This window comes from Sellimonas caecigallum (assembly GCF_019754295.1).
Taxonomy (GTDB): domain Bacteria; phylum Bacillota; class Clostridia; order Lachnospirales; family Lachnospiraceae; genus Sellimonas; species Sellimonas caecigallum.
Map to the genome: position 1 here is coordinate 115,343 of NZ_VIRV01000002.1, position 57,671 is coordinate 173,013.

At 46.4% G+C, this 57,671-nt stretch carries 54 protein-coding genes, 1 other RNA gene and 1 riboswitch (2 of these 56 running past the window's edge); of the genes, 8 read left to right on the forward strand and 47 right to left on the reverse strand.

The features are described 5' to 3' along the window. On the forward strand, positions 1 to 524 hold the 3' portion of the coding sequence (locus FLB61_RS03015) for an AraC family transcriptional regulator (RefSeq protein ID WP_087199950.1). Its footprint begins 409 nt before the window's first position; only the last 524 of its 933 coding nucleotides appear in the window; its start codon lies off the left edge, out of view; it ends in the stop codon at positions 522 to 524. A 49-nt stretch (positions 525 to 573) separates the two neighbouring features. On the opposite strand, the gene FLB61_RS03020 is transcribed toward FLB61_RS03015, so the two are convergent. From FLB61_RS03020 to FLB61_RS03040, 5 genes are all read right to left on the reverse strand, one after another. After that, positions 574 to 771, reverse strand: a complete 198-nt coding sequence (locus tag FLB61_RS03020) for a hypothetical protein (RefSeq protein ID WP_087199952.1) — start codon at positions 769 to 771, stop codon at positions 574 to 576. Then, complete coding sequence (locus tag FLB61_RS03025; protein WP_087199954.1) at positions 764 to 1,027, reverse strand: type II toxin-antitoxin system Phd/YefM family antitoxin; 264 nt, start codon at positions 1,025 to 1,027, stop codon at positions 764 to 766. Before FLB61_RS03025 ends, FLB61_RS03020 begins: the two co-directional genes overlap by 8 nt. Positions 1,028 to 1,198: 171 nt before the next feature. Beyond that, complete coding sequence (gene galE / locus FLB61_RS03030; RefSeq protein ID WP_221919368.1) at positions 1,199 to 2,218, reverse strand: UDP-glucose 4-epimerase GalE; 1,020 nt, start codon at positions 2,216 to 2,218, stop codon at positions 1,199 to 1,201. Positions 2,219 to 2,281: 63 nt separating this feature from the next. Beyond that, positions 2,282 to 3,397 (reverse strand): phosphotransferase enzyme family protein, encoded by a 1,116-nt coding sequence (locus FLB61_RS03035; RefSeq protein WP_221919369.1) that lies wholly within the window; start codon positions 3,395 to 3,397, stop codon positions 2,282 to 2,284. Positions 3,398 to 3,401: 4 nt separating this feature from the next. Beyond that, positions 3,402 to 4,325: a nucleotidyltransferase family protein gene (locus FLB61_RS03040; RefSeq protein ID WP_087210032.1), complete on the reverse strand. Its 924-nt coding sequence runs from the start codon at positions 4,323 to 4,325 to the stop codon at positions 3,402 to 3,404. A gap of 206 nt (positions 4,326 to 4,531) precedes the next feature. Between FLB61_RS03040 and FLB61_RS03045 the strand changes: the two genes are divergently transcribed. Next, positions 4,532 to 5,452, forward strand: a complete 921-nt coding sequence (locus FLB61_RS03045) for an AraC family transcriptional regulator (RefSeq protein ID WP_221919370.1) — start codon at positions 4,532 to 4,534, stop codon at positions 5,450 to 5,452. A 56-nt stretch (positions 5,453 to 5,508) separates the two neighbouring features. Here the strand turns inward: FLB61_RS03045 and FLB61_RS03050 are convergent, their stop codons facing one another. The 4 genes from FLB61_RS03050 to FLB61_RS03065 form a co-directional block, all read right to left on the reverse strand. Continuing rightward, on the reverse strand, positions 5,509 to 5,679 hold the full coding sequence (locus FLB61_RS03050; protein ID WP_204244035.1) for a DUF6903 family protein: 171 nt from the start codon (positions 5,677 to 5,679) through the stop codon (positions 5,509 to 5,511). Between the two features lie 13 nt (positions 5,680 to 5,692). Next, positions 5,693 to 6,565, reverse strand: a complete 873-nt coding sequence (locus FLB61_RS03055) for a carbohydrate ABC transporter permease (RefSeq protein WP_221919371.1) — start codon at positions 6,563 to 6,565, stop codon at positions 5,693 to 5,695. Positions 6,566 to 6,583: 18 nt separating this feature from the next. Next, positions 6,584 to 7,474: a carbohydrate ABC transporter permease gene (locus FLB61_RS03060; protein WP_221919372.1), complete on the reverse strand. Its 891-nt coding sequence runs from the start codon at positions 7,472 to 7,474 to the stop codon at positions 6,584 to 6,586. Positions 7,475 to 7,553: 79 nt separating this feature from the next. Then, the gene (locus tag FLB61_RS03065; RefSeq protein ID WP_221919373.1) at positions 7,554 to 8,939 is read right to left on the reverse strand and encodes a carbohydrate ABC transporter substrate-binding protein; all 1,386 of its coding nucleotides are present in this window, start codon (positions 8,937 to 8,939) and stop codon (positions 7,554 to 7,556) included. A gap of 276 nt (positions 8,940 to 9,215) precedes the next feature. Here FLB61_RS03065 and FLB61_RS03070 point away from each other — a divergent pair, with 276 nt between their 5' ends. Next, entirely contained in the window at positions 9,216 to 10,058 is an 843-nt protein-coding gene (locus tag FLB61_RS03070) for an AraC family transcriptional regulator (protein WP_221919374.1), read from the forward strand. A gap of 2 nt (positions 10,059 to 10,060) precedes the next feature. On the opposite strand, the gene FLB61_RS03075 is transcribed toward FLB61_RS03070, so the two are convergent. Next, the gene (locus FLB61_RS03075) at positions 10,061 to 10,849 is read right to left on the reverse strand and encodes a sulfite exporter TauE/SafE family protein (RefSeq protein WP_221919405.1); all 789 of its coding nucleotides are present in this window, start codon (positions 10,847 to 10,849) and stop codon (positions 10,061 to 10,063) included. Between the two features lie 208 nt (positions 10,850 to 11,057). Between FLB61_RS03075 and FLB61_RS03080 the strand changes: the two genes are divergently transcribed. Beyond that, entirely contained in the window at positions 11,058 to 12,518 is a 1,461-nt protein-coding gene (locus FLB61_RS03080) for an arylsulfatase (RefSeq protein WP_221919375.1), read from the forward strand. Positions 12,519 to 12,606: 88 nt separating this feature from the next. Here the strand turns inward: FLB61_RS03080 and FLB61_RS03085 are convergent, their stop codons facing one another. From FLB61_RS03085 to FLB61_RS03110, 6 genes are all read right to left on the reverse strand, one after another. Beyond that, positions 12,607 to 13,725, reverse strand: coding sequence for an anaerobic sulfatase maturase (locus tag FLB61_RS03085; protein WP_246599084.1), 1,119 nt, complete (start codon positions 13,723 to 13,725; stop codon positions 12,607 to 12,609). Positions 13,726 to 13,811: 86 nt separating this feature from the next. Next, positions 13,812 to 15,980, reverse strand: coding sequence for a 1,3-beta-galactosyl-N-acetylhexosamine phosphorylase (gene gnpA / locus FLB61_RS03090; protein WP_087210051.1), 2,169 nt, complete (start codon positions 15,978 to 15,980; stop codon positions 13,812 to 13,814). A 223-nt stretch (positions 15,981 to 16,203) separates the two neighbouring features. After that, positions 16,204 to 18,732, reverse strand: coding sequence for an FAD-dependent oxidoreductase (locus tag FLB61_RS03095; protein ID WP_221919376.1), 2,529 nt, complete (start codon positions 18,730 to 18,732; stop codon positions 16,204 to 16,206). 80 nt (positions 18,733 to 18,812) lie between these two features. Then, on the reverse strand, positions 18,813 to 22,163 hold the full coding sequence (locus tag FLB61_RS03100; RefSeq protein ID WP_330625481.1) for an ATP-binding protein: 3,351 nt from the start codon (positions 22,161 to 22,163) through the stop codon (positions 18,813 to 18,815). Beyond that, positions 22,114 to 22,758 (reverse strand): DUF4194 domain-containing protein, encoded by a 645-nt coding sequence (locus tag FLB61_RS03105; protein ID WP_221919378.1) that lies wholly within the window; start codon positions 22,756 to 22,758, stop codon positions 22,114 to 22,116. The genes FLB61_RS03100 and FLB61_RS03105 overlap by 50 nt, the downstream gene beginning before the upstream one ends. Beyond that, complete coding sequence (locus FLB61_RS03110) at positions 22,755 to 24,089, reverse strand: Wadjet anti-phage system protein JetA family protein (RefSeq protein ID WP_221919379.1); 1,335 nt, start codon at positions 24,087 to 24,089, stop codon at positions 22,755 to 22,757. The genes FLB61_RS03105 and FLB61_RS03110 overlap by 4 nt, the downstream gene beginning before the upstream one ends. Positions 24,090 to 24,243: 154 nt before the next feature. Between FLB61_RS03110 and FLB61_RS03115 the strand changes: the two genes are divergently transcribed. Continuing rightward, positions 24,244 to 24,651, forward strand: a complete 408-nt coding sequence (locus tag FLB61_RS03115; protein WP_221919380.1) for a zinc ribbon domain-containing protein — start codon at positions 24,244 to 24,246, stop codon at positions 24,649 to 24,651. Further along, positions 24,651 to 25,379, forward strand: coding sequence for a serine/threonine protein kinase (locus FLB61_RS03120; protein WP_087199991.1), 729 nt, complete (start codon positions 24,651 to 24,653; stop codon positions 25,377 to 25,379). Before FLB61_RS03115 ends, FLB61_RS03120 begins: the two co-directional genes overlap by 1 nt. A 56-nt stretch (positions 25,380 to 25,435) precedes the next feature. Here FLB61_RS03120 and rlmB read toward each other — a convergent pair whose 3' ends face one another. The 23 genes from rlmB to FLB61_RS03235 form a co-directional block, all read right to left on the reverse strand. Then, on the reverse strand, positions 25,436 to 26,221 hold the full coding sequence (rlmB, locus tag FLB61_RS03125) for a 23S rRNA (guanosine(2251)-2'-O)-methyltransferase RlmB (protein WP_087199993.1): 786 nt from the start codon (positions 26,219 to 26,221) through the stop codon (positions 25,436 to 25,438). 33 nt (positions 26,222 to 26,254) lie between these two features. Further along, positions 26,255 to 27,490, reverse strand: coding sequence for a glycoside hydrolase family 3 protein (locus tag FLB61_RS03130; RefSeq protein ID WP_221919381.1), 1,236 nt, complete (start codon positions 27,488 to 27,490; stop codon positions 26,255 to 26,257). 134 nt (positions 27,491 to 27,624) lie between these two features. Further along, positions 27,625 to 28,314: a response regulator transcription factor gene (locus FLB61_RS03135; protein ID WP_087199997.1), complete on the reverse strand. Its 690-nt coding sequence runs from the start codon at positions 28,312 to 28,314 to the stop codon at positions 27,625 to 27,627. Next, positions 28,307 to 29,464 carry a sensor histidine kinase gene (locus FLB61_RS03140; RefSeq protein WP_087199999.1) on the reverse strand — a complete coding sequence of 386 codons (1,158 nt, stop codon included), beginning with the start codon at positions 29,462 to 29,464 and terminating at the stop codon, positions 28,307 to 28,309. The genes FLB61_RS03135 and FLB61_RS03140 overlap by 8 nt, the downstream gene beginning before the upstream one ends. A 98-nt stretch (positions 29,465 to 29,562) precedes the next feature. Then, positions 29,563 to 30,750, reverse strand: a complete 1,188-nt coding sequence (gene metK, locus FLB61_RS03145; protein ID WP_087200053.1) for a methionine adenosyltransferase — start codon at positions 30,748 to 30,750, stop codon at positions 29,563 to 29,565. A gap of 137 nt (positions 30,751 to 30,887) precedes the next feature. Next, positions 30,888 to 30,985: riboswitch (SAM riboswitch) on the reverse strand. 173 nt (positions 30,986 to 31,158) lie between these two features. Beyond that, complete coding sequence (locus tag FLB61_RS03150) at positions 31,159 to 32,451, reverse strand: UDP-N-acetylglucosamine 1-carboxyvinyltransferase (protein ID WP_087200001.1); 1,293 nt, start codon at positions 32,449 to 32,451, stop codon at positions 31,159 to 31,161. 180 nt (positions 32,452 to 32,631) lie between these two features. Then, positions 32,632 to 33,132, reverse strand: coding sequence for a shikimate kinase (locus FLB61_RS03155; protein ID WP_087200003.1), 501 nt, complete (start codon positions 33,130 to 33,132; stop codon positions 32,632 to 32,634). A gap of 108 nt (positions 33,133 to 33,240) precedes the next feature. Then, positions 33,241 to 33,693 carry a hypothetical protein gene (locus FLB61_RS03160; RefSeq protein ID WP_221919407.1) on the reverse strand — a complete coding sequence of 151 codons (453 nt, stop codon included), beginning with the start codon at positions 33,691 to 33,693 and terminating at the stop codon, positions 33,241 to 33,243. Between the two features lie 135 nt (positions 33,694 to 33,828). Continuing rightward, positions 33,829 to 34,494: a V-type ATP synthase subunit D gene (locus FLB61_RS03165; protein ID WP_087200005.1), complete on the reverse strand. Its 666-nt coding sequence runs from the start codon at positions 34,492 to 34,494 to the stop codon at positions 33,829 to 33,831. Positions 34,495 to 34,512: 18 nt separating this feature from the next. After that, positions 34,513 to 35,883 (reverse strand): V-type ATP synthase subunit B, encoded by a 1,371-nt coding sequence (locus FLB61_RS03170; RefSeq protein WP_087200007.1) that lies wholly within the window; start codon positions 35,881 to 35,883, stop codon positions 34,513 to 34,515. 1 nt (position 35,884) lies between these two features. Beyond that, positions 35,885 to 37,654 carry a V-type ATP synthase subunit A gene (locus FLB61_RS03175; protein WP_221919382.1) on the reverse strand — a complete coding sequence of 590 codons (1,770 nt, stop codon included), beginning with the start codon at positions 37,652 to 37,654 and terminating at the stop codon, positions 35,885 to 35,887. 20 nt (positions 37,655 to 37,674) lie between these two features. Beyond that, a complete protein-coding gene (locus FLB61_RS03180; protein WP_221919383.1) occupies positions 37,675 to 37,995 on the reverse strand; it encodes a V-type ATP synthase subunit F in 321 nt (106 codons plus the stop codon). Beyond that, the gene (locus FLB61_RS03185; protein ID WP_221919384.1) at positions 37,988 to 38,959 is read right to left on the reverse strand and encodes a V0D/AC39 family V-type ATPase subunit; all 972 of its coding nucleotides are present in this window, start codon (positions 38,957 to 38,959) and stop codon (positions 37,988 to 37,990) included. The genes FLB61_RS03180 and FLB61_RS03185 overlap by 8 nt, the downstream gene beginning before the upstream one ends. A gap of 35 nt (positions 38,960 to 38,994) precedes the next feature. Next, complete coding sequence (locus FLB61_RS03190; protein ID WP_087200016.1) at positions 38,995 to 39,588, reverse strand: V-type ATP synthase subunit E; 594 nt, start codon at positions 39,586 to 39,588, stop codon at positions 38,995 to 38,997. Positions 39,589 to 39,639: 51 nt separating this feature from the next. Beyond that, on the reverse strand, positions 39,640 to 40,116 hold the full coding sequence (locus tag FLB61_RS03195; protein ID WP_087200018.1) for a V-type ATP synthase subunit K: 477 nt from the start codon (positions 40,114 to 40,116) through the stop codon (positions 39,640 to 39,642). Then, positions 40,116 to 42,134, reverse strand: a complete 2,019-nt coding sequence (locus FLB61_RS03200; protein ID WP_087200020.1) for a V-type ATP synthase subunit I — start codon at positions 42,132 to 42,134, stop codon at positions 40,116 to 40,118. Before FLB61_RS03200 ends, FLB61_RS03195 begins: the two co-directional genes overlap by 1 nt. Positions 42,135 to 42,164: 30 nt before the next feature. Beyond that, on the reverse strand, positions 42,165 to 42,473 hold the full coding sequence (locus tag FLB61_RS03205; protein ID WP_087200022.1) for a hypothetical protein: 309 nt from the start codon (positions 42,471 to 42,473) through the stop codon (positions 42,165 to 42,167). A 280-nt stretch (positions 42,474 to 42,753) separates the two neighbouring features. Then, entirely contained in the window at positions 42,754 to 43,251 is a 498-nt protein-coding gene (locus FLB61_RS03210) for a tRNA (cytidine(34)-2'-O)-methyltransferase (RefSeq protein ID WP_087200024.1), read from the reverse strand. Between the two features lie 58 nt (positions 43,252 to 43,309). Beyond that, positions 43,310 to 44,479: a pyridoxal phosphate-dependent aminotransferase gene (locus tag FLB61_RS03215; protein WP_087200026.1), complete on the reverse strand. Its 1,170-nt coding sequence runs from the start codon at positions 44,477 to 44,479 to the stop codon at positions 43,310 to 43,312. After that, positions 44,479 to 44,961 carry an Lrp/AsnC family transcriptional regulator gene (locus FLB61_RS03220; protein ID WP_087200057.1) on the reverse strand — a complete coding sequence of 161 codons (483 nt, stop codon included), beginning with the start codon at positions 44,959 to 44,961 and terminating at the stop codon, positions 44,479 to 44,481. The genes FLB61_RS03215 and FLB61_RS03220 overlap by 1 nt, the downstream gene beginning before the upstream one ends. Next, positions 44,951 to 45,967, reverse strand: a complete 1,017-nt coding sequence (locus FLB61_RS03225; RefSeq protein ID WP_221919385.1) for an AIR synthase-related protein — start codon at positions 45,965 to 45,967, stop codon at positions 44,951 to 44,953. Before FLB61_RS03225 ends, FLB61_RS03220 begins: the two co-directional genes overlap by 11 nt. A gap of 3 nt (positions 45,968 to 45,970) precedes the next feature. Further along, positions 45,971 to 47,470 carry a peptidoglycan binding domain-containing protein gene (locus FLB61_RS03230; protein WP_221919386.1) on the reverse strand — a complete coding sequence of 500 codons (1,500 nt, stop codon included), beginning with the start codon at positions 47,468 to 47,470 and terminating at the stop codon, positions 45,971 to 45,973. A 221-nt stretch (positions 47,471 to 47,691) separates the two neighbouring features. Further along, a complete protein-coding gene (locus FLB61_RS03235; RefSeq protein ID WP_221919387.1) occupies positions 47,692 to 49,416 on the reverse strand; it encodes a B12-binding domain-containing radical SAM protein in 1,725 nt (574 codons plus the stop codon). An 86-nt stretch (positions 49,417 to 49,502) separates the two neighbouring features. Between FLB61_RS03235 and ffs the strand changes: the two genes are divergently transcribed. After that, an RNA gene (gene ffs / locus FLB61_RS03240) (signal recognition particle sRNA large type) lies at positions 49,503 to 49,764 on the forward strand. Positions 49,765 to 49,783: 19 nt separating this feature from the next. Here the strand turns inward: ffs and tadA are convergent. From tadA to FLB61_RS03275, 7 genes are all read right to left on the reverse strand, one after another. Beyond that, positions 49,784 to 50,305 carry a tRNA adenosine(34) deaminase TadA gene (tadA, locus tag FLB61_RS03245; RefSeq protein ID WP_087200034.1) on the reverse strand — a complete coding sequence of 174 codons (522 nt, stop codon included), beginning with the start codon at positions 50,303 to 50,305 and terminating at the stop codon, positions 49,784 to 49,786. Between the two features lie 32 nt (positions 50,306 to 50,337). Next, positions 50,338 to 51,219: a hypothetical protein gene (locus tag FLB61_RS03250; RefSeq protein WP_087203265.1), complete on the reverse strand. Its 882-nt coding sequence runs from the start codon at positions 51,217 to 51,219 to the stop codon at positions 50,338 to 50,340. A gap of 100 nt (positions 51,220 to 51,319) precedes the next feature. Beyond that, a complete protein-coding gene (locus FLB61_RS03255; protein ID WP_087210080.1) occupies positions 51,320 to 52,726 on the reverse strand; it encodes a deoxyguanosinetriphosphate triphosphohydrolase in 1,407 nt (468 codons plus the stop codon). A 31-nt stretch (positions 52,727 to 52,757) separates the two neighbouring features. After that, positions 52,758 to 53,387, reverse strand: a complete 630-nt coding sequence (locus FLB61_RS03260) for a hypothetical protein (protein WP_221919408.1) — start codon at positions 53,385 to 53,387, stop codon at positions 52,758 to 52,760. A gap of 116 nt (positions 53,388 to 53,503) precedes the next feature. Continuing rightward, positions 53,504 to 54,334 (reverse strand): M15 family metallopeptidase, encoded by an 831-nt coding sequence (locus FLB61_RS03265; RefSeq protein WP_246599085.1) that lies wholly within the window; start codon positions 54,332 to 54,334, stop codon positions 53,504 to 53,506. Between the two features lie 27 nt (positions 54,335 to 54,361). After that, positions 54,362 to 54,988: a 4'-phosphopantetheinyl transferase family protein gene (locus FLB61_RS03270; protein ID WP_221919388.1), complete on the reverse strand. Its 627-nt coding sequence runs from the start codon at positions 54,986 to 54,988 to the stop codon at positions 54,362 to 54,364. An 83-nt stretch (positions 54,989 to 55,071) separates the two neighbouring features. Further along, positions 55,072 to 55,569 carry a GNAT family N-acetyltransferase gene (locus FLB61_RS03275; protein ID WP_221919389.1) on the reverse strand — a complete coding sequence of 166 codons (498 nt, stop codon included), beginning with the start codon at positions 55,567 to 55,569 and terminating at the stop codon, positions 55,072 to 55,074. Between the two features lie 303 nt (positions 55,570 to 55,872). Between FLB61_RS03275 and FLB61_RS03280 the strand changes: the two genes are divergently transcribed. After that, on the forward strand, positions 55,873 to 57,324 hold the full coding sequence (locus FLB61_RS03280; RefSeq protein WP_221919390.1) for a hypothetical protein: 1,452 nt from the start codon (positions 55,873 to 55,875) through the stop codon (positions 57,322 to 57,324). A gap of 79 nt (positions 57,325 to 57,403) precedes the next feature. Here the strand turns inward: FLB61_RS03280 and pflA are convergent, their stop codons facing one another. Next, positions 57,404 to 57,671 carry the 3' portion of a pyruvate formate-lyase-activating protein gene (gene pflA / locus FLB61_RS03285; RefSeq protein WP_405121558.1) on the reverse strand. It continues 506 nt past the right edge of the window, so the window shows 268 of its 774 coding nt (coding positions 507–774); the start codon falls outside the window, past its right edge; it ends in the stop codon at positions 57,404 to 57,406.

The window sequence follows — 57,671 nt, forward strand, 5'->3', positions numbered from 1 at the left end:
AGCAGGTCAAACTGAAAGATAAAATTAGTTTCGGTTCCGAACAGCTTATCCTTCTTTATCTTGAGTTATTTCTGATCACAGTCGCCAGAAATCATAAAGGAAAGGACGATATTGCACCGAAATCTCCTCCGAAGATTTCCCCGGAACGGGCTCTCAGCAAAAGCGAACGTACCACAAAGATCATCCAGTATCTGGAATATCATATTTGCGAACATCTTACTCTGTCCGATATATGCGAGGCACACTCCTTAAGTCGTTCAGCGCTCCAGTCCTTGTTTCACAAGGAAAAAGGCTGCGGTGTAATGGAGTATTTTAATAATATGAAGATACAGCGAGCGAAAGATATCATTCGGGACGGAACAATGAATTTCACGGAGATCGCATATTTTCTCTCCTACAGTTCCCTTCAGTATTTTTCCCGCCAGTTCAAACGGATTACCGGCATGTCCCCGCTTGAGTATTCTTCCTCTGTCAAGGGAATCAGCCAGTCTTTGCGTCCAAAAGATACGGGGGGGGGTATTTAAAAACCCCTCCCCGCATTTTATTTACCTCTTCTGTTTTTCAATTCCTGCTTTACAAATTTCGTCCCTGGTATTGTATCGTTACGACGTAAACCACTTTGTTGATTTCATCCATTCGGAATATGACAATATAATTATCAACCTGACCTTTTGCATTTTCTGGTGCCAGTTTTTCGTTTGCAATATATTGATAAATACCATCTAATTCACGTATAGCTCTTGGGTTGATTTTTACTTTGTATTTATCCAAAATACTTTTTCTCCAGTTCTTTAAAAACTACCTCTGCGTCAACTGCTTCCGCTCCATTTAACAATTCCTGCTCTGACTCACAAATAGCCTGATCAATACGGTTGATCTTTGCAAATTTATCATATAATTCGCTGCTCATTACAACCAAGTCGCTATATCCGTTTTTTGTAATAAAAATTGGCTCCTGCTTCTCGTGCGCCATGCTGGAAATCTCGTTTGTATTGCGTAAATCTTTTATAGGAAGTATAATCGGCATTATATTTCACCCCTTTCACGCCATAATTATAGCATAATTATGTATATATCGTAAACGTCCCATACACATATTCTAAAAAATAGTTTTCCTCAACTCTTGAAAAGGGCCTTGTAAATAGCTAAAAGGAGGCTCTCGGAATTTCCGACAGCCTCCTTAAAAATATGTCTGTACTTATTCTTCGTATCCGTTCGGATTTTGGCTCTGCCATCTCCAGGAGTCTTCGCACATTTCTTCCAGTCCGCGCTCTGCCACCCAGTGAAGTTCATTTTTTGCCTTTGTAGCATCGCAGTAGCATGTCGCGATATCCCCCGCACGGCGAGGTTTGATCTCGTACGGAATCTCTTTCCCACACGCTTTGCTGAATGCTTTTACCATATCAAGAACAGAATATCCATTTCCTGTTCCGAGATTGTATACGGATACACCTGCTTTTTCTTTCAGCTTTTCTACTGCGCGTACATGTCCGACAGCCAAGTCTACTACATGAATGTAATCGCGCACTCCTGTACCGTCATGTGTGTCGTAATCGTTTCCAAATACGCCAAGACATTTTAACTTGCCGATAGCAACCTGTGTGATATATGGGATCAGGTTGTTCGGAATGCCTTTTGGATCTTCGCCGATCTTTCCGCTCTTATGCGCCCCGATCGGATTAAAGTAACGCAGAAGTACTACGTTCCATTCCGGATCCGCCGTGTGAAGGTCTGTCAGGATCTGTTCCAGCATCCACTTTGTCCATCCGTAAGGATTTGTACATGTTCCCTTCGGACATTCTTCTGTGATCGGAATAAATGCCGGGTCCCCGTAAACTGTTGCGGAGGAACTGAAGATAATGTTCTTCACGCCGTGATTTCTCATCACATCGCAAAGCACAAGCGTTCCTGCAATATTGTTGTCATAGTATTCGATCGGTTTCACAACGGATTCGCCTACCGCTTTGAGTCCTGCGAAATGGATCACAGACTCTACGTCTTTCTCCTGTTCGAATACCGCGTTCATTGCTTCTTTGTCGCGGATATCCACTTCATAAAATTTTACGCTTTTTCCTGTAATCTCTTCCACTCTTCTGAGGGACTCTTTGGATGAATTATATAAGTTGTCTACAACTACAACGTCGTATCCTGCATTCAAAAGTTCCACACAAGTATGGCTTCCGATAAATCCGGCTCCCCCTGTTACTAAAATAGACATGTCATTTCCTCCTCCTGGCACAATCGCTCTTGTTTCCCGTCTATTATATCACAACCTCAGATGTTATGACTGATATTTTTTTACGATTTCCTGCATCGTATCCCATTTTGCTTCCATATCTTCCACCAGCTTAAACTGTGTGCGGCATCTGTCAAGGTTATGACCTTCTCTGTGGATCTTGAAGTAGTGATCGCCTTCCAGATAGTCTGTGAGGAAGCGCATACCGCATTCGAATGTCATGACCTTTGCACCCATCGGAAGCAGTTCTACTTCTTTCTTCGTAAGTTTGCCGCCGCATCCTTCCATGAAACCTTTCACATACAGATCAAAAAGTTCCATGCTGCAGGATACTTTGCTCAGATCCTGTTCGTCTTCTGCCGCTGTGCTTGCGCCAAAACGGATGGAATCGCCGAAGTCGTTCATTGCAAGTCCCGGCATAACAGTATCCAGGTCGATGACGCAGATTCCTTTTCCTGTCTTGTTGTCGATCATGATATTGTTCAGTTTTGTATCATTGTGTGTAACACGCAGCGGGATCTCTCCTTTTTCCAAAAGTTCCCCAAATACATTTGCCACATCTTCATGGGCAAGGACAAAATCGATCTCTTTCTTTACGCTTGCCGCGCGGCTGCACACGTCTTTTTTCACTGCTTCTTTAAATACCTGGAATCTAGCCTTCGTATCGTGGAAACCTTTGATCGTCTCATGGAGTGTGTCGGCCGGATAGTCAGCAAGCAGTCTCTGGAAATGTCCGAATGACACTGCGCTCTGGTAGAAATCGTCCGGTTTCTCTACTTTGTCATAGCTTGTGGCGTCTGTGATGAATTTGTAAGAACGCCAGTAGTCGCCTTTATAGTCCACAAAGTACGGTTTTCCGTCCACCGCACGGATAACATTTAATGTCTCTCTGTCCGGATCCCCGCCATTTTCTATGATCTTTTTACGGAGATAGGATGTCACGGAAATGATATTTTCCATAAGTTCCACCGGATTTGTAAAAATCTCGTTGTTCATTCTCTGAAGAATGACACGGATTTTTCCCATCTCTGCAATTTCAAAAGTCAAAAGGTATGTATCATTGATGTGTCCGCTCCCGTATGGTCTCTGGTCCACCAACATTCCTTCGTACTGAAAATTTGCGATTGCTTCATCGATCTGAGCCTGATTTACACGTTTCATTTGATTATTCCTCCCACAGTTTCTGCGGATATACTCCCGCGTCTTTTAATTCCTGGATTGCATTTTCCACAACCGGCTTGTCTTCTTTGTATGTCACACCATACCACTTATCTTCGGATTCCAGCACAGTTACTGTCGCACGTTCCTGTCCGAGAAGGTCACTTACAACTGACGGCAGGAAGTACTCACATTTCATCGGGTTTTCCTTGAGACCTTTTTCCAGGAATGCAGGGAATCCTGCTTTGATCTCGTCGAGGATACTCCTTGTGAATCCCCACATGTTCATGGATACGAGTGTGTCTGGATCAACGGATACCCATGTCTGTCCGTCATCTTCAGAATATGCGATACCGCCGTCTCTCTTTTCGATCCTTGTACGTTCGTTGACCTCCACAAGTTCTTTATCAGAATTGATCTCACAGATTCCCCTTGCCACATGTCCATTGTCTGTCACTGTATTTTTCAGACGATATCCTACCATTGTGTAACGGTATTTTTCATCGTCTTCATGTGTCGTAAGGAAATTGTAGATAGTTTCAAATGCATGACGTCCGTAGTAGTCGTCTGCGTTGATTACTGCGAACGGTCCGTCCACTTCATCGATCGCGCTCAAGACTGCATGCGCTGTTCCCCACGGTTTCACACGTCCTTCCGGCACTTCAAATCCTTCCGGAATATTGTTGAGATCCTGGAATGCGTAAGCTACATCCATGATCTTCTCCATCCGGTTTCCTACTGCTTCTTTAAAGTCTGCTTCGTTTTCTTTCTTAATAATAAATACAACTTTTTCAAATCCCGCACGTTTTGCATCAAAGATAGAAAAATCCATGATGATATGACCCTCTTTGTCGACCGGATCAATCTGTTTTAATCCGCCATATCTGCTTCCCATTCCTGCTGCCATAATTACCAAAACCGGTTTTTTCATTGTCTTTTCCTCCTTCTTTTTCCGCTTTTCACGCGGTCATTTTCCATTTATCTCACTGCTCTTATTGTATGATAAAAACGCGGAAAAATCTTTATCTGATATTCTATTTCATTTGTACAATCTGCATTTTCGCTTTGCATTTTTGTCCTCCATGATGTATGATAAAATCAAACGAAAGAAACGGTAAGATAAAGAGAGGTGTCATCATGGAATACCAGGGTATTGTTTTCCGCAAAGAATTACAGATCAACGAAATTTTCTCCCTCCACTACTTTGAATATATGAGTGACTTTTCTTTTCCCGGGGAGTCCCATGATTTTTGGGAGTTCGTGTGCGTAGACAAGGGAGAAGTGCTGATCGGAGCCGGGGATAAGACCCATGTGTTAAAACGCGGGGAGATCGTTTTTCATGAACCGAATGAATTTCACTGGGTCAGGGCAAACGGGAGCATCGCCCCAAATCTGATCGTCATTTCTTTCTCCTGCCAAAGCCCGCTTATGGATTTTTTCCGCGGGAAGATCCTCCATGTGGACGATGCGGCGCGGGGGCTTCTGGCCAAACTGATCACAGAGGCCAATCTTTTTCTGGAAGGCAGGCTGGACGATCCATACCAGACAGTCCTTGTCGCAAAACAGGAGGCACCTGCCGCATCCGGACAGCTCATCCAGATTTATCTCGAGGAGCTTTTAATCTATCTTTACCGCAAGTACAAAGAGTTCTCCGTCAAACAACCACCGGAATCTTATGTCGGAAAACCGGATAAGACAATGAAAGAAAATACGGACACAGAAACATTCAACCGGATCGTCGAATATCTGAATCTCCATCTGTCTTCCCGCCTTACAATCGAAAAGATCTGTCGGGACAATCTCATCGGGAGATCACAGCTGCAGAAGATCTTTCAGAAAAAGAGCGGCCTTGGGATCATCGAGTACTTTTCCCACATGAAGATCGACGCCGCGAAACAGATGATGCGCACCGGAAAGATGAATTTTACCCAGATATCCGAACACCTGGGATACACATCCATCCACTATTTTTCGAGACAGTTTAAGAAAATGACCGGAATGACGCCGTCGGAGTATACCTTGTCCATCAAAGCCATGGCAGACAGAAAACTCAAATAAAAAAAGCAAAAAGCGCCTCCCGCTTTTACGCGCGGAGACGCTTTTCATTTACCGTATTATTTATACCTGTGATTATAGATAAACAAAAGTGTCAGAAGTCCGATCAGACCTACCAGTTCCATCATCAGGCCGGTTGCACTGATATTCTTTTGTCCGATGATGATCAGGGCGAGGCATACGATAAAGACAATGACCATAATTACATTTCTTACGATATTCTTATTCATTACCATTCCCCTCCTAACCTTTCAGTCCGCCGAGTGTCATACCTTCTGTCAGACGTTTCTGTACACAGATGTAGAAGATCAGTACCGGAAGCATTACGATAACAAGACCTGCGTACATGATACCATAGTTGGTCGCTGTTCTTTCTACTGCCATCAGGTTCTTAAGTCCCATCGCCAGTGTTCCGTGTTCATCCATCAATGTGTATGCGATGATGTACTCGTTCCAGAATGTAAGGAAGTTGAAAAGGAGCACTGTGATGATGCTTGGTTTTGCCATCGGGATCATGATCTTTACCATCGTCTTAAAGTAACTGCATCCGTCGATGTACGCCGCTTCTTCGAATCCCCTCGGAAGTGTCTTAAAGTAACTGCTCAGAAGATAGATCGTAAACGGCAGGTGGCAGGATGCGTAGATCAGGGCCAGTATAAACCGGTTATCCAGGAAGAACTGGAATCCAAGGGCCGTATCCCAATCGCTCAACATCAGGAAGATCGGAACTACGATGTAGTTCACATTGATAAAGAGTCCTGCCATGAAGATGATGTTCAGGATCTTGTTTCCTCTGAACTTAAATCTGGACAGTACATATGCTGCCGGAAGGGCGATCACAAGGATCAGTACCAACGCCAGCACTGTGACCAGAATTGTATTGAAGAGGAACTCTCCCATCTGGGCATCCTGGAACGCTACCTGATAGTTCTGTACAAACCATTTCTTCGGAAGTGCCCACGGATTTGTGCCTTTACCTATGAACTCAGAATTCTGCTTGAAGCTTGCCATGAATACCCAGGCCACAGGTACGATGATGGAAATCGCCAGAACGATGAGGGCTATGTAGATGACAACTTTACTTACGATATTACCTGGTTTTTTGTGTTTATTCATATCTCTGTGCCCTCCTTCCTACATTTCATAGACTTCTCTGTCTGTGATCTTGTTTACAATAGCTGCTAAAATGAACGAGAACAGGAATACGACCACGCCGATTGCCATACCGTATCCATATGCTCCGTTCCCATATGCCTGTTTGTACATATAGTTCAGGAATACTTCCGTCTTCCCGTTCGGACCTCCGTCCGTCATGATCTGTACGAACAGGAAGCTTAAGTTAATCGTACTGATGATGTAGAATGTCAAAGTTGTCCTGATATTTGTCCAGATCAGCGGAAGCGTCACTGAGAAAAATGTATGGATCTCTGATGATCCGTCCAGAGATGCCGCTTCATACAGATCTTCCGGGATCGCGGACATTCCGGACATATACATTACCATGTAGTATCCGATCGCCTGCCATACAAGAGCAAAGATGACGGAATAGATTACAATGTCCGGCTCTCCCATCCACTTGTGTGTCAGTCCGTCCAGGTGGATTGCTTCCAGGAAAGTATTGAGAAGACCGTTGCTCGGATCATAGATCGCTCCGAAGATACCGCCGATAACAACGATACTCAAAATATTCGGTATGTAGAAAATAACACGGAAGAAATTTTTTCCCTTGAATTTTCCCCGTGACAAAAGCGCTGCAAATAAAATTGCCAGCACGATCGTACAGATCATTACGAGTACGATGATCAGAATCGTGTTCTGCATGGCTTCGAGGAAGTTTTTATCTTCCATCAGTGTCTTAAAGTTCGAAAGTCCCACAAATTCGCTTGTATTCGTGATCGCGCCCATGCGGAACAGGGACATCTTAAATACATTGATCGTCGGATAGAAGATGAAGATCGCTACGAGGATCACTGCCGGCGCAAGACAGGCCAGCACAAATCTTCTCTGAGATTTCGCTCTGTTCATTTTTTCCCTCCTTCTCTTTTAAAAACGGTGAGTTGTCGCAACTCACCGTTTATTACTCTAGTATCAAATCCTGTTCGGCTTATTCCATGTTATCTGCACATTTTTTCCATGTGTCGACAAGCTGGTTCTGCCAGTCTTCTACTGTCATATCTCCAGTATTGATGGACTCTACTGCGCCGTATACATTCTTCTTCATATCGAGGCCTTCGATCGGTTTTGTTGTAGCCCATGTACCTGTTACAGATACAACGTCTTCTGCTGCGGATGCTGCATATACGTCTTTTGTTGTTCCTTCCGGAAGTTTGTCAGCTGCTCCCTTGACCGGTGCAACGATTGGTGCAGGTGTTGTCTCTTTTGTCTCTTTGTTTGTCGTTGTATTGTTTAACAGAATATCAACAACTGTATCAGAATACATAAATTTAACGAATTCTTTTGCAAGTTCCATGTTCGGAGCTTCCTTCGGGATCCACATCTGTTCTGTGAACATGTAAACAGCCTGTGTTGTATCTCCAGACCACTTCGGCGCCGGCATCATACCCCAGGAGAATTCCTTCGGTGTGGAAGCTGCCATTTCTCCGATAACCCAGTTTCCGTTTGGCATGAAAAGTGCTTTTCCGTCGATCACGTTCTGCTGGTTGATCTTGAATCCGCCGTCTGCGTTTGCATTGGCAACTGTGTCTTCCTGTGTGTAATCCGGAGTCACAAGTTTACCAAGTGTATCAAGCACTTTCTGTCCTGCTTCGGATGTCCATGTATCTGCATCGTATTTTAATGCCTTGTTGTAAAAGTCCATTCCGCCTGCCTGTTCGAGCATTGTGTACATTGTCGCATCCAGGTATCCTGCCTGCGGGAATGTGAAGAGGGAAACCCCATCTTTCTTTGCCTGGTCTCCAAGTGCAAAGAACTCATCCCAGTTTGTCGGAAGTGTGTATTTTGCATTGTCTCCTTCAAAAAGATTCTTATTGTACCAGAATCCTGTCGGTGTGTAGAAGATCGGTGCAAGATAGATTTTTCCGTCTCCGTAAGGCTGAGCGTCTGTACCATCAAGGATACCGTCGATCAGTCTGCCTCTTAACTCATCGTCAAACACGTCTGAGATGTCTTCCACTGCATTTTCTTTCAGCATGTTTTCCGTAAATCCGCTTTCCTGTCCGAGATTGTAGTATACAACGTCCGGATAATCTTTATTCTTGATGTTCTTTGTGAGATCCTGATCAAGTTCAGAAGAAATCTGCAGTTCTACTTTAACTCCTTCGTTTTCTTTTTCGAATGCTGCAGCGATATCTTTCCAGATCTGTTCTCCGTTACCACCATTGAAAGCAGCTACTTTCAGGACATTTTCGTCTCCGCTCTTGTCTGATCCGCCTTCATCATTAGACTTGCTTCCACATCCAGCCAGCGCTGTCACTGTCATGGCAGAAACAAGAGATAAAGCAACCAGTTTCTTTACCTTTTTCATTTTCATAATTAATCTCCTCTCTGCTGTCGATGCCCCCAGCTTAACTCCTTGGCACGTACGGCTGCATCACTTGCCGTACCCTTTCGTTTTATATGTCTAAATTATAGCTCGAATGCCGGGACGTTTCTATCTTTCTATTGCTCTCTTTTTTATAAATCTTGCTTTTTTTGTGCATTTTATGTATTATATTGTTAAATCATTGCCGCTTACACAAACATTTTGAACAATATAGTTATCTGTATATTTCAGGAACTTTAAAGAAATAAAGGAGAAATTGTATCTATGAGCAACAGACATTACCCTGTAAAAGAAACCGATATACGTAAACTGAACTCAAAACTGCTTTCCATTTCTTACGCAAAAGACGAAGGCGACTGGACTAATATCCTTCACACCCACCATTTTACCGAGCTTCTTCTCGTGGTAGACGGAAAAGGGTCTTTCCTTTTTGGCACGGAAAACCACCCCATCAAGCCGGGCGATCTGGTCATCATTCCACCTTACACGGAACACACGGAGCAGTCTTCCAAAGATACGCCCCTTGAGTACTATGTCCTTGGAATCGACGGAATCTCATTTATGGACTCTGCCAACCCGACCGGGCAGATTCTCTGTAACTTCAAGAACGATCCAAGTATCCTGGAGCTGTTTCGCCAGATGCTCTTTGAGATCCGAACTTTACAATATGGGTCTGAAGCAATCTGCCAGCATCTTCTGGAAATCCTGATCCTCAAGATCATACGCACGTGGAAACTCGTTCCTGTTCCGATCAGTTCCATAAAAATGACAAAAGAATGTATGCAGATCAAGGAATATCTGGACACTAATTATGCACAGCATATTACCTTAGATACGCTTACCGCCCTGACACATATGAATAAATATTATATGGTGCATTCTTTTACGAAATATACCGGGCTCTCCCCGATCCAGTATCTGAATCAGCAGAGGCTTAAGACAGCCTGCCGGCTCCTGGAATCCTTCAACTATTCCATCGCACAGATTTCTTCGCTGACAGGCTTTTCGTCCCAGTCTTATTTTACACAGACATTCCGGAAAGCTTATGGTATGACTCCCATCAAATACCGACAGACACGCAGCCTTCCGAAAAAAGAAAAAGATTGACCCTACGCCATGCCGAACTTCACAGCATTGTAGATATTGATGCAGATGATGACTGCCATCAGAAAAATGAAAAGTTTATTGACATTTTCTTCGCTGATCTTTTTGTTGATCCTGCTGCCGATAGTTCCGCCAAGGATCCCTCCAACGACCATAACGATGAAGTAAACAGCCTTCACATCCGGCACGGTCCCGGTAACGATCGTCTGTATCAGGCTTGTAATCTGCGAAAACATGATAATGTAAAGGGAACTAAGGGCCGCCTCCTTCGTGGACATGGAAAAGAAATATGCCAACACCACAAGATTGATCGGTCCTCCGCCGATTCCAAGGAAGCTGGACATGATGCCGAGGATAATACCTATGATGACACACACCCATATCTGTCGGCATTGTCTTGTCCGGATTTTGTTCTTATATATCGTGTATACAAGTGTCCCAAGTGTAATGAGGATCAATACAATGGCCTGAGTCATCCCTACAAGATTCTCATTTCCCACCGTCTTCTTCAAGGCCTGGAACATACTTTTCCCAAGGACACCTCCTACAGCAGCCCCTATGGCCAGAGCTGTGGCAATCTTCACATTGAGCTTTGTGGACTTAGCCTTGATATTTTTGTACACAGAGACCACAGACATGGCCAGCACTGTACATCCCGACAGGAAACTGATGCAGCTCACGCTCATGATCCCCGCTGCATCCAGCACCGGCTTGATGATCACGCCCCCTCCGATCCCACAGATCGATCCCACGATGGATGACAGTATACTGACCGCAAAAAATGCAAATACCATAACCATTTTTTTCTCCTCCTTCTTTGGGCACAGTTAATTTTACTATACCTCTTTCTTCTGTTTTCTTCTACCTCTTTTCTTGTCCACTTTTTTATAAATCTTGCTGTTTGTTTTTTATTTCCTGTCCTTCCTTGCTTTTCCAACCGATGTGTATTATTGTGTAGTCAGAACACACGACAGACCAAAATGAAAAAGGAGTACCAGAAAAATGAAACAGCCTAATATCATATTGATCATGACTGATCAGCTTCGCGGCGACTGTCTTGGCTATGCCGGACACCCGGATGTAAAGACTCCATACCTGGACACACTTGCATCCAAAGGAGTCTGTTTTGACCGCGCTTACAGCGCTTGTCCGAGCTGCATCGCGGCCCGCGCGGCACTCCACACCGGAATGGAGCAGAGCCACCACGGGCGGCTTGGATACGAAGACAATGTACCGTGGAATTACGCTAACACAATGGCCGGCGAACTCTCCAAAGCCGGGTACTATACCCAGTGTGTAGGAAAGATGCATGTCCATCCTCTCAGGAATTATCTCGGTTTCCACAATGTGGATCTGCACGACGGGTATCTCCACGCCGCACGCTACGGAAGTGTCCCATACCGGGAATCCCAGTTTGTTGCCGACGACTATTTTTACTGGCTGAAGCAGGAGCTTGGTGTGACAGCAGATGTGACTGACACCGGTATCGACTGCAACAGCTACCTTGCACGTCCTTGGATGCACGAAGAGAAGTATCATCCGACCAACTGGGTCACAGACCGAAGTCTCGACTTCCTGCGGCGTCGGGATCCAAACCGGCCATTCTTCCTTATGGCCTCCTACCTGCGCCCGCACCCGCCATTTGACGCCCCGCAGTATTACTTTGACCTTTATAAGGATAAACCGCTCCGCGAACCTTTCGTAGGCAGTTGGGAGACAGAAGAATACCTGAGAAAAGACGGCCGGATCTTTGACTCCAAAACCGGACCGATCGACAAAGAACTGGCTCGCCAGGCAATGATCGGATACTACGCCTGCATTACCCACCTGGACCACCAGATCGGACGTCTGATCATGGCCCTCATCGAACAGGAAGTGTACGATGATTCCGTGATCCTTTTTACTTCCGACCACGGGGAAGAGCTGTGCGACCATCATATGTTCCGGAAATCCCGCCCATATGAAGGAAGCTGCCATATCCCATTTCTTATCGCAGCCGGGAAAAATGTACTGCCGGATCTGAAATCCTCTTCCACATGCCACGCGGTCGTGGAACTCAGGGATGTCATGCCGACACTCCTTTCTATCGCCGGCGCCCAGATTCCGGACAGTGTGGACGGTTCCTGCCTTCTGCCTCTCACGGCCGATCCAAGCGCATCCGTCCGCCCTTGGCTCCACGGGGAACATTCCTACGGGGAATTTTCCAACCACTGGATCGTGACGGAGACAGACAAATATATCTGGCATTCAGCAACCGGTCAGGAGCAGTATTTTGACCTGAAAGAAGATCCACACGAACTTTGCGACCGTATCGATGATCCGGACAGACAGAATCGGATCCACGAACTTCGAGGGCATCTGATCGACTGCCTGAAGGATCGGACGGAAGGCATGAGCGACGGCTCCCGCCTGATTCCGGGGCGCCCATATCCTGTGACACTTCCACATGCTACCGCCCGCTGATAAAAAATGAAATGACAGAACACCTTAAAAAGTACCGAAAAGCATCTGCTTTACGGTACTCTTTTTGTGGCGAATCGGTTTTGTCTTTTTACATATATCTATTTTCCGCCAGCCATTCCAGCCTTCCGATGGCATACTCAAAAAATTCTGTGTACACTTCACAATAATAATTCCTGACAGTTCCCGCCTGCTCCTCACAATCCCGCTTGCATCCACCTCTGCAAAGGGGGTACCACCGACAGGATGGACACCTGTCGTCTCTCCTGGCAGGATTTTCAAAGAATGTCCCTTCCTCTTCGCGCGATGCCTGCTCCTGAAGCGCCGCAAAATCCGTCTCTTTGATATTGCCCATTCTGTATGTATCCAGCGCATAAAAATCACATGGATACACACTTCCGTCCGCTTCTACTACATTTTGCATACTGCATTTTCCATACATCGTGCACGCCTCCGGTGTCCCGCCGCGAAGCACATGCAGATAATTGTCAAACTGTCTGATATATACCAGATTCCCTGCTCTTTTATCTTCAAACCAAAGGTCAAACAATCTCTTCAGGGCATCTGCATACAACTTCGGGGGCAGAGAGTAATTTTCTTTTCCCCGTTCTCTATCCAAAGGATCCAGACAAGGGATATACTGCTGATAATATAGCCCTTTTCTCATAAAAAACCGGTAGATCGCCTCGATCTTTTCTGCCGTCTGGCGGTTGAGCACACAGAGAACATTCATATCTACCTGCTGCTTTTGCATCTTTTTTATGTTCTCAAAGACTTTTTCGAACGTACCGCTGCCATCTGAGGACAATCTGTTCTCATCATGTGTTTTCCGTACGCCGTCCAAAGATACTCCTACAAGAAAACGATTTTTTCGAAAAAAAGAAATCCATTCATCATCGATCCCATATCCGTTTGTTTGAATCGTATAAGAAACTTTTTGCCCGTTCTTTCTCTTTTCTTCCACAGTTTTTGCAAAGGTACGAAAAAATTCCAATCCGGCAAGCGTCGGTTCTCCTCCCTGAAATGCGAACACAACGTTTTGCGCACATGACAGCCCTTTTTCAATGATTGCTTCCATCACTTGCGGTTCCATTTTCCCGAGATTCCCTTCTTTCCGGTGTGATGCCTCATCTCTGTAAAAGCAATAGCGGCACCGGAGATCACATGCAGAGGATGCCGGCTTTATCAAAATCTGAATCTGCTCCATCATTTTTTCTGTCCTTTCCGTTTATAAGCCAAACCCCTGCTCTGCATCCTTGAATGACAGCGCAGGGGTTTGACCCTCTTTTATGCTATTTAAATTTCATACCAAACGATTTCATTTGCATCCAGATCCAGATCAAAACTTGTGCCGTCTCCTTTGTACACCGTTGTGCTCTGCGGTTCATACGTATTGTTTACAACACAGTATTTTCCGTTTTTCACATAAGCGTGAACTTCCACGTTGAAGTTTGTGCTGAACCATTTGTGCAGGTTTTCCTCATCGTGTGAAGACCAAATGATGGAACGGTACAGAATACGGCTGTTTTCAAAACTGTACGGGAGACCGCTGATATATACACAGCGTCCTTTTCCGAACTCGTTGACAGCCAGCTGTACTTCCTGATCTCTTTGAACAAGGATCTGAGCTCCGTCAAGGGCATAGATATTTTTCTTTCCTTCGCCAAAATCAATGTCCTTTGTACAGTCTTCTTTGATAAAGTGATCGTGTTCATCCCAGTTGTATTTGTCCACATTTAATGTGAATCCAGTCTCTTTTTCCACACCCATGATGGTCGCAAGCTGGAAGAAATGTCCTTCGTACTGATGAGCTGCCGGTTCGCCTACTCCGATAAAACCGCCGCCATTGTACACGAACTTCTTGATGGCTGTGACAATCTTCTCGTCTGTCCAGTTGTCTCCGCCTGTGTATGCTGTGTCCGCATCCCCCACATTCAGGATCACATCGATGTCATCCAGAATCGCCGGATTTTCGCGGATATCGTCAAAGCTTATAAATTTCACATCAAACGGAGCACCGCTGAGTGCCTCGATGACACCTGCGTAAGAGTAGTTCTGTTTGTAGTAGATCGCATGGTGTACCATATGATTTCCCCACGCGCGCATTTTACCCCAGCAGTTGAGCACTGCGACTTTTTTGATGCAGTACGGTGTGGTTCCTTTGATATTGTCGTATAACGTACGGAACTCTTTACATACACTTTCCACATAATCGATAAATTCCGGGAATTCCATTGCAAGTTTCAGGTAACCGCCGTATCCGATACGGTCGATCGGTTTTCTTAAGATGGCACGTCTTGCCGTTACCCAGTTGACCTTTGCCTCCTTGACCGGATCCCCGCCTTCGTGGAACGTATCCGGGAAGAAATACGGAAGGAATCTTCCCTCTGTGTATTTTACGCCTTCAATGTCGCTGATCAGCCTGAGTGTGCAGCCGTTGCCCACACTTCCAACTACCGCGTCAAGTCCGATGCTCTTGAATTCATCCATGAACGGCTCCATTCCGATCCAGTGATCGCCAAGGAACATCATGGCTTCTTTACCGCACTCATGCGTGATATCCACCATCTCTTTTGCAAGCTTGGCCACTTCTCTTCTCTGGAAAGCCTGGAAATCCTGGAATTCCTTAGATGGGATACGGTATGTATTGTTCATATACCCCTGATCGATAATATATTCCGGACGGAACTTGTACCCCACTTCTTCCTCAAACTGCTCCAGGATATATGGACTTACAGATGCAGAATATCCGTACCAGTCTACATATTTTTCTCTTGCCAACTCATCAAAAATCAGTGTGAACTGGTGGAAAAATGTCGTATAACGGATCACGTCGATATGCGGATTGTCTGCAATATATTTGCGCAGACGCTCCATAGAATATTTGTGCGTCTTCGGCTGGCGCACATCGAAAGTGATCTGCTTTTCAAAATTTGTCCATCCGTTTGTCACTGCATTATACATATGCACCGGATCCCACATGATATATGCAAGAAAACTTACCGTATAATCGTGAAATTCCTTCGCATTGTGGATCGTCACATCGCCTGTTTCAGCATTATAGCTCCACTTACCGACAGGAACAACTTCCCCTGTCGTACGATCGATCACTTCCCACCATCTTTTAATATCATCATGATCATTTACCTTCAGCATATCCGGATACAGATGGTTCATCAGATGGATAGACAGCTCGCTCTCCACCGCAGTGTAGAAAGGAGTCATGATATACATCTGCTGGATCTCATCCGGATTCGCTTTCGCCCAGGCATTATCCTTCCTCGTCGTATAATATGTAGAATAAACCTTGGCATCTACGTCCCTCAACTCTTCCGGATAATCAGTACCGTCACAGTCACGGATCGCATCCGCCCCCCAACGCTTAACCAATTCCAATGTCTCAGGAACAACATCGACATCTGTAGGTATTGTAACTCTTCCGCTCGTACACTCTTTCACGGTCATTCTCCTCTCTTTACATGTTCAACATCACTAAAATTGCTATACCAAGCTTACAAAAAAATATACAAACAGTCAATTTGCATATTGCTTTCATTTTTAGAAATCTTGCTATTTTTTGAAAACCAGTGAAAGAATCATATAAAAGATTCGTAAAAGATTCGGGGACGTGTTCCGATGCATCGGAACACGTCCCCGAATCAATTTTTTGTACCACTAACCTGTTCTGCTATTTGATTACATCTTTATACAGCTTGTGTTTTTCCAGTGCTTCTGTCATTTCTGCCATTCTGCTTGTATCGCCGATGAGGATGACTCCGCACAGTCTGTTGTTGAGGAAGTAATATTTTTGGTATTGTTTTTTCCCGGAATCTTTGAATTCGGCTGTTTTGTATATGAGATTTGGATTTTTTCCTGTATCTCCGGCCGCAAAGAGTGCGGTGTTCATGCCGTGGAAGCTGAGTGCTGCCGGCACGTGTTCATATGTGATATTTTCTCCTGCAGCCTGTGCTCCTGCGGTTTTTCCTTCTTCTACTGCCTGTGGCCAGATAGCGTAATTGATTTCCTGATATTCTGCGCAGTCGCCGCATGCGTAGATGTCTGTAATATTTGTCTGCATTTTTTCATTGACAATGACAGCCCGGTTAGTCTCAATTCCTGCCGCTTTTGCAAGTGCCGTATTTGCCCTTACTCCACAGGAAATGATGACCAGCTCTGCCGGGATTACTGTCCCGTCTCCAAGTCTTACTGCCGTAGCCGTTCCATCTCCTTCGATGGCTTCGATCTGTACTCCGGTCTGGATCTGAATTCCTTGTGCCTCGCTGATCATTTTCAGCATTTCTCCTGCTTCTTTGTCCAGCTGTCTGCCCATCAGTACCGGGGCCAATTCGAGAACGGTCACTTCACATTTTGCTTTTTTGAGTTCCCACGCTGCTTCCAGTCCCAGCACTCCGCCTCCGATAACGACGGCGTGTTTCGTATGTTTGAGACGTTCGGATACTTTTTTCGTATCTTCCAGTCTGCGGATTGCGATTACACCTTCTTGTGCGGCTCCTTCAATTGGAGGGATGAAGCATTCTGCTCCAAGTGCATAGATCAGTTTTGTATAATGGTACTTGGTTCCATCATCCAGAACAACTTCTTTTGCTTCTGTATCAATTTTGGTTACTTCATGCCCCAGAATCTGGTATACTCGGTTTTCTTCATACCAGGATGCACTTTCTACCGCAATCTGTTCTTCGTTCAGATCTGCCATAATTGATTTTGTAAGCATCGGCCTGTTGTATGTCCGGTACGGCTCATTGGAAATCATGACAATAGTTCCTGTCTTGTCCCTTTCCCGGATCGCCTGCGCCGCGTTATGACCGGCCGCCCCGTTTCCTAAGATCACATAGAAATGGTTGGTATCGTTGGAGAAATTTGTTTCTTCTGCCTCCACTTCCACAAAGTTTTCTCTTCCGACGCCGCATACCGGGCAGATATCGATAGAAGAGTCAAAGATTTCTCCGCACACAAGACATTTCACGAGCTTGCGGCTTCCTGTTGTTTTCTTCGGATTTTCCTTTTCCTGAAGAAGACAGCCAAAATTAAATCCATAATCGAAGGCATCCTGAAGCTGATTTTCATTGGGTTTAAATCGTACGCGGAATCCTTCTGTCACTTTCATGCGCAGCTGTTTGAGCCGTGTGATCAGGTGCGGCACAGCCTCGCCGCTCCATCCGTAGCTTCCGAAGGCGCTTGCCAGCTTTCCGCCGTGAGTCCCCGCAAAAATGGATGTTGTCAGATCCCAGATCGGTTTTAGTGCTTCGCCTACGATGGTCGGAGATCCGAAGAGAATGCCGTCTGCAAATCCAAGCTCCTCCAGCACCTTTGCCTGATCAGCCTCTACCATATCATAGGAACGCACATCAATATCTCCGCTTGCACGGATTCCTTCTGCGATCTTCTCAGACAGCATTTTCGTGTATCCATAGGCGCTTACATACGGGATGATAACCGTCTTGCGCGGATTTGGATTCACAACCGTGGACCATTCCTCATACGTATTCATGATAAAATCAATTTTATCATCAATTACCGGGCCATGTCCCGTGCAGATCATCGTAATGTCAAGAGGTCTTATCTTCTCCAGAGCCTTCAGCATAAACGGCTTAAACGGACCGATGATATTGTCAAAGTAGTATTTTGTGGCGCGCATATATCCTTCATGATCTGTGACCTTGCTTAAAAGTACATCTTCAAATCCGTAGTGGGAACCGAAAGAATCGCATGTCACGAGGATCTGCTCTTCCTCGATATACGTATACATCGTATCCGGCCAGTGAAGATTCGGTACAAAGAGGAAACGGAGTGTCTTATCCCCGATCTGCATCCTCATGTTGTCTTTTGCCGGAATTCCCGTAAAATCTCTGTTGACGATCTCTTTTAGAAATCCCAGGGCGCATCCTGTTCCGATGATCTTCATCCCCGGATTCAGATCCAGAAGCCGCTCCACGCTTCCCGCATGGTCTGGCTCCGTGTGCTCTACTATCAGATAATCAATCTTTTCAACATCCGTTACTTCTTTTACTTTTTCCAGATATTCATCAAACCACTTCTCTTTGGCCGTCTCAAACAAGATGGTCTTGTCCCCTGCTTTCATGACGTAGGAATTGTACGTTGTCCCAAATTCCGTGTACATGATAATGTCAAACACACGCAGGTCAGCGTCGACAATTCCAGTCCAGTAAAAATTCTTCCTTAGTTCCAGCGCTTTCATACACGCACCTCCTGTAATTTTGATAAAAATTATCATTATTGTTTTAAATTATACATTATTTTTTTGGAAAAATCTACTGTTTATTCTATCCTGTTTTCTGTTTTTAATTGTCCAAACTCCACTTTTTCAAACCCCTGTATGGAGATATGCTTTTTATCCGGGTTTGCGTAGACAAACGTCTTGTCCACATTTTCCAGGTAGTTTTGTATTTTATCGTTTGTGGCGCTTATGATAGCCTGGAATCCAAGTCCCCGGATCAGCGCAATACAGCTTGCAACTTTTTCCGCATCCATTTTGGAAAACGCTTCGTCAAGAACGACAAGACGCAAAGTGGATGGCCTTCTTACCTTCGTCTTTACATTAACTCGGTAAATCTGGGCAAAACTTGCAAGAAGGGCAATGTAGAGCGGGTTTTGTCCTTCTCCTCCGGAGTTTTTCCGGATCATTTTCCCAAGTCCGATCTTCTCCCCTTTGACGATCTGCTGCATATCAAAAGACAGATACGTGCGGTAATCCGCATATTTTTCCATATTCCTTCTCGCTTCCTCAAGTTCTTCCCTTGTTGCGTGTTCCGGTGGAATAAAAATGGAAATCAGTTCGTTCATGAGATCCCCATACTCTTCCTCGTGTTCCATCGTAAAGAGATCCATCTGATGTTCCATCGTATCTGACAGCTTCATCGGATTGATGTCCAGTGTATCTGACATGAACATATCATAAAATCTGCCGTCCGCCCCTTTATTTTTTGTGATCACAAACCGATACTTGTCTTTTCCGAAATCCAGTTTGCTGATAATACGGTTCAGCTCTTCCTGATTCTGGTAAGCCTCCTTGATGGCGCTCCGGATTTTATAGACAAAATCTTCTTTGAAATGCATGATGGCCATTCTGGCCTGCTCGTTTGCAAGGGTTTCATATTCTTCCAGATTTCCGCATCTGAGTTTGTCGAGCAGCTGATCGTAATCTGTATTTTCTCTATCCCCCGTGGAAAATGTGCGGTTCGGGTAACGGCGGATATAAGCGCTTCGCACGTCAATGAGTGCCGTGTATTCTTCCTCTTTTTTTCTCTGAATACCGGAAATCTCACGGTAGCACTGGCTTTTCAGATATTCATAGTTGGTGCTCGTCCTTCCGGACATAAACTGGGCGTAGGCTTCCTCCCCATCTTTGCTCTTGGAAAGGGTATTCTCTTTTTCGAGAAGTTCTGCGTGGAGAGACAGAAGCATTTCCTGATATTTTCGTATACTTTCTTCTTTTGCCCAGATGGCTTTCTCGACAGTTTTTTCCTGCTCCTTCTTTCTTGCCTCTTCCTCCTGAAGTCTGCGCTTTTCTTCTTCCATACCGGAGAGATTTTGTTCTTTCAGTTGTCTCATCTGTTCCTGAAGCGCTTTCTTTCGTTCTTCTTTCTCGTTGATCCCATGGATGTCCCGGATCATAGAGAGATATTCTTCCAGCGGACGTTCCAGTTCCGGATTTTTTATCGTTTCGCTGATGGTTTTCAGCTCTTGTGAGAGAGGAATCTGCTGCTCCTCCAGTTCCATCCGCATCTGTTCCAGTTCTTTCCTGCGTTTTTTCAGGCTTCCCTCTCCAATATATGCCTTCTTTGTGTACTGATCCGGATGGATCCGTCCAAGGCAGTATCTCTGGTAAACCATACAGTCTGGGGTAATCCCGATCCGGCATGCCTTCAATTCCTCGATGCTCTCACATTTCATGACATTTCCCAGCAGAAAATTCAAATACTGCTGCACATAGTTTTCTTCCGCCTTTGTCTCCTCCGCAAGGGAACCTTTTCTTATCGGATGTTCTTCTCCCAGAATCTTTCCCGTATCCAGGACAGATACCCGGCAATACCTCTTCTGATCCATGTTTCCATAAATTTCCATGGCATCCTTTACATATTCCGGCGGGACGACGATAAGCTGTTTCGTGTTTCCAAGATACCCTTCTATGGCATTGTGCCATCGCTCATCTTTTACGGTAATAAGATCTGCCAGAATCCGTACCGGGATGATCTTCCCTGTCCGCTTCATAAGTTCATTCCTGATCTCATACCGTGCCTCCTCAAGCTCCCTCGGATACATCTTCTTTCCCTGCCGGATCTGCAAAAGATCTTCGTGGACCTTCTCCAGGTTTTGTCTGTACTCCCGCATCCTTGCTGAAAGATCCTGTCTTTCTCCTTCCAATTCTTCTTTGAAAACGACAAACCGTTCTTTCAGTTCCAGGATCTGTTCTTCCTTATCTTCCCCTTTTTCAAGACAAAGTATCCCTCTGCGAATGGCGTCCGGAGTCCTCTCAAAATCTTTCCACTCTTTCAGCGCATGCATGGTCCGCTCCCACTGTTCTTTTCCTGCATAGAGACGTCCCAGCATCTCGTCCAGACTTTCTTCCTCCTTTTTCAGCGCATCGTACCCTGTCCCGGCAATCCGTTTTACAACGTCTTCCACCTGTCCGGCGATCTCTTCGATTTCCTGATCCATCCTGCTTTTCTGCTGTCTCAGCTTCTCAGCCTCCTCTTCACAGGATGCATTTTTATCCTGATACTCCCGTATCTTCTGCCGGAGTTCCTCAATCTCCAATTTTCCAGCACAGTAGAGCGCCCGCTTTTCCTCCTTGTACGCTTCCTGGAACGTGCCATACTGTTTCTTGATCTTCTCAAGCTCCCGGATTTCCTCCATCGTCTCCTCGATCTTGTCGCGCATCCTCCCATACTGCATCACGCTTTCCTGCATATCCTCGATCTCGATCTTCTTCTCCGTGCAGATATATTCTTTCACAAAATCTTCCAGCCGAATATTCATCCGAAATGGAATCGCTCTCCGGAAAAGCCTTGGAAATTTTTCGATATCCAGCCCTCCCAGATAAATATCATACAGCTGTCTGCGGAACCGCTCGTTGCTTGGACCGCAGTAATACGAATCCGGCCGGAAGTTTCGGTGCAGGTATTCCCGGACTTCCCCTGTCGTCAGACATCTTGCGTCTCCTCGGTATCCATTCTCGAGAAGTCCCCCTCGGTGCCAGAAGAATAATCTCCCGATTGTGTTGGTAGAAGTCTCTACATCGAAAACGACACCGACGCACTGTTTTTCTTTCGTATCCGTCTCCGTAAGTTCCAGTACGATGGTACTGGAAAAATTCTGGTTTCGGAGATACTGGGACTCATTGTTGTCACTGATATTGACCATCCCCCGCAGATATTCGATCAGGCTTCGGTCAGAATCATCGGACGCCGCCTTATTGAAAAAGCCCCTCCCATCGGTATTTGCATAGAGAACGATCTGCATGGCGTCGATGACTGTGGATTTCCCGCTTCCGGAATGTCCTGTAAAAAAATTGATTCCTTCACTGAAAGTCAGAATTTTTTTGTCGATATAATGCCAGTTATTCAGACAAATCCTCGATAGTGCTTTGAATGGCTGCTTCTTCTCCACGTTCTTCCTCCTCATCAAATGTTTTCAGTAGTTCCCGTATATCATCCCCCATCAGCACCACATTGACTGACGGATAGATGATCATTCTTGTATCTTCGTTCAATTCTTCCAGAACGTCCATCGGCTCGATGACCTGATATTTTTTCAGAAATGCGACAGCACGGCGCATCTCCGTCGGGGACGGCATGGACCGGAGAACATGGAAGCTTCCCGCCCTGGCATTGACCGCTCCGAGAGTCGTGACAATCTGCATACTGCTGGACGCTTCCTCCATCTGTTCGTCGTACAGAAGCTTCAGCACAAGCATATAGATGGTGGCAAGTCTGGGAAGTTTTTCTCCCCAAAGTGTCTCTCCCTGAATGTAGAGAATTCCCATGTGGACATTCTCTGAAAGCTCTATCCCTGCGATACCAAAATATTCCTTCAGAAATTCTTTGTGTTTGAGGGCTGTCCGATACTCTTTGCTGTACTGATACCGCTCCGTCTTTTTATCATACTTATGTTCCAAAAGAAACGTCTGCCGGTAAAAAAGCTGAATGATTTCTGTCAAATCTGCCTGTTCCCCTTCCGACAGAAGGTCAAAATATTCTATCATGGTTTCCTCCTTACGATTACCAGCTCCGGATAACGGTAATTCCCGTCTTCCCGGATGCCTTCGTTCTCTGTGATGACTTGGTATTTACTATTCTTTCTTGTACACAGGTCATATGCCAGGATCAGTTTTTCAAACTCTCCTTCACTCTGGATGGAGACATCCCGAAGATCCATCTTTTCATCTTCCATATGATCCTCTATAAACGTCTCGATCTCCTGTTTGGTATACCGCGTCTGAATTCGATTCAAAAGCAGTACATCCTCTCTGGAGAGTTCCTTCTCTTCTTCCTCTTCTCTTGCCATCTGGCTTATGAAATCTTTCTTTCCTTTTCTCCTTTTGTACAGAGACTTCTCAGACAGGATGTCAAACTTTGAAAAATTCATCTTCGCGGCGGCCTTTTTAAGCAGCGGTCCCGTATCGTCCTCCTGCCCAATCCGGTTTAAAACCTTTGCCACAAGTCCTTTCGTGTCGGATTCTCCCCTGAGAAGGTATGTAAGCCGCATAACGGTAGCCCGCACATATTTGATGTGTTCCTTGTCCATATTGAAAATCCGGTGCTCAATGTCATCAAATCCCCGTTCTATCTGATCCAGGATCTCCATCCCCTCCGTTCCGAGAGTTTCGACCCACTCGTCCTCCTCCCTCATCTTCCTGAGAAAGGCCTTGATATCGCTCTTATACAAATAGAAATTGTCGCTTGTCTTCAGGATATGGTACTTCTTTTTTACAATCTCTTCCACATATCCTTCCAGATGTTCCCTAAGAAGATCTGCGTACGACTGCTGGTTTAAAAGCCGCCCGAAAAAGCGATCCATGTTGTGAAGCATATCCTGAAGCGCTTTGTTTAGCTTCTTCGTATTCACAAGAGCTGTCCTCAGCATGGCAATACTGTTCCTTTTGTCATTTTGAAACGAAAACAATGCCGCATACACATTTTGGATATAAATTTCTGTCTCCTCCCCTTCGTCACTGTTCAGACGCTCAAAGGCCTCGATGAAAACAGATGCATAATCGGGAATCACAATATTCGTAACCATACTTCCGAAATCTTCCAGTTTCTTCAGCCATTGTGCCCGCAAAAGCCAGGTCAGCACACGAGAAGCCGTCGTGTCAAAAATTTCCGGCTCCTCGTCCGCCTCCTCCTTTTCAAAATCAATCTTCTTTCCTGCATACATGTCATTTAATATTTCCAGGCAAAGTTCCCGGCTGAGAAAATAGTTATTATACTGGTACTCGTCATTGATTCTCAGAAGCGCTTCTATGTAGATATCCCGGTTTGGCGACCGGAACAACGTCCAGAATGTCTCCGGTATTTCATATATCAATCCCATACTACCTTCCTTTTATTTTCTTTTTTTCTTATTTCTTAGTATACCACATAAAATTCCCCCTGCCAAAGCAGCTTCCTCTTGACCTCTATTTTCCGAATATTATATAATAAGAGCAACTTTCCATTAACAATTCAGGCTAAAGGAGGTCTTATTTATGTTCAATTTCTTTTCGCATTCCAGCAGCAGCGGACGCAAACCAAATCCAAATCAAGCTGTTGATTTCTTTCAAAACGGAGGACTGTTCGGTGTGTTCCGAGGCTCCTCCAGTTCTGACCGTCGCCGCAGAAAGGGGCAGTATCAGAGAGGATACCATCCAAATATCCCACCGCAGGTAGGCTATCCGAACGTGCCTCCTCAGCAAGGCTACCCTCAGAATATGCAGCAGCCGAATTCAGCATCTTCCGCCGTCTGTCCGAAGTGCGGCGCTTCTGTCCCGGCAGGCTCCAAATTCTGTCTGTCCTGCGGGGCCCCGATCAACACTGCGGCCTTCTGTCAAAACTGCGGCAAACCGCTTCCGCCTAACGCAAAATTCTGCCCTGAGTGCGGTACGCCAAGACGGTAATGTGGTTTCGTCATGATCCGGCCGGATACCACATCCTTTCCCGGCTTGGAGGAGGACGGTACGGCGTCTGTTATCTGGCAGAAAACACAGAGGGACAGCAGTTTGTCCTGAAACGCTTCCGCCCCCGTCAGCAAAAAAAGTATCCGGATGACCATCGGCATGAGGCCGTGATCCTGTCCGGTCTTTCTCACCCTGCGGTTCCTGCCTTGTGCGGAATCATCAACAGCCCCAGCGGATATTTCTTTGTTCTGGAATACAAAAAGGGAAAGACACTGAAACACTGGCTTTTCAGGGACCACAAGGTGTTTTCAGACTCTGAAATCTTCCGGATCGGCTCCCAGCTTTTCGATATCCTGATCTATATTCACAGCCGAAGCGTCGTGCACCGTGATATCAGCATCGCCAATATCACGGATGACGGCGAACATATCAGTCTGCTGGATTTCGGGCTGGCGCGCTACACAGATCGTGACGGAGGTATTCTCCCTTCCTTGGACTTCCCATATGTTGGGAATGTGCTTTTGTATCTTCTGTGTTCAGGGTACAAGGGGGATCGAAAAAAACCATGGCACGAAGTGCTGCCGCTCACGTCTGCGCAGAAACACTGTCTTTTGCACATGGTGGAACTGGAAGAGCCTTTTCACGATACTAAAGAAGCAGCAGAGGCATTCCACTCCTCCTTTTTTCCGCACGAAGGCAATTTTCCAAAAGAACATTTTCTTTTCTGACATCAAAGAAGCAGACAAAGGGTTCGAAAACAATCACTGCCCTCTGCCTGCTTCTTTTATTTTCTTCTCTGTCTGCACGCCTCATACATCAAAATCCCTGCCGCCATTGCTGCATTCAGCGACTCTACCTGTCCATACATCGGAATCTTGATCTTTCTGTCAGCCGCCGCGCTGATTTCTTCCCGCAAGCCGTTCCCTTCATTTCCGATCAGAAATGCGGTTCCTTCCGTATAATCTTCTTCATCATAGTATCTGCTGTCATCGAGGTGTGCTGCATACACATGAATGCCGCAGCCTTTCATCTTTTTAATGGTCTCCTCCAGATCCTCAACGTAGAGAACCGGCATCCGGTAGACGGATCCCATCGTAGAACGGATCGTCTTTGGCTGATAGAAATCTACACTCTCCCTGCTCAGGATAATGCCGGTCACTCCTGCCCCTTCTGCTGTCCGCACAATAGTCCCAAGATTTCCCGGATCCTGCAGATTGTCAAGGACGATGAGAAAGGGCTTTTTCCCTTCCTTCTCTTTGAGCATTTCTTCAAGAAGGTACTCTTGTCTTTTCACAACCGCCAACACCCCCTGCGGCGTCTTCGTATCAGACATATGCTCAAAGACTTTGTCGCTTACGACCTCCGTGATGCGCTTTAGCCCCTCCAGGATATCTCCATGTCTCTCGAAAAACGACTCGGAGGCATAGACTTCTATTACTCTTTTTCTCGGCACTTCGCGTACCATGCGCAGCCCCTCCACGAGAAAAACCCCTTCCTGGGCTCTGGCCTTTGCCTTTTTCTGGAGCTTCAAAATCCGTTTTACTTTCTGATTTGATGTGCTTGTTATCATAAAATATTCTCCTGTGTCTTCTCAATAAAAACTCTACTTGGCCATCTTCACTTCCAGTATCCTCTCCACCGACTCATCAATCCGATCTTCCGGAAGCGTCCCGTTGCTTACCGCGGACAGGATCCCCTGATATGCTTCTTCAAAATCTTCCGGCATGAGGATGACATCTGCTCCGGCCTGCACTGCCTTGACTGCCGCTTCTGCGGAAGTATAGCTCCTGGTAATTGCCCCCATATCCATGGCGTCCGTGATGACAATGCCATCATAGCCAAGTTTTTCCCTCAGCATCTCCGTGATGATCTCTTTCGACAATGATGCAGGGGTATCGTCATCCAGTACGTTTGGCAAGGAAATATGTCCTGCCATAATAAATTCCGTTCCTTCTTCGATAGCAGCTTTAAACGGAAGGAACTCGCATTTCTCCAGCTCTTCTTCTGTACTCTCAGAATAAGCAGCACCTTCATGGGAATCTTCCGATGTGCCTCCATGTCCCGGAAAGTGCTTTGTTACTGTGTAGATGTCCTGGCTGTGAAGCCCTTTGATTTCTTCCGCCGCCATTTTGGCCACAAGCTTCGGGTCTGAACCAAAGGAACGCTCCCTCACAATGGTATTTTCCGGGTTCGTCCACACATCGGCCAAAGGCGCAAAGTCCATATTAAATCCCAGCTCTTTTAGATAGCTCCCAATGGTTTTACCCGCATCGTATGTCTTCTGTTTGTCTTCCGTCCTACCGATCTCGGACATATCTCCTACATCTTCTACTCCAAACGCATCGTTCCCTGAGATCCGGGACACCGTCCCTCCTTCTTCATCCACGGACAGAAAAAGCGGAAGTCCTGTCTTCTCCTGGCTAAGCTCCATCATGGAAGCATTCCATTCCTTTGTCTGCTCCGGCGTTTCAAGATTATTTCCCATCATGATAAGGCCGCCTACTGGCCTGTCCTCATAGGCCTCTTTTGTAATATCTCCAACCTGTATCGTCCCCGTCACTCCTGTCAGGGCATCCGGCGCGACCATAAACATCTGTGCCACTTTTTCTTCCAGAGTCATATCTTCCAGCTTTTCCTGGATTTTGTTATTACTTTCATCTTCTCCCTGCTTTTCGGATATCTGGCTTTCTTCTTCTTGACTGTTACCTGGCACCATCTCGTCTCTCCCCGCTTTGCTGAAAAAAATGATGCCGCCCATGACCGCCGCAGATATCGCCATACAGCTGATGCCAAAAATCCATTTTGCCCTCGCGCTTCTGCTTTTCTTTCTTCTTTTCATTTCATAAAACCCCTTACTTTTCTTGCCCTTTTACTTTTGGCTATTAGTATTATACCCACGACTCTTCTTTTGCGCAAGAACATGTCCGAAAAAAGACACTGCGCAGTTCTTTCCTTGCACAGTGTCTTGATTTGCTACATTTTAAACCGGTATCCGACTCCCCAGATGGTTTCGATATATTGTGGTTTCGATGTGTCGTACTCGATCTTTTCCCGGATTTTTTTGATATGCACTGTCACGGTAGCGATATCGCCGATGGACTCCATATCCCATATCTCACTGAAAAGCTCATCCTTTGTGTACACATGGTTTGGATGACTCGCCAGAAATGCCAGCAGGTCAAATTCCTTTGTGGTAAATGCCTTCTCCTCCCCGTTGATCCATACTCGTCTCGCTGTCGTATCGATCTTCAGCCCTCGGATCTCAATTGTCTTATTCTCCTCTGCATGGCTTCCGATGAGGCGTTCATACCTTGCCAGATGGGCCTTTACCCTGGCTACCAGCTCGCTCGGGCTGAATGGTTTTGTCATATAGTCGTCCGCCCCAAGGCCAAGTCCACGGATTTTATCGATATCATCCTTTTTTGCGGAAACCATGATGATCGGCATGTTCTTTGCGTCCCGCACTTTCCGGCAAATCTCAAATCCGTCGACTCCTGGAAGCATCAGATCAAGGATAAGCAAGTCAAAATCTTCCTCCAGCGCTTTTTTCAGTCCCGCATTTCCGTCGTTTGATACCTCCACTTCGAAGCCGCTCAGCTCCAAGTAATCCCGCTCCAGTTCCGCGATCGCTTCTTCGTCTTCTACTATAAAAATCTTACTCATAAATAGGTACCTCCTGATATTTGCGGATTACAAAATACATGACCGTTCCGGTGCCCGGCTTGCTTGTGGCCCATATTTTTCCTCCGTGTTCTTCTATGATCTTCTTCACGATGGAAAGTCCGATCCCGCTTCCTCCTTTTGAAGAATTCCGTGAAGCATCCGTCCGGTAAAAGCGGTCAAAAATATACGGCAGATCTCTCGCGTCGATCCCCTTTCCGTTATCCTCAAGTTCCACCTGGATAAAGTCGCCTACATCTTTTACCCTGAGATTGATGCGCGGCCGCACTTTATCCATATATTTCAGAGAGTTGCTGATAATATTGTTGACTACCCTCATGAGCTGCTCTGCATCTCCGATAATCTTTACGTCGCCCTCCACGTAATTAAAGTAACCAAATTCCACTCCCTGGCTTTCCAGTTCAGACGCCAGGTTGTCCGCGCAGTCATTAAAATAATCGTTTACCGACAAGGGACTGAAATTGTACGGAATACGGTTTGTATCGATCTTTGTGTAAAGTGTAAGTTCATTGATCAGCGTGTTCATCTCATTTGCTTTATTGTAGATGGTTTTGATATAGCGTTCCATCTTCTCCGGCGTATCTGCCACACCGTCCATGATTCCTTCCACATATCCTTTGATAGCAGTAATCGGTGTCTTAAGATCATGGGAAATATTGCTGATCAGTTCTTTGTTCTCCTTATCATTTTTCAGCTTTTCTTCTGCATTTTCCTTCAGCCGTCTGCGCATCGTCTCGATATCCTGGCAGAGCTGCCCGATCTCGTCGTCTTTTTCCGGATGAAGCTCAAAATCCAGTTCTCCCTCCGTAATGCTTTTAACGGCAATCTCCATCTTCTCAATAGGCCGAAGCAGGCTTCCATAAATCCATAAAATCATAAGCATTGCCGTAAGTGCCAGGATAAGGACCACACCGATAAACATACTGATAATGAAATCATGCACTTCCGGAATCTGATTCAGCGTACTTAAGGATTGCTCAAACTTCTGATACTGAGCACCGGTAAGCCCGTATGTCTGCTCGATCACATGGATCTGATATCTTGCCACTCCCCATACGACAAGCCCTGCCAGCACTGCAGGCAGGATCGTGATGACGACAAATGAAATGATCAGTCTTGTCTTTAGCTTCAAACTCTTACTTCCTCTCTGCCAACGTCAATTCATAGATACAGTATAACATGAAAAGGGAGCGCTTACATCCCAAGCGCCCCCAATTTTTTCTAAACTTTTTATAAATAACTGCGCAGTGTTTCCACCTTGTCCAATCTTTCCCAAGGAAGATCCAGGTCGTTGCGTCCGAAGTGTCCGTACGCTGCTGTCTGTTTGTAGATCGGACGTCTGAGGTCCAGCATCTTGATGATTCCGGCCGGTCTCAGGTCAAAGTTTTCGCGGATGACTTCCACCAGTTTTTCGTCGGAAAGCTTTCCTGTACCGAACGTATCTACCCATACAGATGTCGGCTGTGCCACGCCGATAGCGTAAGAAAGCTGGATCTCACACTTGTCTGCAAGCCCTGCCGCCACAATATTTTTTGCAACGTAACGTGCGGCATACGCGCCGGAGCGGTCTACTTTCGTACAGTCTTTTCCTGAGAATGCTCCGCCGCCGTGACGTGCCATTCCGCCGTAACTGTCCACGATGATCTTTCTTCCTGTCAGGCCGCTGTCCCCGTGTGGTCCGCCAATGACAAACCGCCCTGTCGGGTTGATAAAGAATTTCGTGTCCGCATCGATCATCTTTTCATCCAGAACCGGACCGAATACATATTTGCGAATATCTTCATGAATCTGCTCCTGTGTGACAGCCGGGTCATGCTGCGTAGAGAGTACTACCGCTTCCAGTCTGGACGGCTTTCCATTCTCATCGTACTCTACCGTTACCTGAGATTTTCCGTCCGGTCTGAGATACGGAAGTGTTCCATCTTTTCTGACTTTCGCAAGCTGTTTTGTCAGCTTATGTGCCAGCGCGATCGTGTAAGGCATATATTCTTCTGTCTCATTTGTAGCGTAGCCAAACATCATTCCCTGATCCCCGGCTCCGATAGCTTCGATCTCTTCGTCTGACATTTTATGTTCTTTCGCTTCCAGAGCCTTATCCACGCCCATAGCGATATCGGAAGACTGCTCATCAATTGCCACGAGAACGCCGCATGTGTCAGCGTCAAATCCAAATTTTCCTCTTGTGTATCCGATCTCTCTTACCGTATCACGGACAATTTTCTGAATATCAACATACGCGCTTGTCGTGATCTCTCCCATAACCATCACAAGTCCGGTCGTCGTACATGTCTCACAGGCCACACGGCTCATCGGGTCCTGTTCCATCAGTGCGTCAAGGATCGCATCGGAAATAGCATCGCACACTTTGTCCGGATGTCCTTCCGTTACGGATTCAGAAGTAAACAATAATTTTTCCATCTTTTCCTGCCTTTCTTTTTTCTCTTTTAATCCATTCCATGTTTCCCTGGCGGTCTTTTTTTGATTCAAAAAAATTGTCCGAAGCAAAAAAAGAAGCCCACCATAAGCGGACTGTTATATTACATCATATATCAATCCTCTTATTGTTCGATTACTCGCTCAGGCTGGCACCTTCCGTCTCCGGGGTTGCCGTGGCTTCTCAGATCCTATGTATCTCCACCACTCTGAATAAGAGAAAATATAAAATATTTGTTTGTTACACTACGGAATCATAACACTTGAAGGAATGTCTGTCAAGTGATTTCTATACAAAAAGAAACCCGGATTTCCTGATGCACAAGAACTGTTTCATGTTCTCCAGTGCATCAGAGGTGTTCCGGATAGTCTTTCCATATTTTTCAATTCCTTCTAGCCGACTTTCAGCTTAAATTTCTGAATTTCCTTTTCGCTTGATACCTTCTCGATTTCTGCCCCAAGCTCACGGAGTTTTTCTTCAAACCGCTCATATCCTCTCTGGATATAGACGATATCATCCACGATCGTGATGCCGTCCGCGGCAAGACCTGCAAGAACAAGCGCTGCTCCTGCTCTTAAATCCGGCGCGCTCACTCTTGCGCCTGAAAATCCTTTTACTCCTTCGATAGTGGCAGAATTCCCTTCGATCTTGGATACGGCTCCCATCCTTGCGAGCTCATCGAGATATTTGAACCGATTTTCAAAAATGCTTTCCGTGATCGTACTTGTTCCCTCGCACAGTGCAAGTGCCACGCCCATCTGCGGCTGCATATCAGTCGGGAATCCCGGATAAGGCAGTGTCTTAACCTGTGTGTGATGAAGTTTCCCTTTGGATACCACGCGCACGGCATCGTCGAACTCCTCCACTTCACATCCGATTTCCACCAGTTTGGCGATCGTTGCTTCCAAATGCTTCGGGATGACGTTTAATACCGTCACGTCCCCTTTCGTTACCGCTGCCCCAAACATGAATGTCCCGGCTTCGATCTGGTCCGGAATAATAGAATACTCAGCGCCATGCAGCCTGGTCACACCTTTTATTTTGATGACATCTGTCCCTGCACCGCGGATATTCGCTCCCATGCTGTTCAGGAAGTTGGCAACATCAACTACATGCGGCTCTTTTGCCACGTTCTCCAGGATCGTCGTCCCTTCCGCCATAGCTGCTGCCATCATGACGTTGATAGTCGCTCCCACGCTCACTACGTCAAAATAAATATGGCTTCCTGTCAGATGCTGAGCATCAGCGATGATCTTTCCGTGCTCGATGTCCACCTCTGCCCCAAGGGCCCGGAATCCTTTCAAATGCTGGTCGATCGGACGGCTTCCGATATTGCAGCCGCCCGGAAGCGCCACCTCTGCATGTCTGTATTTTCCAAGCAGTGCGCCTAACAGGTAATAGGACGCCCTTATCTTCTTGATATAATCGTAGTCTATATTAAAATCATGGACAGATCCCCCGTTGATGTGGACCGTATGGCGGTCCACTCTGTTGATCTGTGCGCCGATTCCTTCCATCGCTTCCAGTAAAACATTGATATCATTGACATCCGGAAGATTATCAATGTGAACAGTCTCATCCGTCATGATCGCTGCGGCGAGAATAGCCAATGCAGCATTTTTAGCTCCGCCAATCACAACTTCTCCCACAAGCGGAGTTCCTCCCTTAATAATATATTGCTCCATAATACACCTCAACTAATTCCAATGGTATCTGTAATCGAATCATTACATATCTATATTTACAAAACGCTTCTTTTGTTAATCATTCGTCAAAGGCTATACCTTACCGGATTAGTATAACACAAAATCGCGGTTTGTAAAACTTTTTTTCTTGTTCTTTGCGGTCTGTGTGCCCTTTCTCCCCTAATTTCCAATGATATCCAGCACCTTTTGAACCGTCTCATCCATCGTAAGTCCATCTTCGCTGATACGAATATCCGCATATTTTTCAAACAGCTGCGTCCTCTCGTTATAGAGATCCCGGAGCGTCTGCCCATCCCTCAGGACTACTCCCCTGTTTCTGGCATTTTGGATTCGTTGTTCAATCTCTGTATACGAGACATGCAGATAGATCACAGTTCCAATCTTCCTGAAATGCTCCATAGCTTTTTCGCAGTATACAACACTTCCTCCCGGCGCAATGACCGCCTTCTGAGGGTTGACTGATAAGTTCACGCGCTCTTCCACTTCCAAAAAACCGTCTGGTCCTCTCTCCTCGATGATCTCTTTCAAAAGTTTTCCTTCCGTTTCCTGGATCAGAAGATCTGTATCAATAAACTGATAACCGAGTCGCTTCGCTGTCACGACACCAACTGTGCTTTTTCCAACAGCCGGCATTCCGATAAAAATCAGATTTTTCTTCATGCATTTTCCTCTTTTCCGTTTATTTCTCTCTATCTTGTATTTTATCACGCTTTTATTTGTGCGTAAAGACATACCTTTGCGCAGATCCCGGCAATCCTATCCTTTTTCTTAATAATATCGGCGGCAGTTCCTCCTGTGTGTACATCTTCTGCGCAGGATTTCATGATATAAAAGCACGTCGATCATATCTCTCAAAGGATCTTCCTTTCTTCCTCTCCTGTTCCTTCTCATTTGAGCCGTCATCTGCTCCTCTTCCTCCGCTTCCTGGCTCATCTCCTGTTCTATCTCTTCTCTTACCTCCTGCTTTTCCTCCGCCTTCATCCGGTCATAGATCCTTCCGGACATCATGTAAAGCTGGAGTCGATCCGGGTACTCGTCGTAGATCATACTTCCTTCATATTCCATCCGGTCGCACTCCTCTTCCACATAAGGGAGGAGCCTCTTTGCCGTGACAGGGTACATACTTTTCATGTAATCTACATCCCGCTGTTCTCTTCTCTCCTCATCGAAATCTCTCAGGTCTGTCGGATACGCCATATAATAAGGTAGTTTATGTTCCATCATCTATACACTTCCCGTCATATATCATCTACTTTACCATATGCGAAAGCACGGATTGTGTGAAGCAGAAGAGAGAGTACAAAATTCCCCGGGACTTGCTGACCCCGGGGAATTTGATCTTACCATATTTCATTTTTAGTAAGCTTCTCGTTCTTTGTAATGATGCGCTTCCTCCAACATCATATCTTTCACTTTCATCAGACGAATCTGAGAACTCCGTTCATTCTCATCCAGTTTCATCGTGATGTACTTGATATTTTCCTGTGTCTCCGGAATAATGACGTGCTCCAGCGCATTTACACGGCGCCTGGTCTTCTCGATCTCTGCTGCCATAAGCTGGCATGCTTTTTCTGTCTCTGCAAGCTTCAGCATATCCGGCAGGATATCTGCCAGAGACTTTACTGCGCCGTCCAGGTCACTGGACGTAAATGCAAATCCATAGGAATAAATATCGTTCGCGTCCGCCGTCCTTGTCTTCGTATCAAAGACAGGGATATCTACACTCATGACATTCTTCTGTGTCATCGAAAGATCTACAGCCTGCTTTGGCGCCATCAGAGCCGTCCTTAAAGCAGCCTGTGACATGCCGGCTTTTGCGATGACAAAGTTTCTGTTTGCCGCCTTAATGCCGGCTTCGACCTTTTCTCTGAGTGCCATATTCTCCCTTACAAGATCAAGGAACTGGCGCATCAGTTCGTCTCGCTTATCTTTCAAAAGCTTATGGCCTCTGGTCGCAGTGACCAATTTCTTTTTCAGCCTTGTGAGCTCCATACGGGTAGGTGTTACCTGTTTAGATGCCAAGCCAGTTCACCCCCATTTCTATTTGCCATAGTACATATCCAGATATTTATCATCGATACGTTTCAGCTCACTTCTCGGAAGAATGGAGAGCAGTTTCCATCCAATCTCCAGCGTCTCCTCGATAGAGCGATCTGTCTCATATCCCTGAGATACATATTCTTTTTCAAATGCATCCGCAAATTTTGCGTAGATCAGGTCGATCTCTGTGAGTGCTGCTTCTCCCAGGATGACCATGAGTTCTTTCGCTTCTTTTCCTCGCGCATATGCTGCGAAAAGCTGGTTCATCGTATTGGAATGGTCCGCCCTTGTCTTTCCTTCTCCGATACCTTTGTCTTTCAGACGGGACAGAGAAGGCAGTACGTCGATCGGTGGCTGCACTCCTTTTCTGTAGAGATCACGGCTTAAGATGATCTGTCCTTCTGTGATATATCCTGTCAAGTCCGGAATTGGATGTGTCTTGTCTTCTTCCGGCATAGTTAAGATTGGGATCATCGTGATACTTCCGCTCTTTCCGTTCTGTCGCCCTGCTCTTTCATACATAGATGCAAGGTCTGTGTACATATATCCAGGATATCCGCGGCGTCCAGGGACTTCCTTACGTGCTGCTGACACTTCACGGAGCGCATCCGCGTAGTTCGTGATATCTGTCAGAATGACAAGTACGTGCATATTCTTTTCAAATGCCAGATACTCTGCTGCGGTCAGAGCCATCTTCGGCGTGGAAATACGTTCGATGGCCGGGTCATTTGCCAGGTTGATGAAAAGTACGGTACGGTCGATGGCTCCTGTTTCACGGAAACTTTCTATGAAATAGTTGGATTCCTCGAATGTGATACCCATTGCTGCAAACACAACGGCAAACGGTTCATCTGTACCTCTTACCTTTGCCTGTCTTGCAATCTGCGCTGCAAGCTGCGCATGCGGAAGACCGGATGCGGAGAAAATCGGAAGTTTCTGTCCACGAACCAGAGTATTCAATCCGTCGATAGCGGAAACACCTGTCTGAATGAATTCTTCCGGATAACTTCTTGCCGCCGGATTCATCGGAAGTCCGTTTACATCCAGCCTTTCCTCCGGAAGGATTTCCGGTCCGTCATCAATCGGGCGGCCCAGGCCATCAAATACACGGCCCAACATATCTTCGGACACTCCAAGCTCCATACTCCGTCCGAGGAATCTTACTTTACTGTTGGAAAGGTTGATACCCGTCGCGCTTTCAAACAGCTGAACAAGGGCATCTTTCCCGTTGATCTCCAGTACCTTGCATCGGCGTGTCTCCCCGTTTGCAAGTTCGATCTCTCCAAGTTCGTCATACGCTACATCTTCTACGCCGCGGACCAGCATCAACGGTCCGGCAACTTCCTGTATGGTTCTATATTCTTTTGGCATTCTAGAAGTCCTCCTTTCCAAATGTGTCCGCTATCTCTGCGCGAAGTTCCTCGGTTACTTTCTTGTATTCTTCATCCAGATTTTCTTCTAATGTATATTTGAAACGTCCGATCTTTTCACGAACTGCCATATTGATAAGCTTGTTCATAGATGCTCCCTCAGACAGTGCCTTTGCGGAATCTTCATAAAAGGCAATTACCAATTTCATGAGGAGGTACTGTTTCTTCAGAGAAGAGTACGTATCTACTTCATGGAAGGAGTTCTGATGCAGGAAGTCTTCACGGATAGAACGTGCCGCTTCCATCTTCAGACGGTCTGACGGGGACAGTGCGTCCATACCTACCATCTTTACGATCTCGTCAAGTTCTGCCTCATCCTGAAGAAGTCCCATCATCTTCTGACGGTTTTCCATCCAGTCTTCTGCCACTTCTTCATTGAACCATTTTTCCATATCCTGCAGATACAGAGAATAACTTGTCAGCCAGTTGATAGCCGGGAAGTGTCTCTTGTATGCAAGGTTGGAGTCCAGTCCCCAGAATACTTTTACGATACGGAGTGTTGCCTGGGATACCGGTTCAGAAATATCTCCGCCCGGAGGGGATACCGCACCGATTACAGACAGAGCTCCCTGTCTTTGATCTTTTCCAAGTGACACAACCTGTCCGGCACGTTCGTAGAACTGTGCAAGACGGCTTCCAAGGTATGCAGGATATCCTTCTTCTCCTGGCATTTCTTCCAGACGTCCGGACATCTCACGGAGTGCTTCGGCCCAGCGGGATGTTGAGTCTGCCATGAGCGCTACGGAATATCCCATATCGCGGAAATACTCTGCGATGGTAATACCTGTGTAGATTGACGCCTCACGGGCAGCAACCGGCATATCTGACGTATTCGCGATCAATACGGTACGCTCCATCAGAGACTCGCCAGTCTTCGGGTCTTTCAGTTCCGGGAATTCGTTCAGAACGTCTGTCATCTCATTTCCACGTTCTCCGCATCCAATGTAGACTACGATGTCCGCTTCCGCCCATTTTGCCAGCTGGTGCTGGATAACGGTCTTACCGCTTCCAAATGGTCCCGGTACGGCTGCCACGCCGCCTCTTGCGATCGGGAAGAATGTGTCGATTACACGCTGTCCTGTAATAAGCGGCATTTTCGGAGGAAGTTTTTTCAGATACGGACGTCCTTTACGAACCGGCCATTTCTGCATCATTGTAAGCTCTTTGTCGCCCTCTGGTGTAGACAAGACTGCCACAACTTCCTCTACCGTAAATTCCCCTTCTCTGATCTCTTTGATCGTACCTTTCATATTCGGAGGTACCATGATCTTCTGCTGTACGACGATGGTCTCCTGTACTGTTCCCAGCACATCTCCTCCGCTTACTTCTTCTCCAACTTTTGCTGTCGGAACAAACTTCCACTTTTTATCTCTCTTTAAGGACGGTACTTCTACACCTCTCTTCAGGCTGTTTCCCCCCGTCACTTTCATAATATCGTCCAGTGGTCTCTGGATACCGTCATAGATACTTGCGATAAGGCCAGGCCCCAGTTCTACAGACATCGGCACTTCCATGGATTCGACCGGTTCGCCCGGTTTCAGTCCGGATGTCTCCTCGTATACCTGAACAGAGGCTTCATCGCCATGGATCTCGATGATCTCGCCGATAAGTCGCTGATCGCTTACACGAACCACGTCGAACATGTTGGCGTCACGCATTCCTTCAGCGATAACCAGCGGCCCTGCCACCTTCTTTATCATTCCCTTACTCATTTCGACAATCACCTGCTTTCCTAATTATCACCAAACAGAATATCGGAGCCGACTGCCTGTTCCACAGACTTCTTTACGCCATCGATACCTGCACCCGTATTCCCATTCACTCCAGGAATCTGAATTACAGCCGGGACAAGTTGCTCTTTATATCTGTCTATCTCATGTTTCAGAACGGCTGCGCAGGCCTCGGTAATGTAGATAATACCTGCCTTTTCCTCCGCAAGCCTTAAAAAAGTCTCTTTCGCCTCCTCCGGGTTCTTTACAGGATACGTATCAAGCCCCAGGGCGGCAAAACCATAGATACTGTCATAATCGCCCAAAACTGCTATCTTATACATACATCTCCCTTACCCTTTCCCGGATAGAGTCATCCGGAAACGCATTCTGCTTTCCGGTGAGAATGATTCTTACCGTCTTGATTTCATTTTCCCGTGCGAGCACATAGGCCACAATCGGCCCGATCGTAAACGGATTGTAAAGCTGCGGCTTGATGGTTTCAATGATCCGGTTGTCACACCAACACTCAAATGCCGATGTGGATTCTCTGAGCGCTTCTGCCCCGCCTTTGTAAGCTGTCCCTTCCAGGTACTCCTGGATGGCATCCATCCCGTTCAAAGCCGCTTTGCAAAGTGCATCCACGCTGATGCTGTCGCACTCTGCCATCGCTCTTTTCATAAATTCCAAACTCTTTGCGGTCTTCTGTGAACGTACCGCGATTTTAATATCTGCGACTGCCACCGTGGACTCCGCGTAGTCGCGGATGATCGCATCTTTCGCCTTCCTGCCGGCCGCATAGATTGCGAGAAGCGCAGCCCTGTCGATGATGATGTCGCAAAGTTGTCCATCGTGTGTGTGGAGCAGTGCTTCATATGCTTCTTCCGCCGCGTTTGCCATATAGTCCGGAAGTCTTGAGAACTCTTTATTCTTCACGATCTCCAACATTTCCTCCGCCGGGATCTTTGTGTCGCTTATAAAGATGTCCGAACTTTCTTCCCCCGTGGCGGCCACCTTGATCGCAGCCTTCAGATTGTGGAAAAGGTCCGGGTAAGACACCACATCAAAAACCGACATATCATCCACAAGTCCTTTGACTTCCTTCCACGTCTTTTCCCGTTCACATGTCAATATTGCTTCTGCATCAGCCGGAGTATCCGCATTTCCCCATCCTTTTTCCTGCAGAAGAGAAATGCACTGCTTCTCATCTTTGCAGGCGAGAAGCTGATCGATCACTGCCTGGGAAAACAGGGATACCTCCATTGCTCTGATCCGCGCAACCGCATAGGTATATTGATTTTTTGCCATTGGTTAAATCCTCCTTTTCGCGGAATTGCGCCGTTTTATAAAAATAATAATCTGTGTACCTGATCCTGCAGATCGTCCTTTCTGGAATCAAAGATTGCCTTGAATGTACAGTTCTCCTCGATTCCTCCGTATACAAGAACAAATCCGCCGTCCATCTCTCTCGTCTCTTTGGAGATGGAAAGATTTCCGCCTCTGTCTTTCGCAGCGCGGGTAATCCTTGCCGGAACATCCTCCGGCATCCGTTCCAGATCTTTCGGAGAAAACAGTATCTCTCCTTCTTCCGGAAGTGCGAACTTCTCAACCATTTTTACGATCGTTTCAAAATAGATATCCGGCTCCATAGAGCAGAATTTTTCATACGCCGTATCGATCATACCCGAAATGATTTCCTGTTTAGCCAGAAGGAGGGCTGTGCGCCGTTTTTGTTCGTCGGAAGATTTTGCCCGGCTTTTATATGCCGTCACTTCTTTCTCCGACTTTTCTTCCATTGCGGCTTTCAGTCCATCTGCCTCTTTCTTTGCTTCCGCAAGGATTGCTTCCGCGTTTGCCTTTGCATCCGCCTCTTTCTTTGATGCTGCGGCGTTCGCTTCTTCCAGAATCTGGCTGATCATTTTATCCAATCCAGTCATTCTTAAGCTCTCCTTTACTTTTTAGATTTTCGTTCTTTTTCCAGATTCCCATTAAACCTGAATTGCTGTTACAGCCAGAATAGAAATCAAAAGTGCAAGGATCGCGTATGTTTCAACCATTGCCGGGAAAAGCATTGCTTTACCAAACTGTTCTGGTTTTTTTGCAACGATACCGATAGCTGCTGCGGATGTTTTTCCCTGTGAAATCGCGGAAAGAAGTCCTACGATACCGATCGGAAGACATGCTGCAAGGATCATGAGTCCTGTTTTCACATCGATGTCTGCCGCACCGCCGCCAAGCAGGCCGATTTTTGACAATGTGATAAATCCAACAAGCAGACCGTAAATTCCCTGTGTACCAGGAAGCAGCTGCATGATCAATACTTTCGCAAATTTGCTCGGATCTTCTGTTACTACTCCTGAAGCTGCCTGACCGGCAATCCCTACGCCGATAGCGGATCCGGTTCCCGCAAGAAGTACCGCCGCTGCCGCACCAAGTAATGCATAAACAATTCCTAATTCACTCATTATTTTGTTTCCTCCTTAACATCTACATACTTTGTGTTTGCTTTGAACGGATTGAATGCCCGTCCCCCGCCTTCATAGAATTTTCCGAAGAATTCCACGTACTGAAGACGGTTTGTATGAACATATGCCCCAAGCAAGTTGATTGCAATATTGAATATATGCCCAATAATAAATACGATAATAAATACGATCGCTCCAAATACCCCTTTTCCGGCCATACTGCCCATCTGGTTTACAACGGAAGCGATAACACCGGTTGCAAGGCCAAGGGCAAGCAGACGTGAATAGGAAAGTACGTCGCTTAGCCATCCGGTAATATTGTACAGGTCATACGCTCCAAGCGCGATGCGCAGCGCCGGATTTTTGCTGCTTCTTCCTGACATCAGGAGCAGTCCCACCGCGCCTACGATGGCCAGCACCTTTGAGAATGTCTCAAGCGCTGCCGGAAATACGATGTGCATCTGTGAAATGGAATAAAACAGACTGCTTGGCAACAGCATCAAGATCAAACCGATCAAAAATGCGAACCACAGCACGACATCACAGAAAAAGTCCATGTACCTTTTGTCTCTGAGGCACATATATCCTTTGATTGCAAGCCCTGTAAAAAGATGGATCAGACCAAACAGCATGGAGAAAATGAGAAGTTTCATCGGATCATTGAGAGGCACAAACCAAAGTGCCGGAATCCCTACTTCATGTCCAAAGAACACTCTTGAAACGACATTTACGACGTCTCCAAAATATCCTCCGAACAGGATTCCCCATACCAGTGTGGAAATTCCGCAGTACATAAACATGCGGAGCGATTTCGCCATTCCATCTGACATTCTTGGGTATTTTTTTAAAAGTACTGCACAGGCTACAAAAATGATGAGCCCGTACGCTGCATCCGAAAGCATCAGGCCAAACAAAAATACATAGAAGACAAACATAATCTTTGTCGGATCCACTTCTCCTTTGGCCGGAAGTCCGAACGACTCCAGTACGCCTTCCACAGAACGTGTCGCCTTTCCATTTTCAAGAAGAACAGGCGCCTCCTCTTCCTCCGGAAGGTCTTCGATCTCCACAGAGAGACTGTACTCTCTGTCAAGCTTTTCAGCAAGCTTGGCGGCATTTTTCTTTGCAATGTAACCGCTGATCACAAATGTATTTCTCGTCTGAGGTACCTGCCCTAGCACCTCGTATCTCTGCGCCCTCGTGCGATAATAATCGGAAAGGGTCTTCAGATTTTCACGATGCCCGGCCTGATCTTGGATTTCTTTTCCAAAATCTGCAATTTCTTTACCGACTTCGGAGATTCTCGTCTCGATCTTCTCCACTTCCTTTGCAGGGATTTCTGTGATCGTCTGCGCCGGTCTGGAAAATCCTGCAGACCGGAGCGCTTCTTCCAGAAGATCCGCTTCTGTTCGCAGACAGATTGCGGTAAGACACGTCTGATCTTTATCTGCTGATACGATCTCCACGTCACAGGCAGTAAGATCTGGTGCTGCTTCCGCAATCTTCGCCATTACTTCTTCCTGCGTCATCACACTGCCGATACTTCCGATAAATACCTTTGTCTTCTTTGTTCCCTCGTAATCCATCGGGACAGACAAGGACAGCCACGGGAGCAGCGCTTCTTTCTGAGCCAGAAGCTTCACGATCTCCGCCTTTCCTTCCGCTTCCTTCTTTTTCATCAGAAGTATGTGTTGTGCCGTATCCAAAATGCTTTCCCGATTGCTTACCACATCCTGGTAGACTTTTCGTTCCACGAGCTTTTTCCCTTCCAGAGAAGAAAGCATCGAGGTCTTTTCCGGAGCATATTCCTGAAGCACATCCAGCGCCTGATCCAGTATGGAAGCCTGCTTCTCAAATTTCTGCCGGTCTTCCAGCGTATCCATTTTCTCCAGCCCTTCGGAAGGCATTCTGGAAGTCTCGATTTCCATCACGCCAAGTCGCTGAAGCTCCTCCAGTATTGCTTTACGGTCTTTTTTCATCGCGCAGATACTGATTCGCTGCATCTGCAATACTGACATATGGAAATTCCTCCTTTCTTTTCCGAAACACTAGAACAGCTCTTTGAGTATCAACTCTACCGCCTGTGTCTCTTTTTGTTTTGCTGCTTCTTTCAAGGCCTCTACCTGCCTCGTTGTCTCGGCATCAAAGGCGTCCTCCCCCTCTTTTGCCTCTGTTTTCGCAGCTTCGAGTTGCTGAAGTGCTTTTAGCTTCGCTTCATCGGCAGCATCCTGTTTCAATTCATCAGCCTTCCGATTTGCTTCTGCGAGCACCTCTGCCGCCTTTTCATCGGCCTGTCTTAAGATATCATCCGCTTTCGCCTCAGCATCTTTTACAGCCTGAATGGTTTTTTCTATCACTTCCTCACCACCTTTTACTCTTTATCTCAGCCTAAGATAAGTTCATCTTAGCATAAAGATTGACAAACCGCAAACACTTTATAGGCACTTTCTATAATGTTGTCTTTCTATTACTTCTTATTATAATATATTTTGCACAACAAATATACCTTTTGTAACTTTTTGAAACTTTTCCTTTCTGTCTCTTCCTATTAATATTATCAGCTGAAACAGCGTATTTTCTTCACTTTTTCACTTTATCTGAGCATCTTGCGAAAAATGATAAAAAAAAGACAAATTTTTATTCTTTCCATTCCAGTCTGTGGAGATGACCTTCCAGATTCATTCCGCGGAACTGATTCTGGCGCAGAGCTTCATACAATATAATGGCCGCAGAATTTCCAAGATTCAGCGAACGAATATCGCCGATCATCGGGATCCGGATACAGGTTTCTTCATAATCCACAAGGATTTCCTCCGGGATGCCTGCGCTTTCTTTTCCGAACATGATATAGCAGTCCGGCTCGAATTCCACTTCTGTGTAAATGCGGTGCGCCTTTGTAGTGGCCATGTAAATCTTCGCCCCCGGGTTCTGTTCCAGGAAGTCTTCAAAATCGATATAGACGCGCACATCAAGCTGATCCCAGTAATCCATTCCCGCTCTTTTCAGATTTTTTTCTGTCAGTCGGAAACCTAGCGGCTCAATGAGATGGAGCCTTGCCCCGGCAGCCACGCATGTCCTCCCTATATTTCCAGTATTAGCCGGAATCTCCGGCTCATGCAAAACAATGTTCAGCATTTTCTTTCTCCTCTCTTTTGTCAGCAATGCCCTCCCGGCTTGGGAGGGCATCTCACATCTATTTTTCTTTTCTCAGCCCATCGATGAACTGTTCCAGTCTTCCAAGCGCCGTCTTCAAATCCTCCAGTGAGTAAGCATAGGAGATTCTCAGGAAGCCTTCCCCGCAATCTCCAAATGCAGTTCCCGGCACGACAGCCACCTTGTATTGTTCCAGAAAACGAGTCGCAAATTCTTCCGATGTCATGCCAAATTCTTTGATGCACGGGAAGATATAAAAAGCCCCTTCCGGCTCAAAGCACTGAAGTCCCATCCTCTCAAATTCTTTGATGAGAAATCTTCTGCGCTGATTGTACGCTCTGCGCATCTCCTGTACTTCGTTCTCGCAATTGCGAAGCCCCTCGATAGCTGCATACTGGCTGTTGGTCGGCGCACACATGATGGCAAACTGATGGATCTTCAGCATTTGTTCGATGATCACACTCGGGCCGCACGCATAGCCCAGTCTCCATCCCGTCATGGCAAAGCCTTTCGAGAACCCGTTGATGACGATCGTCCGCTCTTTCATCCCCGGGAATGAGGCGATAGAAACATGATCTGTTCCATATGTAAGCTCAGAGTAGATCTCATCCGATATCACAAAAAGATCATGTTTGACAACAAGCTCCGCGATCGGAGCCAGATCTTCTTTCGTCATGATAGATCCTGTCGGGTTATTCGGAAACGGAAGTACAAGGATCTTTGTCTTGTCCGTAATCTTCTCTTCCAGCTCTTCCTTTGTGAGCTTGAATTTATTCTCTTCTTTCAGAGGAATAACTACCGGGATCCCATCCGCCAGCACCGTACACGGAAGGTAGGAGACATAACTTGGCTGCGGGATCAGCACCTCGTCCCCCGGATCCAGCATAGCTCTGAGCGCGATATCAATCCCTTCGCTTCCTCCTACAGTTACAATAATATTTTCCTTTGGATGATAGGATACCCCGATTTTTCTTTCCAGATACTTTGCAATTTCTTCTTTCAGCTCTAAAAGCCCTGCATTGGACGTATAGAACGTGCGTCCGCGCTCCAGAGAGTAAATTCCTTCTTCCCGGATCCTCCACGGCGTGTCAAAGTCCGGTTCCCCTACCCCCAGAGAGATCGCGTCCTTCATCTCGTTTACCACATCAAAGAATTTGCGGATACCGGACGGCTGTATCTCCACGATTTTTTTTGACAATGGATTTCTCATTACGGCATCACCAGCACCCTTTCTGCCTTTGCTTTCGGCGTGAGAATTGTTCCGTGGTCCTTATATTTTTTCAGAATGAAGTGGGTGGCTGTCGTCATGACAGAATCAATCGGAGCCAGCTTCTCGGAGACAAATCTGGAAATCTCTTTCAATGTCTTGCCTTCCAGGATGATCAAAAAATCGTACGCTCCGGAAATCAGATAAACAGAATTTACTTCCGGGAAATTGTAAATGCGCTCCGCAATCCGGTCAAATCCCTGATCTCTCTGAGGCGTCACACGTACTTCGATCAGGGCAGTGACAGATTCTTCTCCCGTCTTATCCCAATCGATCAGTGTGTGATATCCGCAAATAATCTTTTCTTTCTCCATCTGCGCGATCTCGTTTGCGATCGTCACTTCGTCCGTTCCCAGCAGGACTGCAAGCTCCTCCAGATTTACCCTGCTGTTTTTTTCCATGTAGCGCAAAATCTCAGTTCTCATGTTCATCGTGTACTCCTCCTTTATACATACGGAACAGTTCATCTTCAGCCGGCCTGTCTGTGCAGCGGCTCTCCTCCCCATTTACGATGATCTTGTTCCTTCCCGCTTTCATTTTTCCAGCAACAGCTGCCTCTGCGCCTTTCTCTTGGCACAGTCTGACAAATCCCTCCCCGTTATCCATCACGAGAAGGATACAACCTCCCGATGCCATCTGATATGGATTCAGGCGGAAATGTTCGCATATCTCCACTGTTTCTTGTCGGATCGGAAATTTTTTCATATCTGCCTCATAACCGGTGCCGGACGTCTCTGAAAGTTCCCACAATGCACCGAACACACCTCCGTCCGTGACCGGTTTGATGTACGCCGGCTGAAAGCTTTCTGCCAGCTTTACGATATCTAAGGCAAACAGTCTGTGTTTTTCTTCCAGGAGACGATCCAGAAAGACCGGAATAAATCGCTCTTCCAGTTCCTCCCGTCTCTCTTCCAGAATCCTTAAACTCCCTTCCAGGGCGATCGGATTTACTATGACTATATCTTTCCCTCTGTAGTCTGCCGCCTTCCCTTCTTCCTTTCCTTTTCCGTATCCGCAGCTCTTCCCATATGCGGTCACATGGACAATATTCTCTCTACATCCCGGCTGTACGTTCACACAAACGTTCAGCACCTCAAATCCCTGCTCCATGGCCACAATATCCAGACTCTTTACCATTCGTTCCAGATACGGCTCATCGGCAGTTTCCGGCACGAGGACGGACACCCTTACCCCAAACGGGCATCCGCCCTCTGCGGCGACTGCATTCAGCGCCCTGGCCGCGGCATATACGCAGATATCTTCTCTTACTCCTGTGAGCATGATTTCGGAAGAGACCAGTTCCGTATTGTCCTCCGCCGGAAAACGGACGCACTTTTCCCACACATGATACGGAAACTGCGAACTCTTCTGATTGAGTTTTTTGTAAATAAACCGCTGATAAGCAGTATCTGTCAGAATTCCTTTTCTCATACGCTATTCTTCTCCATTGATTTCCTTTATCGTTTCTTCGATCTCTTTTTCATCCTGGGATTCTACTGCTTTCTCAAGCTTTTCCACTGTCTCCTCATCGTCGGATTTTGTACCTACAAGAATCTTTTGGTTCTCTCCTTTGTACGTCGTCTCGTTGATTTCATCTCTTGAAACTTCTTTCCCTTCTTCTTCCACGATCTTCCACAGCTTGGCTCTGATCATCCTGCTGCCGTCGGACTCTTTTTTCATCTTTCCTGCATCTATTTCTTCGTCCGCCACATATTCCGTCTCCGGATCGTGCTCTTCCAGGATCTCGCTTTCGAAAGAAATCTCCGTCGTCTTTTCCCTTGTCCTTGTTCCGTATATACGACACACAAACTGCTCGTTTTGATCGATAAAGACTTCTATATAGACCGGAGAGTCCAGCGTATTTTTGATCTGCAGATCTCTCTGAGTATCAAGGGCCGCATCCATTGCAGGCTTTGTGTACGCCGCCTCATGATCAAGGGGTTCTCTCTTTGTCACTTCAAGCTCCGCATCCAGTACAGCCATATAAAGGGTAGACGCCGCCTGTGAAAATGCTTCCGGACAGTCTATGTCTGTTTCTGCCTTCTCCTCCTGGTTCTCCTCTTCATACATCTCCAAAAGGGGCGCTAAGATCTTCTGGACAGAAATTTCTTTTTCTGTAAGAATGACTTGCCCGTTCAAAAGCTCTGCTGTCCTGGAAAGAAGCGATCTGTCCTCTTCCTGTGTCTCTGTGGCAAACTCTCCTATCCTGTCCTCTATGCTCTCCAGATCTGTCTTCGTCACTTTTGGCTCATCTTTTTTTGCCGATACGTTGATCCTTGTCTCTTCTCCCAGAAGGAGCGAAGGAAGTTTATCCTCAAGCTCTTTCATGACTGCATCTATATCGATCGTCTCTCCGCTTTTCTCTTCCGTAATCTGGAACACGCCTCCCACTCTTGTGATCCCGGCATCCTCGGCCTCCTCATAAAAGTCCTTTGTCTTCTCTTCGAGAAGATCTTCTATCTGCTCTTCATCAATCTTATAGCTGACATCGTACTCCACTTTCTCTTTCTTTGCTGCCCGGATCTTTCGGTACCTGTGGAAAAGCCCGCCTCTTTTTGCGTACCCGGCAGCTTTCTCGATGGCCTCATCGACATCTCCCTGCCGGATCCCCATCTGTTTTACTGTGACAGAGGCCTCTTTTTCCCCGTCATGCAGAATCAGATGAGTGTTCTGCACCGCTTCCCAATTCTGCTTCAGTTTCTTCTTTGCCTGTGCCTTCGTCAGACCAGACATGTCCACACCCTGGACATAGACATTCTCCTCTATCTGTCCCGGCCGCATCTTATGTACATACCGGTATACAGACGAATAGAAGATCCCGACTACAAAAAGAGCGCATACAAAGACAAGCCCTGTCAACAACATGAGCTTCCTTTTCTGCGCTGCAGTCATTCTCCTTTGTGTCTTTCTCTTCTTTTTGCCTGTAAAACCCATACTATTCCTCCCCGTACTTTTCTATATCAGGTAAGGGATTACGGATGTCATCACCATTGCGATGATGACCAGAAGGACAACGATCGCTATGATTCTTTTTGACTTTTTGCTATGCAGATTCATCTCTTAACCTCTCTTTACCGAAACTTTGCCTTTTATTTTATACTCTTTACCCGGATTTTGCAAGAAACATTCCTCGTCTTCGCAGAACCTTCCTTATTTCACAGGATGATCTCGTACACAGATGCTTCATAATTCAGCGGATTTCTGTTCTGGTAATCAAAAAGGAGGACTGTCTCCCCCGCTTTGCCATCTTCCGCTACATGGAAGGAAAAGCGCTCCACATGAGTCAGCTTCCTCATCTTTCGGCTGTCGTACCCTCTGTAGGCAGTCAGATACTTCGGTTCTTTCTCCTCTCTGTCATAAAAATCCTTTTTCTCTTCCTTCGAGACCGTTTCTTCCCCGGCAAATCCAGGTCTGCTCTTTACATTCTCTCTCAGGTACAAGTCGTAGATCAAAAGCTCACGAAAATATGTTTCTTTTTGTATCCTTTGCTTTTGCATAAACTCCAAAAGCAGTTCATATCTGGCGATTCTTGTATAGTTTCGGCCGAACAGCCCTTCTGCATCGTAAAATCCGGCCAGGTCTTCGAAAAAGGCAAACGGCGTCTCCCACTCCCTTGCGAGAGAGCGTATCGTATGGGCAAACTGCCCGCTGTTATAATAAACCTCCACCATCTCCTCGATCTTCTTGAGCCGGATCACATCCCCGTACGGAAGCCACTTGGTAGCCAGAACTTCATACGGCGGCCTGCTCTGGTATAAAAGCCCGTATTCCAGACGATGCTCATACATATAAGAACCTTTCAGCACTTTCAGAAATCCAAGCTGAAGCTGTTCTGGGAAAAGGCTGTACACATCATTGAATGATTTCCCGAAACTCTCGTAATCTTCGCACGGAAGCCCGGCGATCAGATCCAGATGCTGGTGGACATTTCCCCCCGCCTCGATCTTCATTACCTTCTCTTTCAGCTTGCCAAAATCCATTGTCCTTTTTATCTCCCGTATCGTATTCGGGTTTGTCGACTGTACTCCGATTTCCAGCTGGATCAAACCTGGACGCATCTTTCCGATAAGTTCGATTTCCTCATCGCTTAAAAGGTCTGCCGATATTTCAAAGTGAAAATTTGTAATCTGATTGTCATGCTCCAATATATAGCGCCAGATAGCCACCGCGTGATCGTGGCGGCAGTTAAACGTCCGATCCACAAATTTAACCTGTTCCACTTTCTGGTCCAGGAAAAACTGAAGCTCTTTTTTTACAAGGTCCAAATCTCGGAAACGAAGGCACTTGTCTATCGAAGACAGACAGTAACTGCAGCGAAACGGGCAGCCCCTGCTTGTCTCATAATAGATGATCTTGTGCGCAAAGAGACTCATATCTCCGTAGACGAACGGAACCTTGCTCAGATCCATGATTTCCCGCCACGGATTTTCATGGATATCCCCATTCTTTGTCCGCACAGTCACTCCATTGATTTCCTCCACGTCTGCTGTCCCTTTATAATAGCAGTCCAGAAGTTCACGGAACGTCTCCTCTCCTTCTCCTTTCATAACACCGCTTACTTCCGGCAGACGGATTAAAACTTCCTCTGCATCATACGAAACTTCCGGTCCCCCAAGCCATAAGATCGTATCCGGAAGAACCTTATGAATCTCCCTTACAATTCTTTCCACATAGTCCAGATTCCAGATATAGCAGGAAAAACAGAGAATATCCGGATTTCTCTCATACAGATCCATGAGGATTTCTCCAATCTCCTGGTTGATTGTATATTCTGCAATTTCCGTCTGGCTTAAGTATTCTTCTGCGTAAGCTCTCAGAGAATAGACAGCAAGGTTGGAGTGGATATATTTTGCATTAATGGCCGCAAGAATGGTTTTCATAAGTGTTTCTCCTTTTCTTTTTCGTTTCTTTCTCGATTTTCCCAAAATTCATTGACATTTTCCCGAAAACACGCTAAACTTATGAATCGTGCAGCCGGGGTGTTAGCGGTACCCTGTACCTACAATCCGCTACAGTAGGGGTGATGTTGTGCCGAGGGCGTATTCTTGTGAGGCTGCCTTTGGTAAGTGGCGTTGATATTTGGGTCTCACGCAACTGGACTCCGTGAACCGTGTCAGGTCGGGAACGAAGCAGCACTAAGCGGAATCTCCCGTGTGCCGTGAGGGTGCCTGGGTTGAGTTTACTGCCAAAGTAACGCTTGGGAGATGCGTTCGACGCACAACGCACAAAAAAGAGCAGATGACTGCTCTATTTTTTTTGCCTTAATTCTCTAAAAAATTGTTTCAACATGGAGCTGCATTGTTCTTCCAAAACGCCGGTTGTAAGCTCTACCTGATGGTTAAACTCAGGCACCTGAAGAAGATTCATGACAGATCCTGCACACCCCGCTTTCGGATTCATGCATCCTACTACGACTCTCTTTATGCGGGACTGCACAAGAGCGCCGGAACACATCTGGCAAGGTTCCAGCGTCACATACATCGTGCAGTCCTCAAGCCTCCAGTCATCCATTTTTTTGCTGGCCTTCCGGATAGCCTGAAGCTCCGCGTGGGCCAGCGTATTTTTGTCAATGGTTCTCCTGTTATACCCCCGGCCGATGATCTTTCCGTCGTACACGATCACGCATCCGATTGGAACTTCTCGGATCGCATAGGCTTTCTTTGCCTGGCGGATGGCTTCTTTCATGTATTTTTCATCCAGTTTTCTCTGGGCTTCTTCCTGTTTTCTTTGTAATTCTTCTTTTTCTTCTTTTGAAAGTTTTCTTCCCATTTTTCTTTACCTGCCTCTTTTCTCCAGACTGATTATACCCTAATTTGATGTACCTGTCGACACCAATACCCGAAATCCGGGCATTCTTCTTTCTCGGCATCGGAAAGTGTCATCATATCGTCTTCGTATCTGACAAACCTCGGAAATCCGAATGCCTGCGCCGCCCTCCTTTCCTTTTCACAGTACATGCCGGGTACGCCGAGATACAGATCTACATCCTCCTGGATAAAAGCAAGATGATGATAATTATAATATCCGTGGAGGAGAAAGCTGTTGTTGGCCAAATGCCATTCCCTCCGCACCAGTTTGGAGATGTCCTGCCTTTTGATTTTTTGACACTGAAATCGGCCCGTCTCTATAAAATCCTCCTCTCTGCCGGCAGCCTCCACCTGGTCTCCCTTCAGTTCTATGAGCTCTGCTTCTCTCCCCGTCTTTTCTTCTATTTCCTCTGTTTCTTCCTCCGCCTTCTCCAGTGTCACATTCTCTTGGGGAAGACCATCCCGGTTTCTCTCCTGCTTTTCATCCTCTCCCCTGGGCGGTTCTTCCATACGGCTGATGTCCACCGGTGTGTCCGACCATATGGCAGCGTATCTCGGCGTGCGCCCATGACAGAGAATGAATCCCCCCACTTTTTGAAAACGCTCCTTTCCACCGGTATCTTCCGGCCGGTAGATGAGCCGGTAATTAAGCGCCGGGCTGATATTTCCCAGCATCCCCTGGTACATTCCGTAGCAGTGTCCATCTTCTTCATAAAAGAGATACAGCCCCAGTTCTTTCGGTGTATCGGCTCCCCATCCTTTTCCGTGTATGCTTACTGCACACGTCTCTTCTTCTGCCTCCACTTTTGAAAACCCCACATTTCTTACCGGTTTTCCATTCTGATATTCATAAAGATAACAGATAAAACGTTTCAACTCTTACCGCCTGTTTCTTTTTACCTCAATCTATGCCCGTCCCTACAAAAAAAGAACCTGTACACGGAAATTCCATTTCCCGGTACAGGCTCCGCCTCTTTTATATTCTTGCTGTCAGCTCCTGGTACAGCCGTTTTGCATAGCTGTCTGTCATGCCGCAGATATAATCCGTGACAAGCAAAAGCCTGAGATAAAGTTTCTCCGCCTCACTCTTGCCTTCCGCCTGTCTGTGATATGCTTTTCTGTAATTTTCCGAGACAAAAGCGATCATCCGCCTGTCAATGGAATCCATCTTCTGTTTCGGATCATCATACTTGATCGCCGCTGCGATAAACTTCTCCATCAAAAATGTCAGGATACGGGATTCCGCCACCTCCATCTTGTAGATCGTGTCTGTCGTAAAAACATATTTTTCTGCAAGATATCCAAGCACTTCCATCAGTTCCTGGGCATTTGTTCCGGCAAACAGATCCTTTTGGTAAGTGCCCTGCATAATAGACTCATAGTTTTCCGTAAATCCTTCTGTCGCACATGCGATCAGAAATGACTGAATACGCACGATCCAGTTTTTTAAAGCGTACGTCTCCGGCTCCTCCTCGCCTCTGCTTACAGCCTTTTCATACAGACTTTCCAGCTTTTCAAAGGCCTGGAACACTTCCCCTGTATCAATCTTTTTTATCTCCCCGAGAATGGCACTGAATGGAAGAAATCCTTTGATGAACGCATCTTCAATATCCGCAGTCCGATAGGCAATATCATCCGCCGCTTCGAGAATAAACGTGAGTGGATGGCGATACTCTCCCGCTCCCGTCTCCTGGCTGATCTCCCTGAACAGCTTTTCATCGGCATAGTAAAACCCAATCTTTTTCCGCCGGATATCTGCTCCCTCTGGTTCTATGGCCAAAGAGTTTACCGGGTACTTTACAATAGTATTTAAAAGGGCATATGTCAGATTCATCCCTTTCTCATCTACCAGATAATGAAGTTTGGTCACAAGTCGAAATGCCTGGGCATTTCCCTCAAAATGACATAAATCAGCAAGCATCTGCCGATTGAGCACCTTTTCGATAGGATCGCCATGAAAAGTAAGCTTCCCAAGATTTTCCTCAAACCATTCCCGGATGGCAGTCTCCCCGAAATGTCCAAATGGCGGATTCCCGATGTCGTGGATCAATCCTGCACAGAGGAGGATATTGCAGATATCTTCCTTCATCTGCAAGGTAAACGCCGGATCCTTGTGAAAGGTCAAAATATATTCTCCGATATTCTGTCCCAGAGATTTCCCGAAGGATGATACCTCCAAAGAATGGGTAAGCCGTGTCCTGACAAAATCACTTTTATCCAGCGGAAATACCTGCGTCTTGTCCTGAAGTCTCCGAAACGATGCACTTCCGATGATCCTGTGATAATCCTTTTCAAAACTGCTCCGCAGATCTGTCTTTTTCTTCTCCCTATGTACCTGATCTGTTCTTACCCTTTTTGGCGATAACAACTGACTCCATTCCATACTCGCACACCTCCTGCATCCCTGACATTATCTAATCCAGATAGATCGGCGGCTCATACTCCTTGCCAAGCAGCGCCTTCTTCCGCTCCTGGAAGCCGAGAAATGCCCATTCTGTCATATCTGTCCAGCCGTGTTCGCTCCGGTCATACACCTGAACAAACCCGATGCGGGACGGATGTTTGCGCACCATGTTGGATTCATACTCATGTCCCGTGGCTGGGTTGAGTTCCCCTCTTTCGAGATCTTCCGGTTCGCTGTAATCGATCTGCGGGACTGTTTCCTTTTGCCTTCTGTCAGCCGCGTATTTTCTTTGTGCCGACTGCGGTATCTTTTCCATCATGTCCATGATCTCGCCTACCGTGATATCCCGTTCTTTCTCTTCTTCGCTTTTTACGCACACTGTCTCCTTTGGCGTACGTGCCGGACTCTCCCGGCGTACCTGTCTGGTTTCCTCCTCAGGCCGGCGTCTCTCCTTTGCGGCCGTTTTCGCACGGTTGTCATCCAGGATGTTCAGCCGGAAGCGGCATCCGAGTATCTTTGCAATGATGCGCATATCCTTCTCCTGAAAATTATCTCGTCCAAGACGCTGCGTCATATTCTGTCTGGACATCTTTTTTCCCGTCTCTTCCTCAAACAGCTCAGCCAGCTCCTTGATTGTCATATTTTTACGGCTCAAAATGATTTTTACCTGTTCCCCGAACGTCAGATCCAAATTCTCAGCCTCCCTTTCCCTCGCCCGGCAAAATCCCTGCCGTGCCGGGATTTTCCCTACTTGTTTTAATATTCTTCATTCAGATATTCTTCCAGAGTCACTCCCATCTCCTGTATCTTCTTTGCATCCTCTACGCCGACATAGCGGTAATGCCATGGTTCGTAAATAATCCCCGTATTTTCCATCTTATCTTTCGGATAACGCAAAATGAATCCATAATCATAACAGTGTTCCATCAGCCACTGCTGCTCTTTTGTTTCTCCCTGCTTCTCATCCAGCATTGCATAGTTGGCAGAGACAATGTCCATCGCAAGCCCTGTCGCATGCTCACTCTCCCCGGGCCATGCAATGGATTTAGCTGTCTCGACGGCTGCCTCATAATATGACATCCCCTGGTTTACGTAGTCCACCATGGATTCATTGAAAAGTTCCTTCTGCCGTTCCACAGAACGGTAAGCTGAACATACATACAGTTTATGACCTGCCTTCTCCGCATCGGAAAGCATCTTCTGAAGCGGTTCCAGAATCCGCGCATCTACCTGATGGCTGGAATCGATATCCGCAAGCTCCGGCACATATCCTTCCTCCATGGGGTGGGACTGATTTACGAGCATGAGATACCACGGACGTGTGTCCTCATCGTGTGCTTCCAGCTGCCCTTTGGCTGCATCCAGCTCTTCTTGTATCTTCTCTTTGCTCTTTACTTCTTTTTGTATTGTCTCCTGTGCCTTTTTTCTTTCGTTCATACGCCCAAGTGCCGCACCGCTAAACAGTCCTGTCAGCAAAGCGACCGCACACATGACCGCTATTGTCTTGATGGGACTTTTCATTCTCCTTATTTTTCGGAGAATAAGCAAATGCATCATCCGGATCGTATCCTTTGTCTCTTTCTTCATTCTACCCCTTCTCTTCTGTCATCTGGTTTACAGTGTAATCCAACCAAGTTCCACAGCAATATCCTGATCCTCCGAACATACCGCAGCCTGAAATCCCTGTTCTCTCATATCGTATTCTCGGAAATGAAAGATTCCCCCGATTTCTTCCGGCTGCCTTATAAGCCTTGGCTCTCCCCCCTGCCAGACCGCGATCTCAAACGCGTTCATCGCAAGCCTCATTCCCAGTCTTGTGGCTTTCATAAAGCTTTCTTTTAAGACCCAATAACGAAAAAAAGCATCTCTCTTCTCCTCTTCGCTCTCCCGGCCATCGATATATTCCCACTCACTTGGGCAAAAAAAACGCCTGGCCACATTCGGGCGGAACACCCCGGTCATCTCCACATCACACCCTGTTTTCCGGGATGCATCTTCCCCTATGGAGCACAAGACAAAATGCCCGGAATGGGAAAGATTGAAGATATTTTCCCCGGAAAGTCCGCTCTCCTTTTTTGCTTTTTCATACAGCATCCACGCACCGATACTAAGTGCCCGGTCTTCCGGGAAGCGCATCTTCTTTGCCTTCTCCTGTCTCCAGGAGGGCGCCTGTTCAAAATATGCGCGGTATCTGTTCTCATCAAGAAGCGGAGCAGTATCCGCAGCCCACGTATAAATCATATTATTTCCCTCCCAGTTATCCGTTTAGACGGCGTCGCTTATCTTCATTATAGCATAGGAAAAAAATGCGTCAAAGAAAATGTCTAAAAGTAAAGCTTCATATCATTCCACTCGGCTCCCCCGTGTGTGGAATCTGCCTTTCCATAATGCACAAATCCGAACTTTTCGTAATAATGGATTAAATGGTCTTTGCAGGTAAGCACAACCCCTTTTTTCCCTTCTTCCTTAGCAGCTGCAATCATCTTTTCCAGGAGCATTCCTGCAATTCCTCTGCACCGGTACTCAGGCAGCACATCCAGCCCAAACACTGTCTGGTACGCTCCTTGCGGACTGTGCAGGCTGATATCATGGTACATCTCATCCGGCAAGCACGGCTCATCTGTGACTGCTCCGTCGATAAATCCCACCAGTTTCCCTTCTTCTTCCGCCACAAAAAACTTTTCCGGAAAAGCACTGAGTCTTTCCAGAATATCTTTTTCTTTTGCAGCTTCCCCTGTCGGGAAACATGCAGTCTCGATCTGCGCAAGCTCCTCCCCTTCCTCTTGTCTTGCATTTCTTATTGTGATCTTTGTATTTTCCATGTCTCATATCTCCTATCATATTAAATTTTTTACAACAAAAGAAAAAAACGAACCCCTGCAGATTCGTTTTTCATCATACCACAAATTTCTCAACTTGTGTCGTTTGATGTGATATTTCTTCAATTATCACTATCTCCCACTCTCATTCCCTTGACGAAATATATTTTATCATTTCTTCCCCTATTTATCTATAGCTTTTCTCATGTGGACATAAAAGTGGACAAAAAATTTTCATAATTATTCAATAGCTTTTTGGTCAGCCTTTCATTATAATGGAGAATATCATTTACAAAGGAGAATCTTATGAGCATTTTTTCAGATATACTCAGTCGGCATATTGCCGCAAAATCCGTAAAACCAAACGATATGGCGCAATATTGCGGTCTGGAACGTTCCTTTATGTACAAGATCATCAAAGGCTCCCGTATCCCTGCTTCCGCGGAGCCTGTTCTTGGCATGGCAGAATACTTGCGTCTGACCCCACAGGAAAAAGAGGACTTTGTAGAGGCCTACAAAATTTCTACCGAAGGATATGACAATTATTTTCGGCGAAAAGCAGTGCTGGAGCTTTTCGAAAATTTTGAAAAGTACTCCGAACCAGAGCATCTGCTGCCACCGCAGCCGCTCCCTTGTCTTTCGGACTCCACAGACACGATAGCCGTGACCGGGAAGAATGAGATCCGCCACCTGCTCTTTCACATTCTTTTTCTGGAGTCTCGTCGGCAGGATGCACATATCCGTCTTCTGATTCAGCCGGATTCCCCGTTTTTGACGGAACTTCTGGCTTCCATAGCTTACAGAAATCCGACGCTTAAGATGGATCACATCATCTGCTTTAACAATAGTGAGAAAATCGGTCCAGACAAGCAGAACTATAATCTTTTTTGTCTAAAACAGATTCTTCCTCTCTACTCCTGCGCCTGTCTTTATAATGTTTACTACTATTACGGCACATTGCTGGACAGTACGGGGGAGCTGCTTTTATTCCCTTACCTGATCCTTACGTCCACACACGTTTTCTTGCTGGCAAGAGACATGCAGTCAGGTATCATAATTAAGACGCCGGAAATGCTTTCTTTCTTCAGAGAACTCTATGAAGGGTATCTGAAAAAGGTCTCCTCTCTGGCTGTCCGGATGGAAGATGTCGCCTCTCAGATACAGTACTTCCGCAATCTCACACCGGTACCTGACCATACCTTCAGCCTGCAGATGATTCCGTGCCTTACATACAGTATTCCAGATCATTTTCTGGAGCGTTACATCCTGAAGGAGCTCCCGAATCGGGATGCGACCATCGATTTAGTCACTTCCCACATCCACAGGATCCGAAAAACGTTGGAGGAATCGCCTCTTTACTTCATCTTTTCTTTGGATGGGATACGACGCTTTCTGAAAACAGGCCGTATACCGGAATACCCGGAAAGTATTTACCGGGCCATCGAACCTTCCGACCGCATCCTTCTCGTGAAACGGTTTCTGCGGCTCTGTCCGGGAAAATATTTGAAACTCCTGAGAAAAAATATCGGCAACATCGACAACGAGCTGTTCATGTACATCAACCAGCGCTGTGGTTACCTGATGTTCCCGTCCGCCGAATCTGGTCAGCTCATCTGCCTGGATATCACAGAACCGAGCCTTCTCTTCGCCTTTTCCGATTTCTGCGAGAATCTGGATGACGATCTGTTCTACCCAGAAGATGAAGTCTTTGGGATCCTGTCTAAATTCTTGACAGAAGAGGTCTCCCGCATCGAATAAGGAGCATCTTTTCATATAGAGTATATGGAAAAAGCAGGAGATTCGTTCCTGCTTTTTCTTATTGCTTCCTGTTCTATTTCTATTTTTTGTTCATCATGTTTTTCCGTTCTTCCATGATGATCTTCAGCAAAAGTTCTCTGGCTTTGCCCGCCTCTTTTTTGTCCATGGCTTCCACTCCGCGAAGTGGATACGGAATGCCGAGCTGTTCGTATTTCTTCTCTCCCATGGTGTGATACGGAAGCACTTCCAGTCCTTTCAAATTACGGAATTTTCCGATCAAATGTCCAAGGGCCGCAAGCTCTTCTTTCCCGTCCGTGATTCCCGGAACGATGACATGCCTTACGATC

What these genes read in the sequence shown, in the direction of transcription:
- tadA (WP_087200034.1), bottom strand. Translation starts at nt 50,305, where the DNA reads ATGGGAAGAAAACTTTCAAAAGAAGAAAAAGAAGAATTACAAAGAAAA.
- FLB61_RS03215 (WP_087200026.1), bottom strand. Translation starts at nt 44,479, where the DNA reads ATGAGAAATCCATTGTCAAAAAAAATCGTGGAGATACAGCCGTCCGGT.
- FLB61_RS03075 (WP_221919405.1), bottom strand. Translation starts at nt 10,849, where the DNA reads ATGGTATTTGCATTTTTTGCGGTCAGTATACTGTCATCCATCGTGGGA.
- FLB61_RS03135 (WP_087199997.1), bottom strand. Translation starts at nt 28,314, where the DNA reads ATGAGTAAGATTTTTATAGTAGAAGACGAAGAAGCGATCGCGGAACTG.
- FLB61_RS03085 (WP_246599084.1), bottom strand. Translation starts at nt 13,725, where the DNA reads ATGATGGAGCAGATTCAGATTTTGATAAAGCCGGCATCCTCTGCATGT.
- FLB61_RS03275 (WP_221919389.1), bottom strand. Translation starts at nt 55,569, where the DNA reads ATGGAAAATACAAAGATCACAATAAGAAATGCAAGACAAGAGGAAGGG.
- FLB61_RS03220 (WP_087200057.1), bottom strand. Translation starts at nt 44,961, where the DNA reads ATGAGAACTGAGATTTTGCGCTACATGGAAAAAAACAGCAGGGTAAAT.
- FLB61_RS03025 (WP_087199954.1), bottom strand. Translation starts at nt 1,027, where the DNA reads ATGCCGATTATACTTCCTATAAAAGATTTACGCAATACAAACGAGATT.
- FLB61_RS03190 (WP_087200016.1), bottom strand. Translation starts at nt 39,588, where the DNA reads ATGACTGGATTGGATAAAATGATCAGCCAGATTCTGGAAGAAGCGAAC.
- FLB61_RS03160 (WP_221919407.1), bottom strand. Translation starts at nt 33,693, where the DNA reads ATGGAACATAAACTACCTTATTATATGGCGTATCCGACAGACCTGAGA.
- FLB61_RS03170 (WP_087200007.1), bottom strand. Translation starts at nt 35,883, where the DNA reads ATGCCAAAAGAATATAGAACCATACAGGAAGTTGCCGGACCGTTGATG.
- FLB61_RS03065 (WP_221919373.1), bottom strand. Translation starts at nt 8,939, where the DNA reads ATGAAAATGAAAAAGGTAAAGAAACTGGTTGCTTTATCTCTTGTTTCT.
- rlmB (WP_087199993.1), bottom strand. Translation starts at nt 26,221, where the DNA reads ATGATAACAAGCACATCAAATCAGAAAGTAAAACGGATTTTGAAGCTC.
- FLB61_RS03185 (WP_221919384.1), bottom strand. Translation starts at nt 38,959, where the DNA reads ATGGCAAAAAATCAATATACCTATGCGGTTGCGCGGATCAGAGCAATG.
- galE (WP_221919368.1), bottom strand. Translation starts at nt 2,218, where the DNA reads ATGTCTATTTTAGTAACAGGGGGAGCCGGATTTATCGGAAGCCATACT.
- FLB61_RS03070 (WP_221919374.1), top strand. Translation starts at nt 9,216, where the DNA reads ATGAGCAACAGACATTACCCTGTAAAAGAAACCGATATACGTAAACTG.
- FLB61_RS03080 (WP_221919375.1), top strand. Translation starts at nt 11,058, where the DNA reads ATGAAACAGCCTAATATCATATTGATCATGACTGATCAGCTTCGCGGC.
- FLB61_RS03115 (WP_221919380.1), top strand. Translation starts at nt 24,244, where the DNA reads ATGTTCAATTTCTTTTCGCATTCCAGCAGCAGCGGACGCAAACCAAAT.
- FLB61_RS03230 (WP_221919386.1), bottom strand. Translation starts at nt 47,470, where the DNA reads ATGGGTTTTACAGGCAAAAAGAAGAGAAAGACACAAAGGAGAATGACT.
- FLB61_RS03180 (WP_221919383.1), bottom strand. Translation starts at nt 37,995, where the DNA reads ATGTATAAGATAGCAGTTTTGGGCGATTATGACAGTATCTATGGTTTT.
- FLB61_RS03235 (WP_221919387.1), bottom strand. Translation starts at nt 49,416, where the DNA reads ATGAAAACCATTCTTGCGGCCATTAATGCAAAATATATCCACTCCAAC.
- FLB61_RS03225 (WP_221919385.1), bottom strand. Translation starts at nt 45,967, where the DNA reads ATGAGAAAAGGAATTCTGACAGATACTGCTTATCAGCGGTTTATTTAC.
- FLB61_RS03040 (WP_087210032.1), bottom strand. Translation starts at nt 4,325, where the DNA reads ATGAAAAAACCGGTTTTGGTAATTATGGCAGCAGGAATGGGAAGCAGA.
- FLB61_RS03120 (WP_087199991.1), top strand. Translation starts at nt 24,651, where the DNA reads ATGTGGTTTCGTCATGATCCGGCCGGATACCACATCCTTTCCCGGCTT.
- FLB61_RS03035 (WP_221919369.1), bottom strand. Translation starts at nt 3,397, where the DNA reads ATGAAACGTGTAAATCAGGCTCAGATCGATGAAGCAATCGCAAATTTT.
- FLB61_RS03280 (WP_221919390.1), top strand. Translation starts at nt 55,873, where the DNA reads ATGAGCATTTTTTCAGATATACTCAGTCGGCATATTGCCGCAAAATCC.
- FLB61_RS03200 (WP_087200020.1), bottom strand. Translation starts at nt 42,134, where the DNA reads ATGTCAGTATTGCAGATGCAGCGAATCAGTATCTGCGCGATGAAAAAA.
- FLB61_RS03050 (WP_204244035.1), bottom strand. Translation starts at nt 5,679, where the DNA reads ATGAATAAGAATATCGTAAGAAATGTAATTATGGTCATTGTCTTTATC.
- metK (WP_087200053.1), bottom strand. Translation starts at nt 30,750, where the DNA reads ATGGAAAAATTATTGTTTACTTCTGAATCCGTAACGGAAGGACATCCG.
- FLB61_RS03130 (WP_221919381.1), bottom strand. Translation starts at nt 27,490, where the DNA reads ATGAAAAGAAGAAAGAAAAGCAGAAGCGCGAGGGCAAAATGGATTTTT.
- FLB61_RS03060 (WP_221919372.1), bottom strand. Translation starts at nt 7,474, where the DNA reads ATGAACAGAGCGAAATCTCAGAGAAGATTTGTGCTGGCCTGTCTTGCG.
- FLB61_RS03105 (WP_221919378.1), bottom strand. Translation starts at nt 22,758, where the DNA reads ATGATAGAATATTTTGACCTTCTGTCGGAAGGGGAACAGGCAGATTTG.
- FLB61_RS03095 (WP_221919376.1), bottom strand. Translation starts at nt 18,732, where the DNA reads ATGAAAGCGCTGGAACTAAGGAAGAATTTTTACTGGACTGGAATTGTC.
- FLB61_RS03195 (WP_087200018.1), bottom strand. Translation starts at nt 40,116, where the DNA reads ATGAGTGAATTAGGAATTGTTTATGCATTACTTGGTGCGGCAGCGGCG.
- FLB61_RS03260 (WP_221919408.1), bottom strand. Translation starts at nt 53,387, where the DNA reads ATGACAATCAAGGAGCTGGCTGAGCTGTTTGAGGAAGAGACGGGAAAA.
- gnpA (WP_087210051.1), bottom strand. Translation starts at nt 15,980, where the DNA reads ATGACCGTGAAAGAGTGTACGAGCGGAAGAGTTACAATACCTACAGAT.
- FLB61_RS03055 (WP_221919371.1), bottom strand. Translation starts at nt 6,565, where the DNA reads ATGAATAAACACAAAAAACCAGGTAATATCGTAAGTAAAGTTGTCATC.
- FLB61_RS03270 (WP_221919388.1), bottom strand. Translation starts at nt 54,988, where the DNA reads ATGATTTATACGTGGGCTGCGGATACTGCTCCGCTTCTTGATGAGAAC.
- FLB61_RS03175 (WP_221919382.1), bottom strand. Translation starts at nt 37,654, where the DNA reads ATGAGTAAGGGAATGATAAAGAAGGTGGCAGGGCCGCTGGTTATCGCT.
- FLB61_RS03255 (WP_087210080.1), bottom strand. Translation starts at nt 52,726, where the DNA reads ATGGAATGGAGTCAGTTGTTATCGCCAAAAAGGGTAAGAACAGATCAG.
- FLB61_RS03150 (WP_087200001.1), bottom strand. Translation starts at nt 32,451, where the DNA reads ATGGAGCAATATATTATTAAGGGAGGAACTCCGCTTGTGGGAGAAGTT.
- FLB61_RS03155 (WP_087200003.1), bottom strand. Translation starts at nt 33,132, where the DNA reads ATGAAGAAAAATCTGATTTTTATCGGAATGCCGGCTGTTGGAAAAAGC.
- FLB61_RS03045 (WP_221919370.1), top strand. Translation starts at nt 4,532, where the DNA reads ATGGAATACCAGGGTATTGTTTTCCGCAAAGAATTACAGATCAACGAA.
- FLB61_RS03110 (WP_221919379.1), bottom strand. Translation starts at nt 24,089, where the DNA reads ATGGGATTGATATATGAAATACCGGAGACATTCTGGACGTTGTTCCGG.
- FLB61_RS03210 (WP_087200024.1), bottom strand. Translation starts at nt 43,251, where the DNA reads ATGCTGAACATTGTTTTGCATGAGCCGGAGATTCCGGCTAATACTGGA.
- FLB61_RS03265 (WP_246599085.1), bottom strand. Translation starts at nt 54,334, where the DNA reads ATGAAGAAAGAGACAAAGGATACGATCCGGATGATGCATTTGCTTATT.